The organism is Streptomyces sp. NPDC057302, assembly GCF_042667685.1.
In the GTDB taxonomy this organism is placed as follows: Bacteria; Actinomycetota; Actinomycetes; order Streptomycetales; family Streptomycetaceae; genus Streptomyces.
The window spans coordinates 54,784-95,511 of sequence record NZ_JBHUZJ010000032.1 but is presented as its reverse complement, the minus strand read 5'-3'; the positions used below and the strand labels follow the sequence as shown (position 1 = coordinate 95,511).

35 protein-coding genes are annotated in these 40,728 nt (G+C 70.5%); 9 read left to right on the top strand and 26 right to left on the bottom strand.

The genetic code is table 11. The features are described from left to right. Window positions 1-81 precede the first annotated feature (81 nt). Entirely contained in the window at window positions 82-711 is a 630-nt protein-coding gene (locus tag ACFUPX_RS22830; RefSeq protein WP_383325450.1) for an alpha-ketoglutarate-dependent dioxygenase AlkB, read from the top strand. 193 nt (window positions 712-904) lie between these two features. On the opposite strand, the gene ACFUPX_RS22825 is transcribed toward ACFUPX_RS22830, so the two are convergent. Both ACFUPX_RS22825 and ACFUPX_RS22820 read right to left on the bottom strand, forming a co-directional pair. After that, on the bottom strand, window positions 905-2,164 hold the full coding sequence (locus ACFUPX_RS22825; RefSeq protein ID WP_383325447.1) for an FAD-dependent monooxygenase: 1,260 nt from the start codon (window positions 2,162-2,164) through the stop codon (window positions 905-907). Then, window positions 2,161-3,558, bottom strand: a complete 1,398-nt coding sequence (locus ACFUPX_RS22820) for an MFS transporter (protein ID WP_383325444.1) — start codon at window positions 3,556-3,558, stop codon at window positions 2,161-2,163. The genes ACFUPX_RS22825 and ACFUPX_RS22820 overlap by 4 nt, the downstream gene beginning before the upstream one ends. A 76-nt stretch (window positions 3,559-3,634) precedes the next feature. On the opposite strand from ACFUPX_RS22820, the gene ACFUPX_RS22815 reads away from it, so the two are divergent. Further along, window positions 3,635-4,267, top strand: a complete 633-nt coding sequence (locus ACFUPX_RS22815) for a TetR/AcrR family transcriptional regulator (protein ID WP_383325441.1) — start codon at window positions 3,635-3,637, stop codon at window positions 4,265-4,267. A gap of 45 nt (window positions 4,268-4,312) precedes the next feature. Here the strand turns inward: ACFUPX_RS22815 and ACFUPX_RS22810 are convergent, their stop codons facing one another. The 6 genes from ACFUPX_RS22810 to ACFUPX_RS22785 form a co-directional block, all read right to left on the bottom strand. Then, a complete protein-coding gene (locus tag ACFUPX_RS22810; RefSeq protein WP_383325438.1) occupies window positions 4,313-5,629 on the bottom strand; it encodes a cytochrome P450 in 1,317 nt (438 codons plus the stop codon). A 152-nt stretch (window positions 5,630-5,781) separates the two neighbouring features. Then, window positions 5,782-6,666, bottom strand: a complete 885-nt coding sequence (locus ACFUPX_RS22805; RefSeq protein ID WP_383325435.1) for a geranyl diphosphate 2-C-methyltransferase — start codon at window positions 6,664-6,666, stop codon at window positions 5,782-5,784. 14 nt (window positions 6,667-6,680) lie between these two features. Continuing rightward, window positions 6,681-7,946, bottom strand: a complete 1,266-nt coding sequence (locus tag ACFUPX_RS22800; RefSeq protein ID WP_383325432.1) for a family 2 encapsulin nanocompartment cargo protein terpene cyclase — start codon at window positions 7,944-7,946, stop codon at window positions 6,681-6,683. Between the two features lie 125 nt (window positions 7,947-8,071). Continuing rightward, the gene (locus tag ACFUPX_RS22795) at window positions 8,072-9,484 is read right to left on the bottom strand and encodes a family 2B encapsulin nanocompartment shell protein (RefSeq protein WP_383325429.1); all 1,413 of its coding nucleotides are present in this window, start codon (window positions 9,482-9,484) and stop codon (window positions 8,072-8,074) included. Between the two features lie 333 nt (window positions 9,485-9,817). Beyond that, on the bottom strand, window positions 9,818-10,441 hold the full coding sequence (locus ACFUPX_RS22790; protein WP_383325426.1) for an HAD family hydrolase: 624 nt from the start codon (window positions 10,439-10,441) through the stop codon (window positions 9,818-9,820). Window positions 10,442-10,445: 4 nt separating this feature from the next. Beyond that, window positions 10,446-11,204 carry a DeoR/GlpR family DNA-binding transcription regulator gene (locus ACFUPX_RS22785; protein ID WP_383325423.1) on the bottom strand — a complete coding sequence of 253 codons (759 nt, stop codon included), beginning with the start codon at window positions 11,202-11,204 and terminating at the stop codon, window positions 10,446-10,448. Window positions 11,205-11,278: 74 nt separating this feature from the next. Here ACFUPX_RS22785 and ACFUPX_RS22780 point away from each other — a divergent pair, with 74 nt between their 5' ends. Beyond that, complete coding sequence (locus tag ACFUPX_RS22780; protein WP_383325420.1) at window positions 11,279-12,478, top strand: MFS transporter; 1,200 nt, start codon at window positions 11,279-11,281, stop codon at window positions 12,476-12,478. Window positions 12,479-12,502: 24 nt separating this feature from the next. Here the strand turns inward: ACFUPX_RS22780 and ACFUPX_RS22775 are convergent, their stop codons facing one another. Continuing rightward, entirely contained in the window at window positions 12,503-13,210 is a 708-nt protein-coding gene (locus tag ACFUPX_RS22775; protein ID WP_383325417.1) for a TetR/AcrR family transcriptional regulator, read from the bottom strand. A 170-nt stretch (window positions 13,211-13,380) separates the two neighbouring features. On the opposite strand from ACFUPX_RS22775, the gene ACFUPX_RS22770 reads away from it, so the two are divergent. Then, a complete protein-coding gene (locus tag ACFUPX_RS22770) occupies window positions 13,381-15,633 on the top strand; it encodes an MMPL family transporter (protein ID WP_383325414.1) in 2,253 nt (750 codons plus the stop codon). 65 nt (window positions 15,634-15,698) lie between these two features. On the opposite strand, the gene ACFUPX_RS22765 is transcribed toward ACFUPX_RS22770, so the two are convergent. The 6 genes from ACFUPX_RS22765 to ACFUPX_RS22740 all read right to left on the bottom strand — a co-directional run bounded on the left by ACFUPX_RS22765 (window position 15,699) and on the right by ACFUPX_RS22740 (window position 24,196). Then, window positions 15,699-17,900, bottom strand: coding sequence for a discoidin domain-containing protein (locus ACFUPX_RS22765; RefSeq protein ID WP_383325411.1), 2,202 nt, complete (start codon window positions 17,898-17,900; stop codon window positions 15,699-15,701). 65 nt (window positions 17,901-17,965) lie between these two features. Continuing rightward, window positions 17,966-19,573: a glycoside hydrolase family 13 protein gene (locus tag ACFUPX_RS22760; RefSeq protein WP_383325408.1), complete on the bottom strand. Its 1,608-nt coding sequence runs from the start codon at window positions 19,571-19,573 to the stop codon at window positions 17,966-17,968. 80 nt (window positions 19,574-19,653) lie between these two features. Continuing rightward, window positions 19,654-20,529, bottom strand: coding sequence for a carbohydrate ABC transporter permease (locus tag ACFUPX_RS22755; RefSeq protein WP_383325405.1), 876 nt, complete (start codon window positions 20,527-20,529; stop codon window positions 19,654-19,656). 18 nt (window positions 20,530-20,547) lie between these two features. Beyond that, on the bottom strand, window positions 20,548-21,504 hold the full coding sequence (locus ACFUPX_RS22750; RefSeq protein ID WP_383325402.1) for a carbohydrate ABC transporter permease: 957 nt from the start codon (window positions 21,502-21,504) through the stop codon (window positions 20,548-20,550). Then, window positions 21,504-22,979, bottom strand: a complete 1,476-nt coding sequence (locus tag ACFUPX_RS22745; protein ID WP_383325399.1) for an extracellular solute-binding protein — start codon at window positions 22,977-22,979, stop codon at window positions 21,504-21,506. The genes ACFUPX_RS22750 and ACFUPX_RS22745 overlap by 1 nt, the downstream gene beginning before the upstream one ends. Window positions 22,980-23,185: 206 nt before the next feature. After that, window positions 23,186-24,196, bottom strand: coding sequence for a LacI family DNA-binding transcriptional regulator (locus tag ACFUPX_RS22740; protein WP_383325396.1), 1,011 nt, complete (start codon window positions 24,194-24,196; stop codon window positions 23,186-23,188). 239 nt (window positions 24,197-24,435) lie between these two features. On the opposite strand from ACFUPX_RS22740, the gene ACFUPX_RS22735 reads away from it, so the two are divergent. Further along, window positions 24,436-24,786 carry a hypothetical protein gene (locus tag ACFUPX_RS22735; protein WP_383325393.1) on the top strand — a complete coding sequence of 117 codons (351 nt, stop codon included), beginning with the start codon at window positions 24,436-24,438 and terminating at the stop codon, window positions 24,784-24,786. A 64-nt stretch (window positions 24,787-24,850) separates the two neighbouring features. On the opposite strand, the gene ACFUPX_RS22730 is transcribed toward ACFUPX_RS22735, so the two are convergent. The 3 genes from ACFUPX_RS22730 to ACFUPX_RS22720 form a co-directional block, all read right to left on the bottom strand. After that, window positions 24,851-25,636 (bottom strand): SAM-dependent methyltransferase, encoded by a 786-nt coding sequence (locus ACFUPX_RS22730; protein WP_383325390.1) that lies wholly within the window; start codon window positions 25,634-25,636, stop codon window positions 24,851-24,853. 173 nt (window positions 25,637-25,809) lie between these two features. Beyond that, window positions 25,810-26,769: a serine hydrolase gene (locus ACFUPX_RS22725; protein ID WP_383325387.1), complete on the bottom strand. Its 960-nt coding sequence runs from the start codon at window positions 26,767-26,769 to the stop codon at window positions 25,810-25,812. Then, entirely contained in the window at window positions 26,766-27,668 is a 903-nt protein-coding gene (locus tag ACFUPX_RS22720) for a LysR family transcriptional regulator (RefSeq protein WP_383325383.1), read from the bottom strand. Before ACFUPX_RS22720 ends, ACFUPX_RS22725 begins: the two co-directional genes overlap by 4 nt. Before the next feature lie 169 nt (window positions 27,669-27,837). Between ACFUPX_RS22720 and bla the strand changes: the two genes are divergently transcribed. Together bla and ACFUPX_RS22710 are read left to right on the top strand one after the other, a co-directional pair. Beyond that, window positions 27,838-28,782, top strand: coding sequence for a class A beta-lactamase (gene bla, locus ACFUPX_RS22715; protein ID WP_383325380.1), 945 nt, complete (start codon window positions 27,838-27,840; stop codon window positions 28,780-28,782). Between the two features lie 160 nt (window positions 28,783-28,942). Next, window positions 28,943-30,571 (top strand): penicillin-binding transpeptidase domain-containing protein, encoded by a 1,629-nt coding sequence (locus tag ACFUPX_RS22710; RefSeq protein ID WP_383325377.1) that lies wholly within the window; start codon window positions 28,943-28,945, stop codon window positions 30,569-30,571. A 39-nt stretch (window positions 30,572-30,610) separates the two neighbouring features. On the opposite strand, the gene ACFUPX_RS22705 is transcribed toward ACFUPX_RS22710, so the two are convergent. Together ACFUPX_RS22705 and ACFUPX_RS22700 are read right to left on the bottom strand one after the other, a co-directional pair. Continuing rightward, entirely contained in the window at window positions 30,611-31,297 is a 687-nt protein-coding gene (locus tag ACFUPX_RS22705) for a ribonuclease H (protein ID WP_383325374.1), read from the bottom strand. Between the two features lie 87 nt (window positions 31,298-31,384). Continuing rightward, complete coding sequence (locus ACFUPX_RS22700) at window positions 31,385-31,972, bottom strand: TetR family transcriptional regulator (RefSeq protein ID WP_383325464.1); 588 nt, start codon at window positions 31,970-31,972, stop codon at window positions 31,385-31,387. 105 nt (window positions 31,973-32,077) lie between these two features. Between ACFUPX_RS22700 and ACFUPX_RS22695 the strand changes: the two genes are divergently transcribed. Further along, window positions 32,078-33,016 carry an oxidoreductase gene (locus ACFUPX_RS22695; RefSeq protein WP_383325371.1) on the top strand — a complete coding sequence of 313 codons (939 nt, stop codon included), beginning with the start codon at window positions 32,078-32,080 and terminating at the stop codon, window positions 33,014-33,016. Between the two features lie 46 nt (window positions 33,017-33,062). Here ACFUPX_RS22695 and ACFUPX_RS22690 read toward each other — a convergent pair whose 3' ends face one another. Beyond that, window positions 33,063-34,022: a GNAT family N-acetyltransferase gene (locus ACFUPX_RS22690; protein ID WP_383325369.1), complete on the bottom strand. Its 960-nt coding sequence runs from the start codon at window positions 34,020-34,022 to the stop codon at window positions 33,063-33,065. Window positions 34,023-34,114: 92 nt separating this feature from the next. Continuing rightward, window positions 34,115-34,624, bottom strand: a complete 510-nt coding sequence (locus ACFUPX_RS22685) for a GNAT family N-acetyltransferase (RefSeq protein WP_383325461.1) — start codon at window positions 34,622-34,624, stop codon at window positions 34,115-34,117. Between the two features lie 400 nt (window positions 34,625-35,024). Between ACFUPX_RS22685 and ACFUPX_RS22680 the strand changes: the two genes are divergently transcribed. Next, window positions 35,025-35,474: an STAS domain-containing protein gene (locus tag ACFUPX_RS22680; RefSeq protein ID WP_383325366.1), complete on the top strand. Its 450-nt coding sequence runs from the start codon at window positions 35,025-35,027 to the stop codon at window positions 35,472-35,474. Window positions 35,475-35,551: 77 nt separating this feature from the next. Here ACFUPX_RS22680 and ACFUPX_RS22675 read toward each other — a convergent pair whose 3' ends face one another. The 4 genes from ACFUPX_RS22675 to ACFUPX_RS22660 are packed head-to-tail and all read right to left on the bottom strand — an operon-like array spanning window position 35,552 to window position 40,629. Beyond that, window positions 35,552-36,559 carry a hypothetical protein gene (locus tag ACFUPX_RS22675; protein WP_383325363.1) on the bottom strand — a complete coding sequence of 336 codons (1,008 nt, stop codon included), beginning with the start codon at window positions 36,557-36,559 and terminating at the stop codon, window positions 35,552-35,554. 59 nt (window positions 36,560-36,618) lie between these two features. Then, the gene (locus tag ACFUPX_RS22670) at window positions 36,619-37,899 is read right to left on the bottom strand and encodes a TRAP transporter large permease subunit (protein WP_383325360.1); all 1,281 of its coding nucleotides are present in this window, start codon (window positions 37,897-37,899) and stop codon (window positions 36,619-36,621) included. A 4-nt stretch (window positions 37,900-37,903) separates the two neighbouring features. Further along, window positions 37,904-38,503 carry a hypothetical protein gene (locus ACFUPX_RS22665; protein WP_383325357.1) on the bottom strand — a complete coding sequence of 200 codons (600 nt, stop codon included), beginning with the start codon at window positions 38,501-38,503 and terminating at the stop codon, window positions 37,904-37,906. After that, window positions 38,500-40,629: a hydantoinase/oxoprolinase family protein gene (locus ACFUPX_RS22660; protein ID WP_383325354.1), complete on the bottom strand. Its 2,130-nt coding sequence runs from the start codon at window positions 40,627-40,629 to the stop codon at window positions 38,500-38,502. Before ACFUPX_RS22660 ends, ACFUPX_RS22665 begins: the two co-directional genes overlap by 4 nt. Window positions 40,630-40,728 lie beyond the last annotated feature (99 nt).

Sequence of the window (40,728 nt, the reverse complement as noted above, 5' to 3'; positions counted from 1 at the left end):
GTCCGGGCCTGAGTCAGGCCCGGACACCCACCCCGTCCGGCTATTAGCGCACACGTTCGAATCATTCGGTACACTGGCCGCATGGCGACGCACCAGCTCCAGGGATCACTCTTCGATCAGTGCGACGACGTACGCCTGGACCCCCTGAGCGACATCCGCAGGACGGTCCTCGGCGACGGGGCGTGGATCGACCTCCTGCCGGGCTGGCTCAGCGGCGCCGACGTCCTGTTCGAACGCCTTGCGGCGGACGTCCCGTGGAAGGCCGAGCGCCGGCAGATGTACGAGAGGGTCGTGGACGTGCCGCGCCTGCTCGCCTTCTACCGCGCCGGCGAACCACTCCCCCACACCGTCCTCGACGAGGCCCGGCAGGCACTCTCCGCGCACTACGCGACCGAGCTCGGCGAGGCCTTCACGACGGCCGGCCTGTGCCACTACCGCGACGGGCGCGACAGCGTGGCCTGGCACGGCGACCGCATCGGCCGGGGCGCCCGCGAGGACACGATGGTCGCCATCCTCTCCGTGGGCGCACCCCGCGACCTGCTGCTCCGCCCGCGCCACGGCGGCGAGACCGTCCGGCGCCCGCTCGGACACGGAGATCTGATCGTGATGGGCGGCTCCTGCCAGCGCACCTGGGAGCACGCCATCCCCAAGTCGGCCCGTGCGGCCGGAGGGCGCATCAGCATTCAGTTCCGGCCACACGGAGTGCAGTGAGCCGGCGCCGGGGCTCCGACGCGTGGGAGGGTGGGCGAACCCGCCCCTCCCATGCGCTATAGTTGATCTTGCGCCCACGGCAGGAACTCCTGGCAGCGGGCCGCGCGTTGGTCGTCCAAGGAAAGACGCCCCGCTTCCTGCGGGGAAATGCAGGTGCAAGGCCTGCCCAGCGCTCGCGACAAGCCCCGGTCTCTCACGAGACCGGGGCTTTTTTCTGCGCCAAGAGGCGAGCCACGGGCCAGAGCTCGGGCAGGGCGAGGGCCGAATGGGCCGGGCGTCCTTCCCCGGAGGGCATGGCGCCGAGATTGCGCAGCATGTCGTTGCGCTGTTCCAATGCCCGCGCGGTGGTGGGGAAGAGCGTGGCGTCGCCCTCGCCGACCTGGTCCTGGTTGACGGTCACGAACTCACGGGTGCCGTGCTCGTAGGCGGCGAACCCCGCGACGTGGTCCCGGTCGGCAAGGGACTCGGCGAGCATGTACGCGCCGACGAGCGCGAGGCTCGAGCCCTGCCCGGTGAGGAACGAGGGTGCGTACGCGGCATCCCCCACCAGAGCGACCCTGCCGCTGGACCAGCGGGGCATGCGGATCTGGCTGACCGCGTCGAAGAACAGGTCGTCCGCGTCGTGCAGGGCGGCGAGCATGCCCGGGACCTCCCATCCCGCGTCGGCGAACACGGAGACGACCAGCTCCCGTTGGGCCTCCGGGTTCCGGAACGCGCCGAACGGCGGTTGCGGGCGGGCGAAGTTCAGGAAGGCGTGCACGTCGTCGTTACCCCCGACGGCGTAGAGCGCCGCGGCCCTGCCCGGGGTGTTCCACATCATGAGCTCGTGGGAGAGCCCGAAGGTGTTGCGCATGGTGAACCCGGCGAAGCAGTAACCGAGGTAGCGGTGGAACTGCTCTTCGGGGCCGAACAGGAACTCTCGGGTACGCGAGTGCAGCCCGTCCGCACCGAACACCATGTCGAACGTACGCCTGCCGCCCCCGCGGAAGGTGACGTCGACCCCGTGGCCGGACTGGTCGAGGGTGGCGATGGAGTCGCCGAACAAGAACTCCACGTCGTCACGGACCGCCGCGTGGAGGGCGTCGGCCAGATCCCCGCGCCGCACCTCGACGTCCTGTCCCGCGACACCGCCGGTGAGCCGATGCGGGTCGACCGAGGCCACCTCGCTGCCGCCCCCGTCGAGGAACGTCAGCCGGCGCAGGTCGATGTGCGCGTCCCGCAACCGCGGCAGGATTCCCATCCTCCGGACGACCTCCAGTGCGGTGCCGCGTACGTCGATGGGGTAGCCGCCACCGCGGAGCCCGCTCGCCTTCTCGACCACGGTGACCTCGAATCCATGGCGGTTCAGCCAGAACGCGAGGGCGGGCCCCGCGATGCTCGCCCCGGATATGAGGACCTTGCGCCTCGGCGCGGTGCGGATGCCTCGCGACTTCAACTGCTCGGTCAGGGTCATTCCTTGACTCCTTTGCTCATGGTGCGGGCGACGAACAGGGACAGCGCGGTGACGGCGGCGGCTATGAGGAAGCCGACGACGAAGGCGGATTCGGCCGGGACATCGGACCCGGAAGGCGTGGCGGCGGTCAGGATCGCGCCGCTGACCTGCACGCCGACGGCGAAGCCGAGCACGCGCGTCACCAGGACCAGGCTGGTGGCGATGCCGGTGTCACCCTGGTCGACGGAGGTGGCGGTGCTCGTCACCATCGCCGTGACGCACAGGCCGTTGGCGAGCGCGATCAGCATCTTGCCGATGACCAGGTGCCAGATCTCGGTGTGCACGGCGGCCAGGGCCATGAGTGCGGTGACCATGATGACGATCCCGGCGGTGACCACGGCTCGCGAGCCCAGGCGCCGCGACCCGATCCCGCTGATCGGCCCGGCAAGCGACGCGGCCACCGCGCCCGGCAGCAGGAAGAAGCCGATCTCGGTGGCGCCGGCGCCGAATCCGTACGCGTCGGTCGGCACCGCGAGCAACTGCGGGACCAGGTAGACCGGCACCGAAGTGCCGACGCAGATCACGAACGTCAGCACACACGACTTCCACACCGCGGGCCGCGCCAGCATGCGCAGGTCGACCATCGGCGATGCCGCACGCCGCTCGACGGCCGTCCATCCGGTCACGAAGGCGGCCAGCACCACGACGAGGGCGCCGAGTACGAGTGGCTGCGAGGCGATGTCGGGCGCGAGGGCGAGCACGAGCATGAGGGTGACCAGCGTCCCGCTCATGAGGAGCAGGCCGGGCCAGTCGACCCCGGCGCCGTCCGACCGGCCCGGCGGATCGTCCGGCATCAGCCTGTTCACAAAGATCGTGGCCCCGATGACCGCGATCGTCGGCAGCGCGAACATCCAGTGCCGGGAGAGCCCTTCGGCCACGGGCCCGGCCGACAGCGTTCCCGCCATCCCGCCCCCGACGAACAAGCCGCTGACCACCCCGATGGCCACCGTCGACTCTCCCGCGGGGAGGTGTTTGCGCACCACGATGAACGACAGGGGCAGCGCGCCCACCATCGCCCCTTGCAGTACCTGACCGAGCAGCAGCACCGGCAGGTTCGGCGCGAGGGCGGACACCAGGCCACCGGCGCAGACCACCGCCATCAGCCGGATCAGGACCCGTTTTCCGCCGTAGCGGTCGCCGAACTTGCCCGCGACCGGAGTGACGATCGCGCCGGTGATGAGGAGCACGATGCTGAGTAACGCCCCTTCGGCGGGGCTCATGTCGAGTTCACGTTGCAGGAGTGGGAGCGTCGGCGTCACCACCGACTCCAGGGCACCGGTGGCGAGTGCCAGCATGCCCAGGGCCCAGACAGCGGCCTTCCCGATGCGGACCGGGGCAGCCAGAGTCGCGGTCATGAACGTCCTTCCGTCATTGCCGGGCGAGTTCGGAACTACACTACACCGTGCAGTGTAGGACGGTTAGGATGTGGCCATGCCGACCACGAAGACCCTGCGCGAGGGATCCACGCCGAAGCGGGCCGCCATCCTCTCGGCGGCCCGCGAACTGTTCCTCGCCGACGGCTTCGACCGGTCCAGCGTCGACGCGATCGCCGCTCGGGCGGAGGTTTCCAAGCGGACGGTCTACGACTACTTCGGCGACAAGCAGACGCTGTTGAAGGCAGTCGTCGACGCCGTCGGCCAGTCGATGATCACCACGATCCGGCGCACCCTCGACGACACCCTCACCGGCCTCACCGAGGGCGCCGAACTCGAGGACGACCTGGTCGCGTTCTCGATGCGCATCTCGACCGACATGCTCGGCTCGGCGGAGTACGCGACGCTGCAACGCCTGGTCCGGGCCGAATCCGGTCACCTGCCGCACCGGGGCTACAACTCCATGGCCGACACCCCCGACGAGGCGATCGCCGAGCGGTTCGCCGCCTTCGCCGATGCCGGGCTGCTCGACGTCCCCGATCCCCGGCTCGCGGCCGACCAGTTCATCGCGCTGACCTTCGGCGTCGCGCTGGACAGGCTCGGTTCCGCGAACGTCGCGGAGGACACCCGCGTACGGCCACTCGTCGTCGAGGGCGTACGGACCTTTCTGCGGGCCTACCGAACCGCGTAGGAAAGGCTCGGGTTCGGGGCCGGCCGGGCCTCGCGGTCTTTGAACCTAGCCGCCCAGCACCGCGGGTGTGGGGCCGTCGGGGCGGACCGTGATGCTGTAGGCCGCCTTGTCCGGGGTGGAGCGGAAGTGCGGGGTGTGGGCCGGCAGCAGCTGCTCCAGGAGGACGGTCGACTCCCTGAGGGCGAACTGCAGGCCCAGGCAGGCCCGGGGGCCGATGCCGAACGGGAAGTAGCTTCCCGTGTGGGTGGGGCGTCGCCCGGGGGTGGTGAAGCGCGTCGGGTCGAATCGCTCAGGGTCTGCCCAGAGTTGGGGGTCACGGTGCGTGAGATAGGGGCAGACCAGCACGTCGGTGCCCGCCTCGACCTCGTACCCGGCGAGGATGTCGTCCTGCGCCGCACAGCGCGGCAGCACCCAGGCCGACGGGTAGAACCGCAGCGTCTCGTGGACGAGTGCCTGGACGGCCTGCCGCCGCTCGGGCGAGCCGTCGGCGCCCGCGGCGAGAGCCTGTTCCCGCGCCCCAGGGTTCTGGTCCAGCAGGAGGTAGAGCCAGGTCAGGGTCGTCGCGGTGGTCTCGTGTCCGGCGACGAGGAGGGTGACGAGCTCGTCGCGGATCAGCCGGTCGGTGTACTCGGGGCGCGTCTGGGCGGCATCCAGCAGGACGTGCAGCAGGCCCGGCCCCTCGGGTCCGGCCTCGGTGTCGCGTGCGGCGGCGATGGCCAGGGCGGCCACCGCGTCGATCGCGGCCAGCTCGGCGGCGACCGCTCCTTGGGCGGCGACGCCGTCGGCGGGCAGGCTGGGCAGCGCGGCCACCACGGCGGGCACGGCGGCCAGTTCACGCTCCGACGCGGGGTCGAGGGGGTGGCCGGTCAGGGAGCGCCAGATGGTGTCCAGGGCGAAGCGGCGCATCTCCTCGCCGACGTCGAAGACCTCCCCCGTGCGGGCGTACCCGGCCCAGCGCGCCGCCGTGGTCCTGGCGGCCTCAGTGATCCGCTGCTCGTAGCGGCGCATGCCACGGCCGGTGAACTGGGACTGCAGCAGCCGCCGTTGCCGCTGCCATGCCTCGCCCGTCGCGGCCAGGACTCCGTCGCCGATCAGCAGCCGGGCGCGGTGCGAACGCTTCACGTAACGGTCGGGATGGAGCGCGAGTACGTGCTGCACGGCCTCGGGGTCGGTGATCAGGACGGTCGGGCGGGGCCCGAGCCGGAACGCGGCGACACCGCCGAGCCGTTCGCGCGCCAGGGCGAAGAGGTCGACGAGCTCCCCTCCCCCGTCCTGCCACTGTCCGACGACGACGGGATCGAGCTCGGGCACCCGGCGCTCGGGAGGCGAAGGGAGGGAACCAGGGCGGGCGTGGGTCGCCACGGGGCGGCTCCTGTTCGACGGTTGTACGTCGTCGCGGACGGACGCAGGCGACACGCACTGTAGGGGACGTGACGCGATACGCGACAGGCCGCGTCCACGCGTGGAGGGGCCGGGCCGCGCGGCGACGGCCCGGCCCCTCCGGTCGGTGTCGGTCAGACGCGGTCGGCGGCGATCAGGACGTACTGGAAGGAGCCGTCCTTGTACGAGTTGATGAACGCTTCCTCGATGCCGGTGACCAGGGACGACGTGGCCCGCAGTTCCCAGTAGGGCAGGGTCGCGGGCGTCAGGTCGACGATGGCCTGCGGCACCAGGCGGTTGTCGGCCATGGCGCGCAGGTACTCCCGGCGGGAGTGGATGTTGCACTCGAAGTGCGCGTTGATCTGGGAGACCCACTTGGAGGGCTGGCCGTAGCGCGGGTTCCAGCAGCCGGTGATGGTGACATAGCGGCCGCCGACCTCCAGGACCCGGGAGTGCTCGGAGAACAGGTCGTGCAGGTCGACGTACATGCTCGACTCGTTGTTCCACGAGCCCGCGGCCTGCCCGGTCTCGAAGGGCATGTCGAGCATGTTGCACACGCGGGCACGGACGCGGTCCTGGATGCGCAGTTCCTCGGCGCGCTGGTTGGCGAAGTCGGCCTGCTTGGCCGACAGGGTCACGCCCTCGACCTTGCATCCGAAGCGCTGGTTGGCCATGACCATCGATCCGCCGCGGCCGCACCCGGCGTCCACGAGGGTGTCGTCGGGCCCCTGCGGGCCCAGGTGGTCCAGGAGGACTTCGGCCTGCGCCGACTCAAGCCGGTGCAGCTCGCTGATCAGCTTCTTCTCGTGCTCGCTGTCGTCGGGGTCCCCCAGGGCGGCATGGTCGACGTCGCCGATGCCGTAATGGTGGTGGTAGAGCCCGTCGACGTCGCCGAGGCGCAGATTCACGGGCCGCGCCTCGTTGTTCCAGTAGCGCGCGATGTCGCCCTGGTAGGGCGTCGCCGGGGCGGGGACGAACGCGGAGGAGCTGCTGACGGTGGAGAACTCAGTGCTGGTCACAGGTGATTCCGTCCTTACCAGAAATCGGGCAGGCTGTATCGGTAGGTGTTGGTCTGGTGCCAGTAGTGGTTGCCGTCGACCCAGACGGCCACGCCCCGCAGGAAGCGCAGCACGCTCGGGACGTGGCAGGACGCGGCCAGGGCGGCGGCTTCGGCCTCGAAGTCGCGCATGAGGTCGTTGTGGACCTCGATCGCCTTCAGGTAGGCGTCCTGCTCGGAGACGTTTTCACGCTCGGCGATCACCACGGGCAGGTTCAAGTGCCGTCCGGGGGCTTCGAGTTCCTTGGTGTACGAGTACAGGTCGTTGACGATGGTGCTGGCGTTCCCGGCGAGCGCGAGGACGCGCTGCATGGCGGGCTGTGCGTGCAGGTCCGCCGGGAGTTCGTAGCCTCCGACGGTGTCGGTGATGGTGGGGCAGGGCCGGAAGTTGTTGAACTGCCGCATCGCCAGGTACTCCCACACCTCGGGCGTGTGGTCCGTCTGGGCCCAGGCGGCCTCGGCGAGATAGCCCAGGTGCAGCCGGGCCATGTCGTGCCGGTAGCGGTCGGCCTGGGATGCGGTGGACTGGCGAACGAAGTACTCCATCGCGGAGCGGTAGGCGCGCCGCGGGGCGTCCGCGTGCAGCGACTGCGCCCACTGCGGTTGGTACTCCTTGGTCACGTGCAGGTGGTCGAGGGCGGTGTGCGCCAGCAGCAGCCGTCCCCCGAGGCCGATGGGCGAGCCCCCGTGGTCCTCGCAGTAGCAGTCGTCGACCGCGTTCTCGGCGACCATGAGCCGGGTGGCGACCATCAGGTGGTCGATGGTCGGGGCGTCCGGATGGCAGGCGACCATGTAGCGCCCGACGGAGAAGCCGTCGAACTGGCCCTCCCACTCCTCGGGGTACAGCTCGACCTCGTCCACCGCCCAGTCCTTGATCCGGCGGCTGACCTCCGCCACCCGCGCCGGGTCGGGCTCCGCCACCGGGTGGTAGTAGAGGCCGGGGATCTGAAGGGCATCCGCAGGCGCCTCGTCCGCCGCGGGCTCCGGCGGCTCCGACTGCTCCTGCTGTTCCGTCGGTGTCGCTCGCCGTGCCAGGTACAAACTCGCCGTGCCCAGGCCGCTGGGACCGCGCAGGACCCGCTCCAGGGACGGACCCGCTTCCTGCACCGCGGCAGGGCCGGGGGCCGAGGACTGCTCGGGCAGGACGCCGGCGGCGTGGGTGATGGTGGGGACGTCGTCCCCGAAGCGGGCCGCAGCGGCAATGGGGCTGGGCTGCGGAGGGGAGAACCCGGGCTCGGGCATCCGTGGCTCCTCGATGGGGTGGGTGGCCTCTCCCGGATCCGGGCACACTCGCCCGGCCCGGCGGGCTCCGGGCTGTCGTGGCCGTACGACGGGTCCTCTTGGTCGCGCCAGTCGTGCCAGTCGCGTCAGTCGCGCCTGCGGGCGATCTGTACGTTCTCCAGCACGCCGAGCGCGTTGGGCACCAGGATGGCGGCGGAGTAGTAGGTGCTGACCAGGTACGAGATGATCGCCTGCTCGCCGATGCCCATGAAGCGCACCGACAGGCCCGGCTCGTACTCGTCCGGAAGTCCGGTCTGATGCAGACCGATGACGCCTTGGTTGTCCTCGCCGATACGCATGGCGAGGATCGAGCTGGTCTGCTCCTTGGTGACGGGAATCTTGTTGCAGGGCAGGATCGGCACCCCGCGCCAGGCCGGCACCTGCTGGCCGCCGAGGTCGACGTGGTCCGGGTAGATCCCGCGGGCGTTGAACTCGCGCCCGATCGCCGCGATCGTCCGCGGATGGGCGAGGAGGAGCCTCGTGCCACGGCGTCGGCAGAGCAGCTCGTCCAGGTCGTCCGGGGTGGGCGGGCCCGAGTGGGGCTGGATCCGCTGCTTGAAGTCGGCGTTGTGGAGCAGGCCGAACTCACGGTTGTTGATCAGCTCGTGCTCCTGGCGCTCGCGCAGCGCCTCGATGGTGAGCCTGAGCTGCTCCTCCGTCTGGTTCATCGGCCCGTTGTAGAGGTCGGTGACCCTCGTGTGGACCCGCAGAACGGTCTGTGCGACGGAGAGTTCGTACTCGCGCGGCTTGAGTTCGTAGTCGACGAAGGCACCCGGCAGTGAGGCTTCGCCGACGTGCCCCGCCGACATCGCGATCTCGGCCTCGCCGTGCTTGTTCTGGCGTTGCTGCGGGAGCCTGCTGAGCTCCTGGAGGTGGGCCTGGAGAGTCGGCGCCGTGGACAGTACGGCGGCGAAGTCGGCGCGGGACAGGGTGAGCAGGGTGCCGGCGGTCTCGGCCGTCGCGGTGCAGTCCCATCGGGCGTCGGCGTCCAGGAGGGAGTTCTCCCCGAACCGGTCGCCGTCGGCGAGGACCGCGACGCCGACCGCGTCTCCGTACTTCCCCAGGGCGTTCTGGTTGATCCGGCCGTGGGCGATCAGGTGGAGCTGCCCGGCGGGCGTGCCGCGCTCGACCAGTACCTCGCCGGCGCGGAAGTCGCGCTGGACGCAGCGGTCGGCGATCGCGGTGAGTACTTCCACGTCGTCGAAGCCGCGCAGCAGGGCCAGTTCGCCGAGTTCGCGGGGGATCACCCGGACGTCGACGCCGTCCTGGACGAACTCGATGCGTCCGTCGCCGACGGTGTAGCTCAGCCTGCGGTTCACCCGGTAGGCGCCGCCCTTGGTCTCCACCCAGGGGAGCATCCGCAGCAGCCAGCGGGAGGTGATCTCCTGCATCTGCGGGGCGGACTTGGTCGTGGTGGCGAGGTTGCGGGCAGCCTCGGTGCTCAGGCTGGTCCGCCGGGGCGGCTCCAGTTGTGCTTCCGGGCTGGTCTCAACGGTCATGGAGCGGGCTCTCCTTCACGAGAGAGGTCATCGGCACGGGCGCGCAACCGGCGAAAGCGGAAGTAGAGGGTCAAGGACACGGAATTCGTCCGGATCCGGGGACCATTTAACGGCCGCTGTGCCTGGCTCGCCCGATAAGCCCGTTGGCAGCACACGAAGCAGTGATCTTGTCCGCGCGGGGTTTATCCCGATGACCGACGACGTTCTGGCCACCGGCCCGAAGGGCCGCGGGGCAAGCGTGCGGGCCCACGGCCGCAGGAGAACGCCGAACTCGGCTCCGGCAGTCAAATCCAGCCAGAGCCGAGCCAGTTGAATCCGTTCGACGGACCACCGCTACGGGAGGAGGGCTTCCCTCAGCCGCTCGCGGGTGGTGAACAGGTGGCCGCGCATGCCGGTCGCCTCGGCGGCGCGGATGTTCTCCTCGCGGTCGTCCACGAAGAGGACCCGGTCCGGTTCGACGCGCAGGGCGTTCAGGCACCACCGGTAGGCCCCGGGGTCCGGCTTGGCGTGGCCGATGCGGCAGGAGAAGGCGCGCAGCGGGAAGCGCTTGAGCCAGTGGTGATGCTCCTCGTAGTAAGTGGCCAGCTCCTCGGGGATGTTGGACAACAGCGCGATGCGGCGATCGGCTGCCGCGAGCTCTTCGACCAGGGTGACCATCGTCTCGTCGACGGCGCTCCAGCTTGCGGTGTCGGCCTCGATGAGCTCCGCGATCCGGTGCTCGTCGAAGTGGGTGGCGAGGGAGTCCGCCACCTGGCGCCAGTAGGCGGTGCCGGTCAACTCGCCCTGGTCGTAAGGCTGTCGCCGCGCCCAGTAGGCGTCCCAGAACTCCGCGGCGGGCACCTCGGCGGTGCGGACGAGGCGGTCCTTGCCTTCGGCGCTCTGGTGGCGTGCGATGACGCCGAACAGATCGAAGAGCACGACGTCGGGCTGGAGGGGTGAGTCGGGTGCGTCGGGCATGGGTTCACACCTTTCGTACGGTGACGCCCGCAGCGGACAGCGCGTCGGTCTCGTCCTGGGCGGCGGCCTCGTCGGTGACGACGGCGTGCAGGGCCGCGGCGGGGGCGACGAACGCGAGGGCCGTGCGGGAGAGCTTGGGGGCGTCGGCCACGGCGATGACGCGGCGGGCCGAAGCGATCGCGGCGCGTTTGACCGCGGCGTCGTCCAGGTCGTACGCGGTCAGGCCGTGTGCCGCGTTGAGCCCGCAGCAGCCGATGACCGCGGTGTCGAAGCGCAGGGCGGCCAGGGACGCCTCGGTCAGCGGGCCGGTCAGCGCCAGTTCGCCGGGGCGGGGGCGCCCGCCGGGGACGAGGAGCGTCAGCTGTGGGGCTCTGGTGAGCGCGTTCACCGCGTGGAGGGACAGCGGCATCACGGTCAGGCGACGGCCTTCCAGGGCGTGGGCCACTTCGAGGCAGGTGGTGCCGCTGTCGACGACGACGGACTCGCCGTCCGCGATCAGTCCCGCGACCTCCGCGGCGATGCGCCGCTTGGCCTCCATGCCTTCCTGCGCCCGGAGTGCGAAGGGAGGCTCCTCGCCGCGCAGGAGCAGGCTTCTCGCGCCGCCCCGGTAGCGCTCGAGGACGCCTTGGTCCGCCAGCGTCTCCAGGTCCCGGCGGATGGTCATCTCCGAGGCGCCGGTCAGTTCCGCGAGCTCCGCGACGCCCATCCGGCCGGCCTCGCGTACGGCATCGCTGATCTGCCTCAGTCGGTCTGCACTCACCATAACGTCAATAGAACATTATTGATGTGCGATACGCAATCTTCCGAACAGCAGCAATGTTCGTTATGTTCGTTCTCATGGAAAGATCGCTGCGCTCGGGCCGACTGGCCACCTTCGCCTACTTCACCCTCAACGGCTTCCTCATGGGGATGTGGATCGTCCACATCCCGGCCGTCGAGCACCGCGCCGGCATCAGCCATGCCGTGCTCGGCTGGCTCCTGCTGCTGCTCGGAGCGGGGGCGTTCGCCGGAATGCAGCTCGTCGGTCCGCTCACCGACCGCTTCGGCGCCCGCACCGTCGTACCGCTCAGCGCGGCGCTGTGCAGTGCGGCGGTGGTCCTGCCGGGGCTCGCCACGAGCGCCTGGGCGCTGGGGGCCGCGCTGCTGGTGCTCGGCTTCGGCAACGGCTGCCTGGACGTCAGCATGAACGCCCACGCCATCCAGGTCGAGCGCGGCTACGAACGCCCCGTCATGTCCGCCTTCCACGCCACCTTCTCCATCGGCGGCGTCCTCGCCGCGCTGGTCGGCGCCCGCACCCTCAGCTGGGACCTGAGCCCGTCCCTGACGCTCGGCGCGGTGGCGCTCTTCGGTCTCGCCGTCGCCGCGCTGGCTGCTCCCGCGCTGCTGCGCGCCGAAGCCGACCCCACCGGGCAGGCCGTCGCCACCGAGGCGGCGCCCCGGCGCGGGACACCCCGGCGCATCTGGATGCTGGCCGCGCTCGCCCTGATGCTGATGCTCTGCGAAGGCGTCGCCAACGACTGGAGCGTGCTCCACCTGCGGGACACCCTGGACGCGCCCGCGGCCACCGCCGCCCTCGCCTACGGCGCCTTCGCCACGGCGATGACCGTCGGCCGGCTGCTGGCCGACCGGGTGGCCGCGCGGTACGGCCCGGTGGCCGTGCTCCGCCACGGTGCTTCGGTGGCCGCCGTGGGCATGACGGTGGCCGCGCTGTCGCCGTGGATCCCGCTGGCCCTGCTCGGCTGGACGGTGTTCGGGATCGGGCTCTCCGGCTGCATCCCCCAGCTGTTCAGCGCCGCCGGCCACGCCGATCAGGACGCCGCAGGAGCCAACGTCTCCCGTGTCGCGGGCCTCGGGTACCTCGGCATGCTCGCCGGGCCCGCCGTCATCGGACCGCTCACGCACGCCGTGCCGCTCAACCTCACGTTCTTCCTGCCCGTGGCGTTCTGCGTCCTCGCCGCCTGCACCGCCGGGATCCTGCGCACCCGGTCCACCTCCGCCGTCCCCGACGAGTCCCGTGACGGCGAGGTCCTCACGTAGGGACTCAGTCGGGCAATCGGATGCTCAGGAAGGGATCCGACGGCGGGTGTCCTCCAGCAGGTTCCGCATCGCCATGCGGTAGATCTCGGCCTGGTGGTCCCCCAGGAAGACGGTGTGCCCGAACACCTCCAGGACCACCAGGCCGTGCAGGTGCCCCCACGCGCTCAGGAAGAGCGCGGTGGCCGGGGGCGGCAGATGCCCCATGCCGAAATGCGGCAGCTGGTCCAGGTACGCCGCCAAGGAGGGCGAGAGCGCGGGGGCGTCGGCCGCGGCGAGTTGCTCCGCGGTGAACCCGTCGAACAGCTCGCGCTCGAAGATCACGCTCATCCTGCGCGTCGCCTGGGTGGTCGACCCCTCGGCGGGCGCCGCGTAGTCCCGCAGCGGCGTCCCGTAGAGGAGCTGGAAGTGCTCGGGGTGGGCGATGGCCCAACTGCGGTAGCCCTCGGCCGCGATCACCAGGCCCGGCAGGTCCGATCCGTCCGGCGCGTTGTCCACGGCGGCCTGCACGGCGTCGGTGAGGTCGTCGTACGCCTTGGTGACCAGCGCCGTGACCAGCGCGTCCCGGCTAGGGAAGTAGTGGTAGAGCGCCTGCACGGTCATCTGCAGGCTGCGGGCGACCGCTCGCAACGACAGGGCCACGGGGCCGTGTTCGGCGATGTGGCGCTCGGCGGCGTCCAGGATCTCCTGCGTGGCGGCGGCCCGGCGTCGCTGACGCAGGGAGGGCGGGGCCATGGCGTGTTCCTCTCCTCTGGACGGCATGTGAGGAAAATCTAACACTGCCAAATTTTCCGTCGCCTCACTAACGTCGTCCGTGGCGACGAAGAGTGCGACAGCGCACCTGTTCTGACGGAGCGAAAGACGCTCCGCGAAATTCGCCGTCTGAACACCAAAGGAGAGCGTGCGTGTTCGAACGCATAGCTGAACTGGCGATTCGCCGGTCCCGGCTGATACTCGTCGTCGCCGTCGTGGCCATGGCCCTCATGGGCGCCCTGGGCGCCGGCGCCTTCGGCAAGTTGCTGGGAGGCGGGTACGACGATCCGGCCTCGCAGTCCACCCGGGCCGGGGAAGTCATCGACGAGAAGTTCGGCGGCGAGACCAACCTGGTCCTGCTGGTCCGCGCCTCCGACGGCCGCATCGACGACCCCGCCGCCCGGCAGAGCGGCAAGTCCCTGGTGGCCGACCTCAAGAAGGAACGGCACCTCGACAACGCGGTCTCGTACTGGGACACGGCCAGCCCCGGCCTCCGCTCCAAGGACGGCCGCGAGGCCATGGTCCTCGCGCATGTACAGGGCGACGACCTGGAGCGCGACAAGAACGCCCAGAGCGTCATCGACAGCTACACCGGTCCGTACGAGGGCACACTCGACGTCGAGGCGGGCGGCGGCGCCGCCGTGACCAGCGAGATGGGCACGCAGTCGGGCGAAGACCTCGTCCTGGCCGAGGCCATCGCCGTGCCGCTCACCCTGCTTCTGCTCCTGCTCGTCTTCGGCAGCCTGGTCGCGGCGCTGCTGCCGCTGGTGATCGGCCTCATCGCCATCGCGGGCACGTTCGCGGAGCTCTTCGTCCTCGGCAGCGTCACCGACGTGTCCGTCTTCGCGATCAACCTGACCACCGCCCTGGGACTCGGCCTCGGCATCGACTACGCCCTGCTCATGGTCAGCCGCTTCCGGGAGCAACTCGCCACGGGCGCGAGCGTGGAGGACGCCGTCCGCCGGACGGTGAGCACGGCGGGGCGCACGGTCGCGTTCTCCGCCGCGACCGTGGCGGCCGCACTCGCGGCACTGCTGGCGTTCCCGCAGTACTTCCTGCGCTCGTTCGGCTATGCCGGGGTCGGTGTGGTCGCCATCGCCGCCCTCAGCACCCTGTTCGTCATGCCCGCCCTGTTCGTCGTCCTGGGACACCGGGTCAACAGCGGGCGCATGCCGTGGGCGAAGCGCGTGCGCCCCGCGTCCCGGGCACCCATGTGGGGACGCCTCGCGGGCACCGTCATGCGGCGCCCCGCGCTCACCGCGCTGCCCGTGCTCGCCGTCCTGCTGGTCGCGGCGAGCCCGCTCCTCGGCATCACCTTCGGCACACCGGACGAACGCGTGCTGCCCGAGGACGCCAAGAGCCGCCAGGTCTCGACGGTGCTGCAGGAGAAGTTCAACGGCAGCGACGACGCGGCCCTCCACGTCGCCATCGACGGATCCCTCGCCAAGGCCCCGCTGGCGACGTACGCGGCCGACCTGTCCGGGCTCAAGGGCGTCGTCCGCGTCGAGACCAGCCAGGGCACCTACGCCGACGGCCGGTCAGAGGCGGCGGACCGTGGTAACCCCGGCAACTCCGGGAACCCCGGCAACAAGGCCCTCGGCCGCCCCGACGCGCAGCGGATCACCGTGGTGAGCACCCTGACTCCGAAGTCGGACGAGGCCCAGAGCCTGGTCGAGGAGGTGCGGGCGGTCGCCCCGCCCGCCGGGACACACCCTCTGGTGGGCGGAGTCGACGCCGTCCTGGTCGACTCCAAGGACTCCATCGCCGACCGGCTCCCCCTCGCCGTGGCCCTGGTCGCCCTCACGACGTTCCTGCTGCTCTTCCTGTTCACCGGCAGCATCGTGCAGCCGCTGCGTGCGCTGCTCCTCAACATGATCAGCCTGGGCGCGACCCTCGGCGTCATGACCTGGATCTTCCAGGACGGCAACCTCTCCTCCCTCCTGGGCTTCACGGCGCAGCCCATGGAGGTGTCCATGACGGTGCTGATGTTCTGCATCGCCTTCGGCCTCTCGATGGACTACGAGGTGTTCGTCACCAGCCGCATCAAGGAGCTCCACGACCTGGGCGAGGACAACGAGTCCGCCGTGACCAACGGCCTCGGGCACACGGGACGCATCGTCACCGCGGCGGCCTGCCTGCTCGCGGTGAGCTTCTTCGCCTTCGGGACAGCCAAACTCAGCTTCATGCAGATGTTCGGCCTGGGCAGCGGGCTCGCCATCCTCATCGACGCCGTCGCCGTACGCGGGATCCTCGTGCCCGCCGCGATGCGGCTGCTCGGCCGCTCGGCCTGGTACGCGCCCGGTTTCCTGCGCAAGGTCCACGGGCGGTTCGGCCTCAGCGAAGGCGGTCCCGCGCCCGAGGCCTCGGCCAAGGATCCGCAGGTGAAGGACTCGGCGCACGTCTGAGCCCGCGCACCACGCGCGCCCCGCCCGCCCGGCGACAGCCGAGAGCGAGCGGGGCGCGCGGCGGTTCAGGACAGGTAGGCCTCCACCTCGCTGAACTGTGCGGCCGGCCAGCCCGTGTTGGCCGTGACGACCAGCCGCAGGTGGCGGACGTTCGGGGCGGAGGCGGGCAGCGTGACGGTCACTTTGTTGCCGCTCGCCGGGTCGAAGCGGTAGTCCTTCGATCCGGCCAGCGTGCTGTAGGCGGCGCCGTCCGCGCTGCCCTGGACCGACAGGGTCTGGATCCTGGCTCCCCAGGCGGAGGGCGGCGGCAGCTTCAGGACGAGCCTGCGCACCGCTTCGGCCTTGCCGAGGTCGACGGTGATCGACTGGGGGAAGGCGTTGTTCGTGGACTCCCAGTACGTCGCCGCGTCGCCGTCGACCGCCTTGGCCGGGGTGTAGACGTCGACGGAGCCGGTCGCGGTGGCCGGGCGGCCCTTGGCGAGGTTGCGGTCCGGGTCGGGGTCGGGGTTGCCGCCGCCGGGCTTCGGCCAGGTCGAGCAGTCGTCCCAGGTGCCCGACCAGCCGGAGTTGCCGCCGCCGTCGGTGAGGGCGAAGGTGCCGGATCCCGTCGGGTAGGGGCAGTTGTAGACGCCGGTCGCGCCGACGCCGGTGGCCTTCACGTTCGACATCTTGACCGCGCCGGGCGTCTCGGCCTGGACGACGACCGTGCCCACCTTGTCGATGGTCGAGCGGTCGACGCTGACGTTCTTCACCGCCTTGCCGGTGCCGCCGCCCGACACGAACTCGTACGCGCTCCACGGGCTGTCGGTGATCGTCGTGTCGGTGATGTTCACCGTGGCCTCGATGGCACTGTCGTACGCGTCCACGCGCAACGCGCCCATCGGATGCTGCCAGTTGGGGTTCATGGCGCCGGTGCGCACAAGGGTGTTCCCGGAGACCGTGATGGTGCCGGCCAGCGGGAAGAACGGGTCCATGAACTTCTGGTTGGAGATGGCGATGCCGCTGCCCAGGGCGTTGGTGTCGAGGATCAGGTTGTCCTTGACGGTGATGTCGCGCCCGCCGTAGATGGCGATGCCGTTGGCCAGGTTGGGCTGCGAGATGGTGTTGCCGGTGAAGGAGGAGTTGCTGTTGGTCGTGTTGAGGGCCCACATCGCCAGGGCGTCGTCGCCGGTGTTGCGCAGGAAGTTGTCGCGTACGTCGACGCCCTTGGCCGTGCCGTTGAGATTGAGGCCGTCGGCCGTCATGTCGAGGAAGCGGCTCTTCTCCACGACCAGGTTGTCGTTGTTGCCCGTCAGCCAGAGGCCGACCTTGAGGTGCTGGAGCCACATGCCGGAGACGGAGGAGTTCGGGCCGAGCGATCCGTTGACGAAGTTGTCCGGGCTGCTGTCGACCCGCTCGGTCACCTCGCCGATCACCGCGAAGTCATGCAGACCCACCTTGCCGGTGGATGCGTTCGACTGGTCGATGAAGCGTGAACTGCGCACGACCGAATGCCAGTTGCCCGCGCCGCGGATCGTCACGTCGTCGACGTTGCTGAGCGACTGGGTGAGCTTGTACTCGCCCGGCGGGATCCACACCGTGCCGCCCTTGGCCGCCGCGATGGTCTCGCGGAAGGCCTGGGTGGAGTCACCCTGCCCGGTGGGGTCGGCGCCCTTGTCGGTGACCGAGAGCGCCCCGGAGGGCTTGGCGGCGGCGCCCGCGACCTGTTCGAAGTCGGCGACGTCCACGGTCACCTGGGTGGAGGAGGCCTCCAGCTTCACCTTGTCGCCGGACCGCAGGTTCTGGCCCAGCTGGAGCCGTGCGTTGTCGAAGAGGTGGTGGGTCTTGGAGCCCGCGATCCAGGAGGTGTCGACGTAGCTGTACTTCGACGTGACGGGCAGCGTCTTGGATATCTTCTGCCCGTTGACGTACACGGCCATCGCGCCCGACTGGCCGTCGGGGACGTTGTAGGCGACGTTGAGCGCGTTCGCCGCCTTGGGGAGCGTGAACTCGACGCTCTGGCCGGCCGCGAGACGCACGGCCTGCCGGCCCGACGCCTCGGAGGCGACCGTGCCCTGCGTGTAGTCGGGACCGATCTTGGTGCCGTTCGTGGTCGCACTCTCCGCCTCGACGGAGGTGAAGGGGAGTGTGGCGCCCGCGGCCGCCTCGGCGGCCTGTACGCCGGGGGCCGTGACGCCGGTGACGAGGGTGCCGACGAGGCCTGCGGTGGCCACGGCGGCGTACCACTTGCGGATGGGTCTTGTAGTGCTCCTGTCAGGTCTGGCCATGGGTGGTGCACCTTCCTTGTGAGTGGGGAGGTCAGTGCTCGGTCTTGGGGGTGTGGGAGTGGGGTTCAGACGCGCAGCCAGACCGCCGTGTCCCGCGGCAGACGGCCCGCCTCGTCCAGGGGGCCACTGGCCAGCAGGACCCGTGTGTGGGCCGGGAGTTCACAGGGGTCGGGGGCGAGGTTGACGACACAGGCGAGGCCCGACTCGCGTACGAAGCCCAGGGCGCCCTCGGCGGTCGGCAGCCAGGTCAACGGGCCGTCGCCGAAGCCCGGTTCGAGGCGGCGGTGGCGCAGGGCGGCGCGGTAGAGCGTGAGCATGGACCCGGGGTCCGTGGCCTGGAGGTCGGCGGCGTAGGCGGGCCAGCCCTCCGGCTGCGGCAGCCAGGGCCCGGTCATCGACCCGAAGCCCGCGTACGGTTCGGCGGCGGTCCAGGGCAGGGGCACCCGGCAGCCGTCGCGGCCCGGGTCGACGCCGCCGGAGCGGAAGTGCATGGGGTCCTGGATGCGGTCCAGGGGGATGTCGGCCTCGGGCAGGCCCAGTTCGTCGCCCTGGTAGATGTAGACCGCGCCGGGCAGGGCGAGGGTGAGCAGAGCCGCGGCGCGGGCGCGGCGGGTGCCGAGCTCCAGATCGGTGGGGGTGCCGAAGGCCTTCTTGGTGAAGTCGAAGCCGGTGTCGTCGCGGCCGTAGCGGGTGACCGTGCGCGTCACGTCGTGGTTGCAGAGCACCCAGGTGGCGGGGGCGCCGACCGGGGCGTGTTCGGCGAGGGTCGCCTCGATGGACGCGCGCAGCTTCCCTGGATCCCAAGGGCAGGACAGGAAGGAGAAGTTGAAGGCGGTGTGCATCTCGTCGGGGCGCAGATAGCGGGCGAAGCGCTCGGCGTCCGGGAGCCAGACCTCGCCGACGAAGACACCCGCGTACTCGTCGGCGACGGCTCGCCAGGAGCGGTAGATGTCGTGCAGTTCGTCGCGGTCGATGAAGGGGTGCGGGTCGACTCCCTCGGTGAAGTCGGGCAGGGCCGGGTCCTTGGCGGGCAGGGCGGCGGAGTCGATCCGTACGCCGGACACGCCCCTCTCGAACCAGAACCGCAGGACGTCCTCGTGCTCCTGGCGGACCGCCGGGTGGGCCCAGTTGAGGTCGGGCTGCTCGGGTGCGAAGAGGTGGAGGTACCACTCGCCGTCGTCGACGCGGGTCCAGGTCGATGCGGTCGCCGAGAACTGCGATGGCCAGTCGTTGGGCGGGAGTTCGCCGTGCGCGCCGCGGCCGGGGCGGAAGTGGAAGAGCTCGCGTTCGGGGGCTCCGGGGCCCGCCGCCAGGGCGGCCTTGAACCAGGCGTGCTGGTCGGAGACGTGGTTGGGCACGATGTCGACGATGGTGCGGATGCCGAGCGCGCGGGCCTCGGCGATCAGTTTCTCGGCCTCCGCGACGGTGCCGAACGCGGGATCGATGACGCGGTAGTCGGTGACGTCGTAACCGCCGTCGACCATGGGCGAGAGGTACCAAGGGCTGAACCACAGGGCGTCGACGCCGAGTTCGGCCAGGTAGGGCAGCTTGGCCCGGACGCCCGCGAGGTCGCCGGTACCGTCGCCGTCACCGTCCGCGAAGCTGCGTACGTACACCTGATAGATGGCGGCCGAGCGCCACCAGGATGCGTCGGTCGGGGAAGTGACTGCCACGTGAGGTTCCTTTCGGGCAGAGGGGACCCCGTCGCCGCGGCGCTTGGGCGGTGGCGGGGTGCGCGGGGTGGGCCCGGGGGTCAGCCCTTGAGGCTGCCGGCGGTCAGGCCGCTCATGATGTTGCGCTGGAAGATCAGGAAGATGATCAGCGTCGGCAGCGAGGCGATGGCGAGTGCGGCCAGGAGCCAGTTCTCGGAGACGCTCGCGGCCAGTGAGTAGATGCCGACGTTGACGGTCTGCTTGCCGGGGTCGGGCAGGGTGAGCATCGGCCAGAGGAAGTCCTTCCAGACCGCGACCACCGCGAAGATCGACACCACGCCCAGGATCGGCCGGGACAGGGGCAGGACCACGGAGCGCAGGGTGCGCAGGGAGGAGGCGCCGTCGATGGAGGCGGCGTCCAGGAGCTCGCGCGGTATCGAGTCGAAGAACCGCTTGAGCAGGAAGATGTTGAACGCGTTGGTGACCGAGGGAAGCCAGATCGCCCACGGCGAGTTGATGAGGTTGCGCTCCACGACCGGCACGTCAAGGACGGTCAGGTACTGCGGTACGACCAGGACGGTCGCCGGGATCATCAGGGTGAGCAGCATCGCGCCGAGGATCGCCTTGCCGAAGACGGGCCGCAGCTTGGAGAGCGAGTAGGCGGCTGCCACGTCGAAGATCAGCTGGAAGGCGAGGGCGCCGAGCGCGTAGTACAGGGTGTTGAACAGGAGCCGGGCCAGGTCCATCACGCCCCAGGCGTCCGCGTAGTTCTGCGGATGGACGGCGTCGGGGACCAGGGTGGGCGGTGTCAGGGCGAATTCCTGCGGTGATTTGAGGCCGCTGACGACCATCCAGTACAGCGGGCCGATGAAGACCAGGGTGAAGACGACCGTCACCACGGTGAAGGCGGTCCAGTACAGGAACTTGCCACGGGGTCGGGCCAGTTGGGCCGGGGAGATCAGGGTGCGTGTGCTCATGTCCGTGCTCTCCCCCGGCTAGTCTTCGCTGCCCGCGCGGCTCAGTCGTGCGTACGCCGCCGAGAATCCGGCGAGCAGTACGAGCAGGACAAGGCCGAGCGCCGCCGCGCTGCCGTAGTTGTTGAAGGTGAACGCGTATTGGTAGATGAGGTGGACGACCGTCAGGGTCGCGCCCTCGGGGCCCGCGCCGCCGGTGAGCAGGAACGGCTCCACGAACACCTGCATCGTGGCGATGATCTGCATGAGCAGCATCAGCGAGAGGATGAGGCGGGTCTGCGGGATGGTGACGTGCCAGATCCTGCGCAGGACGCCGGCCCCGTCCAGCTCGGCAGCCTCGTACAGCTCGCCGGGTATGGACTGCAGCGCGGCCAGGTAGATCAGCGTCGCGCCGCCCATGTTCATCCAGGTGGCGGCGATGACCACGGAGACCATCGCGGTGTCGGTGTCCTGGAGCCACGCCTGTTCGGGCAGGCCCACGGATCCCAGGATGCGGTTGAAGAGGCCGTACCCGGGGTCGTAGAAGTACTTGAAGAGCAGCACCGACGCCACCGGCGGCAGCATCACCGGGAGGTAGACGAGCAGCCTCAAGTAGCCCCGGCCGTGCCGGAATTCATTGAGTACGAGGGCGATGGCGAAGGGCACGGCGAAGCCGAGCAGCAGGGCGAGGCCGGTGAACAGGAGGGTGTTGCGCCACGCCTGCCAGAAGGCCGGGTCGTTGAAGATGTAGGTGAGGTTGGACCAGCCGGCCCAGACCGTCTCGCCGTTCTCGGTCTTCTGGAAGGCCAGGATGAACTCCCTGACCATCGGATACCAGGAGAAGAGCGCGAAACACAGGAGAGCGCCGATGAGGAAGCCGTGGGCGGTGAGGTTGCGCTTCAACGCCTGGCGGAACGCGGCGCGTTCGGGGCGGGCGGCCCGGCCGTCCGTCTGGGGGGACGGCCGGGCCTTGTTCTTGGAGAGGGTGGGTGCGGACATCACTGGTTGGCCAGAACCTGGTTGACCTGTTGTTCGGCGGTCTTCAGGAGTTTGTCCGCGTCGGCGTCCTTGTTCGTGAGGACGGCCGACATCAGCGTGTCCAGGACCTTGTAGACCTCCTGCGCCTTGGGCGGCTCGGCCTTGCCGGTGACCGGCTTGTCGGTGAAGGCCTGGAAGTTCTCGACGGGCATGGTCGAGCTGGCCGCGCGGGCCTTGTCGTCCGTGGTCTTGCTGTCACCGGTCCAGAAGTTCGGCTGCGGCAGGCCCACCGGCAGTCCGTCCGCCTTGGTGCGGGCCCAGTCGAACTGGCCCTTGCCGACGCTGAGGAACTTGAAGTTGATCCAGGCGATCGCGGCCTTGATCTGGTCGGGCGAGCTGCCCTTCTTGATCATGTAGTCGTTGCCGCCGAAGAGGGTGGCCTTCTGGCCGGGTATCGGGCCCATCCCGAAGTCGTCGTACTTCGCGCCGAGGTTCTGCACCATGTACGTGATGTCGTCGGGCGCGGCGAGGAACATGCCCAGCTTGTCGGCGGCCATCTGCTTCTGCAGGTCGCCCCACTTCAGGAGCTGGGTCTTGCCCATGCTGTTGTCGTCCCAGCGCATGGCCTTGAGGTTGTCCACGATCTGCTTGCCGGTGTCGTTGTTGAAGGCGGCCTTCTTGCCGTCCTTGCTCACGATGTCGCCGCCGAGGCCGTACGTGGTGGCGGTGAAGTGCCAGCCGCCGTTGTTGCCTGCGCTGTACTCGCCGAAGCCCGAGACGCCGTCACCGAGCGCGGCGATCTTCTTCGCGGCGGTGCGGACCTCCGCCCAGGTGGTCGGGGGCGAGTTGGGGTCGAGACCGGCCTTCTCGAAGAGCTTGCGGTTGATCAGCAGGCCCATCGTGTAGTTGCTGTAGGGCAGTCCGTAGAGCTTGTCGTCCTTCTTCAGGACGTTCAGGACGTTGGGGTCCATGTCCTTGATCGCCGGTACGGACTTGTCGTTCACGTAGGCGCTGATGTCCTGGGCGCCGTCGTTGTCCAGGACCTGCTGGAGGTCGGTGAAGTAGGTGTAGAAGACGTCCGGTTGGGACTTGGCCTTCAGCATCGCCGTGAAGCGGGGAGGCTCCAGGCAGGGGTCGGTCTGCTTCCCCTTGATCGTGACGTTCGGGTACTTCTTGTTGAACGCCGCGACGTCTTCCTTCCACTGCTTGAGCTCGCCCTTCTCGGTGGCGGGCGGCATGCAGTCGATGGTGAGCGTCACCTTGGTCTTCGGGTCCAGCGGGGCGGCGGCGTTGGCCGCGTTGCCGCTGTCGTCCCCGCCGGAGTCGCCGCTGTCGCTGCTGCTGGTGCCGCATGCCGCGAGGGCGGTGAGGGCGAGCGCGGAGGCGACGGCGACGGTGGCCGTACGGCGGTGGGTGCGGATCGTGGTGCGGCCGGCCGCACGGCTGGTGGTGCGGCGGCGGATGCGTCGGAGGTACGGCATTCCGGAGCTGCTCATCGGTGGACCCCTTTGGACAGCGCCGCCTGCCCGTGGAGGCAGGGACGGCATGGCAGGAGCAGGAAGCCCACAGCTGCGCGGACTGTGTGGCGGCGCTTACTCAAGCACCGTCAGCAGAACCGCGCAATATCTCGCGCGATGATTGAAAGAAATTGACAGCGAGAGGGCAATGTCCGCCCAGAGCCCTACAACACCCTCCCGTCGCCCTACTCCTGCGGCGGCTGACCCGTCGAGCCGCGCACCACCAGCTCCGGCTCGAAGAGCAGTTCCTCCGTGGGCACGGCGCTCCCCGCGATCTGCAGCGCGAGGAGCTCGACCACGGCGCGCCCCATGGCCTCGATCGGCTGACGCACCGTGGTCAGCGGCGGTTCGGTGCAGGTCATGAACGCCGAGTCGTCGTACCCGACCACCGAGACGTCCTGCGGGACGCCGAGTCCCCGGCGGCGCGCGGCGCGCACCGCGCCGAGCGCCAGGGGGTCGCTCGCGCAGACGATGCCGGTGACCCCGGCATCCAGGAGCCGCGCGGCGGCGGCCTGTCCGCCCTCGATCGAGAACATCCCCCGCCCGACGTGCTCTTCGGGCAGCGGGGGGCCGGTCTGCTCGGCGATCGCGCGGGCGGCGGCGAGCTTGCGCTGCGAGGGCATGTGGTCGGCGGGTCCCAGCACCAGGCCGATGCGGCGGTGGCCGAGCGAGGAGAGATGCCGCCAGGCCTGCTCGACCGCGACCGCGTCGTCACAGGAGACCGCCGGAAAACCGAGCCTCTCGATCGCCGCGTTGACGAGGACCACCGGGATCTTGCGCGCCGCGAGCCGCTTGTAGTGATCATGCGGGGCGTCCGCCTGCGCGTACAGCCCACCGGCGAACACAACGCCGGACACTTGCTGTTGCAGCAGCAATTCCACGTAATCCGCCTCGGAGACCCCACCCTTGGTCTGCGTGCACAACACGGGGGTCAGCCCCTGCTGGGCGAGCGCCCCACCGATCACTTCCGCGAACGCCGGGAAGATCGGGTTCTGCAACTCGGGCAGCACGAGCCCCACGAGCCGGGCCCGTTCACCCCGCAGCTGGGTAGGCCGTTCGTACCCCAGAACATCGAGGGCCGAGAGCACGGACTGCCGGGTCGCGTCGGAGACCCCCGGCTTGTTGTTGAGCACCCGGCTGACCGTGGCCTCGCTGACCCCGACCTTCCGCGCCACCTGAGCAAGTCGTCGCGTCATGGCCGCAAGAATACTGCAATTCTTGCGTTCTGTTTGCGTGCTTGCTGAATCCGGTCGGAGCGTCCGGTCGGGGTCGTCTCACGTGACCGACAGCCGCACGCGCCGAGCCCTGCACGGGACCGAACGGGTGAGGGCGGATCGTTTCGGCGGCGCGGCTGCGTAAGTTCAGGTATCCCTGCTGGTCAGGACGGGAATGCGGGATGCGTTCACGTGCCGTTCCCAGCAAAGGAAAACGATCCATGCGTCTTCGTCATTCTCTGGCCGCCGCGGCCGGTGCCGCCGTGCTGGTGCTGACCGTGCCCGGCGGCTCCGCTTACGCGGCCGAGGGGGGCTTCAGCTACACGTACATCGACAGCAGCGGAGAGGAGGAGCAGGTCACCCTGCACGACCCGCCCAGCGGTGAGTGCGTCACGCTCGCCGAGGCGGCCCAGGAGTACAGCCAGCCGCCCGCCCACTCCCCCAAGAACCGCACCGACTCGTTCGCGATCGTCTTCACCAACGCCGACTGCTCCGGCGACGAGTTCACGCTGCGTCCCCACACCGGCGGCGGGAGCGAGCGGTTGAAGCTTCGGTCGGTCCTTTTCGCCTGATCGTCGGTAGATATCGGCCCGAGGGCCCTCCCCTCGCCCTGGGGCAGGGCCCTAGTCTCACATCTCAGGGAATGCGGGCCACCGCGACATAGAAACCGCTCAACTCGGCCTTCGGAGCCGGTGATTCCTTGTACCAGTGCGTCGCCGTCACCAGGCCCGGCTCGACCAGTTCCAGTCCCTCGAAGAACCGCGCGACCTCCGCGCGGCGCCGCATCCTCAAGGGCACCTGGCCCTTCTTGTACGTGTCGGTGACGGAGTCCGCGAGGTCGGGGTGCTCGTCGGTCGTGCCGTGGGACAGCACCAGGTAACTGCCGGAGGGCAGCGCCTCCACCAGGGTGCGCGTCAGGCCGTAGGGATCCTCGTCGTCGGTGATGAAGTGCATCAGGGCGATGAGGGAGAGCGCGATGGGCCGGGTGAAGTCCAGGAGCTCGCGCGCGTGGTCGAGGATCGTCTCCGGGCTGCGCACATCCGCCTGGACGTAGTCCGTGGCGCCTTCCGCGCTGCTGACCAGCAAAGCCTCGGCGTGCCGCAGCACGATGGGGTCGTTGTCGGCGTACACGACACGGGAGCTGGGAGCAATCGCCTGCACGATCTGGTGGAGGTTCGGCTCGGTGGGGATACCGGTGCCGATGTCGAGGAACTGCCTGACACCGTTGTCAGCGAGCCAGGCCGCGGCGCGGTTCATGAACGCCCGGTTCCGCGCCGCGTTCGCGCGGGCCTCGGGCGGCAGCTTCTCGCCGAGTTCCTGGTCGACGAGGTAGTTGTCCTTGCCGCCCAGAAGCCAGTCGTAGACACGCGCGGGGTGCGGCTTGCTGGTGTCGATGTGGACGTTGGTGTCGTCTGCAGTCATCCGTGGCTCCACTACGTGTCCGACCGTGCTCAGTGTGCGGCGGGCAGCGTTCCTCCCGCCCCCAGCCGACAAGGATCTTCCGACCCTACAGGGCCCCAGGTCAACTGTTCGGGCTGGTGAGGCAGTTCGTCACGGTCGCGGCGCACAGGGGTACGCGATGTCACAGCGGGGCCCTAAAGCTGCCGAAGGTGGTCGCGCAGACTGCGGGCGGCCTGTGCCATGAGCGCGTCGGCGCCGGGCTGCGCACTGGCCGGCACGAGGGACTCGGTCAGGACGGCGATCGCGAAGGACTGACCGTCGGAGTGCTCGACGACACCGATCTCGTGGCGCAGGTTGAGCAGCGTGCCGGTCTTGGACGACCAGACGCTCGCGTCGGAGCTGAAGTCCGGGGTGAGCCGGTGCCGCAGCACGTTGTGGGCCATGAGGTCGCGCAGTCGCTCGGCCACGTCCGGGTGGATCTTCGACGGCGTCCACAGCGCCTGCAGCAGGTCGACGTAGGTGCGCGCGCTGCCGGTGTTGGCGCGGGTGGTGTCCAGCTGGGGCACCCGGTGTCCACGGCCGCTGGTGCCCGCGTCGATGGCCAGGGCGTGGGCGAGATGGACCTGATCGGCGTCGAAGCGTTCCACGGGGGTGTCGAACAGCTCGCCCACGCAGTGCCGTACGGCGATACCGCGGATGCCGAGCTCGTGGAGGATGCCGGCGACCTGGGCGGGCGGGGTCAGTTCGAACAGCGCGTCGGCGGCCGTGCCATCGCTCAGACAGGTGCTCAGATAGAGCAGGTCGTCGATCGCGATCCGGGCGGGGTGGCGGAATCGGCTCAGCCCGGTGGGGCCCGGTGTGCTGACCCGTCCGGGCGGCACCTCCAGCACCGTCGCCCCGTCGAGCTCGCCCCGCCGGATCCGCTCGACCGTCGCGAGCGCGAGCGGGACCTTGACCAGGGACGCGGACGGCAGGTGGGTGTCCGCCTCGATCCCCAGCTCGTCCCCCGTGTGCAGGTCCCGCACGAGCAGGCAGCCGTGCAGGCCGCCGTCGAGCAGTTGCAGGCGTATGTCGCGCAGCAGCGCCTCGGTGTGCGCGCCACCGCCGATGCCACCGGTGCCGCTCCCCGGTCCGCCGATCGTCCCGCCGGTCATTGAGCCGTCCCTCCCCTGGTGTCCGCCCGGACGTCCGCGCCCAGGCAGCGGGCGATGGCCTCGCCCAGGCGCGCTTCGATGTGCTGCGGATTGCCGTCCGCCGCGGCGGCCAGGGCGAACCCCCGGCCGAAGGTGATCTCGCCGATGGGCCGCCAGGCCAGGGCGAGCTCATCGGCCTGCGCGCGGGAGCACAGCAGCAGGTCGCCCGAGCAGAGGACTTCGGCCGCGGCGCTCGTCAGATCGGCCGCTGCGACCAGCTGCGCGGGCCGCAGGCCCACCGCGTCGCGCAGGCGCGTCAGCGGATCGCGGATGTGCGGCACGTCGTCCTCCGGCTGGATCCAGACCCGGCGGGCCGGTCCGGGAGAGGCACGTCCGACCCGCAGCGTCTCCAGGTAGACGCGCCGCACGCCGGGATCCTGGGCGGCGGCGAGCCCGAGCGGCACGGACCACGCCGCCTCGTCCGCGGGCACCGCCAGCAGCGCGGCGCGCACCTGCTGCGCGTGCAGGAGCTCCCTGCGCCGCGTCGGCGCCGCGACCCGCAGGTCGAGCGTGACGCCGTGGCCGCGCGCCTCGGCGACGAGGCGGGCGAGACCGGCCGTGGAGCAGATGCCGGGCACCGCGAGCCGCCAGGGCTTGCGCTTGACGGCTTCCGCCTCGTCGAGGAGCACGTCGGCCGCCTGCACGAGCTGCCGGGCCGACGGCAGCATCTCCCGGCCGAAGGGGGTCAGGACGGCGCGCCGCGACGTGCGCTCGAACAGCGGCTCACCGAACCGTTCCTCCAGCGCGGCGACCCGACGGCTCGCCACCGACTGGGACATCCGCGCCGCTGCCGCCCCATCGGTGAAACTGCCGTACTCGCTGACGCTGACGAACGCGCGACACGCTCCCACCAGATCCACGCCCGAAACCCTATGCCAGATCAGCATGGAACCGCGCATGAGCGTATTGGACCGCATACGCACCCGACGGCAAGGGTGGCTCTGGCACTCACGACCACGTACCGGGACGGAGCCGTGCCGCCCCGTCCCCTATGCGCCCTGCCGCTGGGGCGCCCCGGAGGTTTTGCCCATGCAGCACACCCGCCCCCGCCGCACCGTTCTCGGCGCGCTCGCCACGCTCTGCCTCGTCCCGCTCGTGGCCTGCGCGGACGGCGACTCCTCGGCCTCGTCGTCCCCCTCCACGGTGAAGACGAAGGCCGCGGCGAGCTCGAAGACCGCGGGAACGACGGAGTCGTCGGCCCGCGCGTTCAAGGCGCTGGAGCGCAAGTTCGACGCGCGTCTTGGTGTGTACGCCGTCGACACCGGCACCGGACGCGAGGTGGCCCACAACGCCGGTGAGCGCTTCGCCTACAACTCCACGTTCAAGGCGCTGGCCGCCGGTGCCGTGCTGCGCAAGTACTCCCTGAGCGGCCTCGACCGGAAGGTCACGTACTCCAAGGACGATCTGGTCGCCAACTCCCCCGTGACCGAGAAGCACGTCGAGACCGGGATGACCCTGGGCGAACTGTGCGACGCCGCCGTCCGCTACAGCGACAACACGGCTGCCAACCTGCTCTTCGACAAGCTCGGCGGGCCCAAGGGCCTGGACGCCGTGCTGGAGGACCTCGGCGACGACGTGACACGGATGGACCGCCGTGAGCCCGACCTGAGCAGTTGGGTCCCGGGCGAGAAGCGCGACACCTCCACGCCTCGGGCGCTGGCCAAGGACCTGCGCGCGTTCGTGCTCGGGGACGTCCTGCGCAAGGGCGAGCGCGCGCAGCTCACCAAGTGGCTGCGGACCAACACCACCGGCGACCACACCATCAAGGCGGGTGTGCCCAAGAGCTGGGTGGTCGGCGACAAGACGGGCACCGGCACCTACTACGGCGCCCGCAACGACATCGCCGTGGTGTGGCGGCCCGACGGCGCGCCCATCGTCATCTCGATCCTGTCGAACCGCGCCGACAAGGACGCCGAGCCCGACGACAAGCTGATCGCGCAAGCCGCCTCCGTGGTCGTCGACTCGCTGTCCTAGCAGGAGATGCGCCGCCGGGCACGTCCCGGCGGCGCCCCCACGTCCCGGCGGCGCCCCGTGGACCAAGCAGCGCACCGCGTACCGCGCACCGCCCCCCCCCGCCCCGCCCTTCCCGAACGCTCCGCTGCCCGCAGCGGGAAGCCAGCCCGAGGAGCCCTCGATGACGGATGCCGCACCGCTCACCAGACCCGGCCGCAGACCTGCCAGGAAGGCCCCCCGGGTGGTGGTCGCCGTGGGCCTGACGCTCGCGCTCGCGGCAGGCGTCGGGTACGCCGCGGAGCTGGGTCCCTTCGATCCCGGGCCGCCGATACCGGACGCGGACGCGGCGAAGCAGGCGCGTGCCTTCCTGGCCGAATGGGAGGCGGGGCGCATGGCGCGGGCGGCGGCGCTGACCTCGAGCCCCGAGCAGGCGGAGCGCGTCCTGCAGAGCTTCACCGCCGGGCTCGACATCAGCGGGCCGACCCTGACTCCGGGCGCGGCCACGGCCGGTGAGGACGGCGCCGTGACCGTGCCCTTCACCGCCAAGATGCCCGTCACCGATCTCGGCACCTGGACCTACGCATCGGCACTGCCCCTGCGCGAGCAGGACGACGGCTCCTGGAAGGTGGACTGGGCGCTGTCCCTCGTCCACCCGAAGCTGAGCAGCACGGAGAAGTTCCGTCTGGAGCGCGAGGACGCGGCAGGGCCCGAGATCAACGACCGTGACGGGAACGCCCTGTCGAGCGAGAAGTACCCCTCCCTCGGCCCGCTGCTCCCCCGGATCGCCGGCGGCAGCGGTGCCGGTCCGCGCGGCGCGGTCCGGCGCGTCGACCGGGCCACCGGTGACATCAAGGGCACGGAAGCCACCTTCGGCAAGAAGTCCGACCGCCCCGCGGACCGGCCCGTGGCCACCACCCTCGACGCCACCTGGCAGTCGGCCGCGGAGAAGGCCCTCGCCACCGAGGCCGAGGGCAAGGACGCCGCGCTCGTCGCCCTGCGGATCGACGACGGGGAGATCCTGGCCGTGGCCAACTCCCCTGCCTCCGGGTTCAATCGGGCCGTCTCGGGCACCTACGCGCCCGGCTCCACCTGGAAGATCGTCACCACCAGCGCGCTGCTGCTCAAGGACGCGGTCGCGCCCGGCGACGTCGTGGACTGCCCCCAGTACCTGACCGTCGGCAAGCGGTTCCAGAACGTCGAGACCTCGAAGTACCCGGGCGCCACCTTCCGCAAGGACTTCACCGCCTCCTGCAACACCGCCTTCATCAGCCTGCGCGACAAGGTCGGCGATCAGGAGCTGGGCGATGTCGCGGGCAAGTACTTCGGGGTCGGGCAGAAGTGGAGGGTCGGCATTCCCTCGTACGACGGTTCCGTCCCCGTCCCCCGCGATCAGACCGAGAAGGCCGCATCGATGATCGGGCAGGGCAGGGTGCAGGCCAACCCGCTGATCATGGCGTCCGTCACCGCGACGGCGGTGTCCGGCGCCTTCCACCAGCCCACCCTCACCAGCGGCAAGGACACGACGAAGACCACCCCGCTGCCGCGCGAAGTCGTCACGCAGCTGCGCGAGTTGATGCGGGCAACGGTCACCGACGGCACGGCCTCGGTCCTGGCCGATCTGCCCGGCGACGTGGGGGCGAAGACCGGCACCGCCGAGGTGTCCGACGGCGTACCCAACAACGGCTGGTTCGTCGCGCATCGCGGCAACGTCGCCGTGGCCTGCGTCGTCGAGAAGGGCGTCACCGGCGGCGCCTCCGCCGGACCCGTCGTCCGCGGCCTCCTGGACGCCGTGCCCGGCGATCCCTCCTGACGGGCGCGGTGCCTGCCGGGCTACGCCGCCCCTCTCGCCTCAGGACTCGCGGCACTCCACGTGGCCCCAGCCGTGCGCGTTCTTCGCGATCTTCTCTCCGGCGGCGTAGGGCTTCTGGCAGTGGCAGCGGCCGGGGAACTTGGCCTTGATGACCGCGCCCGAAGATGCCTTGCCCGTCCGCGCGGTGGAGCTCTTGCTCGTGCGGGCGGCGGGCGCGGCCGTCATGCGCTCGGGCCGCGGCTCCGGGATGGTGAGGGCGCCGTGGGCGGTGCCTGCGGGCTCCTGCGAGGTGGCGGCGTCGCTGGCCGCGACGTCGGCGATCGCGTTGAGGTGATCGCCGTCCACCTGGTGGGCGGCGACGTGCCGGAAGGTCACCGGGCGGCCCTGCAGAAGCGCGTCGATGCGTACGACGAGGTCCTTGTTGGCGACCGGCTTCTTCGCCGAGGTCAGCCAGCCGTTCCGCTTCCAGGACGCGATCCACTTGCTGACCGCGTTCATCGCGTACTGGCTGTCCATCCGGACCTCCAGCGGAACCGCCGGGTCCGTGGACTCCAACAGCTCGGCCAGCGCGGTCAGTTCGGCCACGTTGTTGGTGGCGTGACCGAGCGGACCGGCCTCCCACCGCTGCGGGCGCTCATCGGCATCGGCGACCACCCAGGCCCAGGCCGCAGGCCCGGGATTCTTCTTCGCGGCTCCGTCACAGGCGGCGATGATCAAGTCAGACATCCCTCGATGATGCCAGCCCGCGGGGCCCGCGAAGGCCACCGCCCCTCCGCTTTTGCCGTCCCTCCCAGCCCGCCGCCCCTCCGAGCCCTACGCCTCCCCGGCGTCCAGCGCCGGAGCGATGACGGCGAAGGCCCGGTCGGTCAGCTCCGCGGGATCCTCGGCGCCGCCGCTGTCGCTCCACCGCTGGAGCACGGCGTCGAAGGCGGTCAGCGCCATCCCGGCGGCCAGCCTCGGATACAGGTCCACGTCCGCGTCGCGCCCCGCACGCCGCGCCACCTCCCCCGTCAGGTCGTCGCTCCACTGCGCCTGACGCTCCAGGAAGCGGGCGCGCAGGGCCGGCGTACGCAGAATCAGCCGCACCACGGGCAGCACCCGCTCGGAGTGGTCGCCGCAGGCGGCGAGGGGAACCCACACGGCGTGCCGCAGCGCCACGGAGGGCCGCTCCTCCACGGGGCGAGCCGCCAACTCCGCGTGGATGCCCACACCCATGTCGGCCAGGAACTGGACGACCACGTCCTCCTTGGATGCGAAGTACCGGAAGAACGTCCGCCGGGAGACCCCGGCGCTGGTGACGATCTCGTCGATGGTGACCGCGTCGAACCCCTTTCGGGCAAGGAGTTGCAGCGCCGCTTCGGTCAACTCGTTCGATACGAGCTGCCGTTTGCGCTCGGCCATGCTCACTTCGGGGCGGGAACTCACCGGGCCATGGTACACGCCATGCCCTTGGTGACACTCAGGATCCTCTTGACACTCTGTGCCAACGACGACAGCATGTGCCGCATGACGCAGCAGCAGCGCTGGACAATCGAGCAGATACCGGACCAGACCGACCGGGTGTTCGTCGTCACCGGAGCCAACAGCGGCCTCGGTCTGGCGACCACGCGGGCGCTCGCCGGGCGGGGCGGGCACGTGATCCTCGCCGTACGCGACAAGGAGAAGGGCGACAGGGCGGTCGCGGAGATCACCGCCGACCACCCCGACGCGAGCCTGGAGGTGCGCCTCCTGGACCTGGCCGACCTCGGCTCGGTACGCGGCTTCGCCGATCAGCTGCACGCCGACCATTCCCGCCTCGACGTGCTCATCAACAACGCGGGCGTGATGGCGCCGCCCCGCACGCTCAGCGCACAGGGCCACGAGCTGCAGTTCGCCTGCAATCACCTCGGCCACTTCGCGCTCACCGGCCTGCTGCTCGACCTGCTGGCCGCCGGACGCGACCCCCGTGTGGTGACGGTGAGTTCGGTCAATCACCGGCAGGCGAAGATCCGCTTCGACGACCTGAACGGCGAGCGCGGCTACCGGCCCATGGGCTACTACAACCAGTCGAAGCTCGCCAACGCCGTCTTCGGCCGCGAACTCCACCGCCGCCTGACCGAGTCCACGAGCCCGGTGCGCAGTGTGCTCGCCCACCCCGGTTACACGGCCACCAACCTCCAGACGAGCGCGCCGGTCGGCCTGTGGCGGGTCGTGTTCGGCCGCATCGGCAACCCGCTGTTCGCGCAGCGCCCGGCGGACGGCGCGCTGCCCCAGCTGTACGCGGCGACGGATCCGGACGTGCAGAGCGGCCAGTTCATCGGACCGGGCGGCATGGCGGAGCTGCGGGGCGCCCCGACCCGCGTAGAACTGGCGCCCACGGCTTCGGACCCTGCGACGGGCCGCCGCCTGTGGGAGCTCTCGGAGCAACTGACCGACGTACGGTTCGCGTTCCCGGCCTCGGTCTAGCCGCCCCCTCGTCCGGACCGCACTCCCGGTCCGGCCGCCCGCCCCGTCAGCGGACGACCGGGCGGGTCAACTCCCAGGTCTGGACGGCGAAGTCGAGTGTCATGCCGTGGCGTTCGTACAGGGCGAGCGCGCCGCTGCTGTTGTCGGTGTCCACGCCGAGGCCGATCCGGTCGCGGCCCCGCGCCGCGTAGTGGCCGAAGGCATGACGCAGGAGATAGCTGCCCAGGCCCCGGCCCCGGGCCTGGCGCAGCACGCCGATGTGACCGATCCAGGCCATCGAGGTGAGGTCGTCGTGGGTGTGCAGGATCGCCGCGTCGCCGAGCCCTTCGACCCGCGCGATCCACATGAGCGACCAGTCGACACGCTCGTGGTCCATGTCGTCCAGCCACTGCTCGTACGTACGCGGGTGGAAGTCGAAGTGGTCGGCGAAGGTGTCCTGAAGCAGCGCGTGGGCACGGCGGCGGTCGGGCTCGGCACAACAGGGACGCAGCGTCACGCCGGTCGGCGGCTGCGGCAACCCGTCCGTGCCGTCGGACAGGGCCCGGGCCATCGAGTGGTAGCGCCGGACCGCCTTCCAGCCTCGCTCGCGCAGGGCTCGCAGGTCCACGGTGGGCGCGATGTTGAGGTGCAGGTGGACCACGGCCCGGTCCGCTCCGTTGGCGGCGGCCCGCTCCTCGGTACGCGTCTCCATCAGGCCCAGCAGGTACTGGAAAGCCTGGGGGCGATCAGGCAGCGTGCAGTACTCGATGTCGATCCGCTCGCCGCCGGACTCGTCCCACAGCAGGCCGTACGAAATCAGCCGGCCGCCCTCGAACAGCAGCCAGGAGTCGTGCTCCAGGTCCACTTCGGGATGCTTCAAGTCGGCCTGGATCTGGGAGAGTTCGGTGTCGGCACGGCCGATCTCAAGGAGGTCGATCTCGCCGAGCAGCGCGCACACCGCCGCCGCGTCGTCGAACGTAGCCGGACGCACGGTCAGGCCGGGCGGGAGGGTGGTGGGCGCGGTCATGGGCTCTACTCTCCGATGCCGGGAGCCCGGCCGCAACGGACTTTCCGGGGCCGTGCCGGGGTCATGGCGACCCCGGCACGGCGGGCTCCGGCTTAGATGCCGAACGGCTCGGCGTAGCGCACCATGCCACTGGGCAGCGGGTGGCCGGGGTCGAGGGCGAGAGCCATCATGGCCTCGTCGGGGACCTCGATACTGATGCCGATGCCGTGCGTGGAGGCACGGGTGAAGCCGAATCGCGGGTAGTACTCCGGGTGCCCGAGGACGGTGACGAAGCGCTCGCCCCTGTCCTTGGCGGCGTCGAGCGCGGCGCGGATGGCCGCGGAGCCCGCGCCGGTCTTCTGATACCCGGGGAGTACGGCGACGGGGGCCAGGCACAGGGCCGGGGTCTCCCCGATGTGGCAGCGGGTCAGCAGCGCGTGGCCGACGACCTTGCCGTCCTGGTCGGTGGTGACGATGGACAGTCCGTCGATCCAGGCGGTGTCGGCGCGCAGCGCGTCGACGAGGTCGGCCTCCGCCGGGGTGTCGAACGCGGCGGCGTTGACCGCGTGGACGGCGGGGATGTCAGCGCTGGTCTCGGCGCGCGTGATCCAGGTGTTGCCCATGGTGTTGTTCAGGGTGTCGCTCATGATGGATGGAAATCCGTTTCATGGTGGGTTCGTGTGGAGGGTGCCCCGCGAGCTCACGCTCCCGACGAGGGCGGATCCAGGAGATTCAGGCCACGGCCCGGGACGTGAGGGCGGTCCGGGCGGTGCGCATGGCAGTGGCCTTGAGCGCGGTCATCAGCCCCAACTCCCAACTTCCTCGATCCGGATCACACACGAACGCCAAGAATCGTAACATCCCCGACCTCTTGCAAGTTCTGTGCCGCGCCCACCGACCCCGGCAGTACCGGCCACCGGGAGCGGCGAGGCGTAGAGAGGGGTGGACAGGGGACCCGGGAGCCGGACAGATTGCGCGTCAGGATGCGCACGGGCTTCCGTACGTCGACCACAGGGAGGCGCGATGGCGACGCAGACCCATCGCCTCATCATCAGCGAGCTCGCGCGGTGCGACGAGTGTGCCGTGCTGCGCGTGAGCGGTGAACTCGACCGGAACGCCGAGAAATTCTTCCTGCGCACGCTCGGCGCCTCGGTCATGGCGGGTCATCGACATCTCGTCCTGGATGTGACGGCACTGGTGTTCTGCGATTCCCGTGGGCTCAACTGCCTGCTCGGCGTGCGGTGGCTGCTGCGGCGCCGCGAGGGCCAGCTCCTCCTCGCGGGCGCCGGCCGCCATCTCGCCGAACTCCTGACACTGACCGGCAGCACGGAGATCTTCCCCCGCTACCTCACCGTGGGCCAGGCCCTGCGCGCCCTGCCACCGTCCCATCGCCCCACATGGCCGCCCCCGCCGTTCCCCAAACAGGACGACACCCCGAGCGACACGCCGTCACGAGGCCCCGGACTGCCGTGACGCGATCGGATCACTCCTCAGCCTCGCGACGTGGACGTGGACGTGGACGTGGCAGGGCAACTCCACCGGCAAAGGGGCTACTTCGCCCGCGCCAGGGCGATCGCGCCCTGTAGCCGCTCCCCCGCCTCGTACATCATGTAGGGCACGCCGTTCTCCGTTCCGAAGCTCGGTGACGCGCTGCGTCCGTTGTCCGGTGCCCCGTTCATCGAGTCGTGGAAGATCCCGCGGTGATCACGGCGGGAGAAGTCCTTGCCTACCTCGGTGATCAGTATGTTGCCGCCGCTTGCCTTGTCCGTGTTGTAGACGACGTAGGCGCTGTTCCCGCGCGTCAGCAGGTGCGGTCCGCCCACGTTCTGCGCGCCCACATCGGCGTGCCGGATCAGTGGGGTCTGGTCGAAGGTCCAGTTGCGTCCGTCGGCCGACCAACCCCAGGCGATGTCACGGTGGTTGGAGGTGTTGTTCAGCATGAAGAGCATCACGTAGCGGGCGCCACGGGAGGGCAGGTCGTGACGGAACACGCGGGCGTAGGACGTCTCGGTCGTGCCGCTCGGGAGCATCGAAGTGGAGAGGACCACTTTGTCGTACGTGAAGTGGATGCCGTCCTTGGAGCGGGCGAGGCGGGTCGTGGTGTTCTCGCCGTGGAAGTACAGCCACATCTCCTTGGCGTCCTCGTTCCACAGGACGTGGGGCGAGGAGACGTGGCTGACCTTGTAGTGCGGCTGCCAGTCGTTGGTGACCAGCGGGTTGGCCTTGTACTCGGTGAAGGGCCCGTCGATCGAGTCGCCGTAGGCCAGGCAGATGCCGCCGGGGGCGTCGTGCGGGGCGTAGTAGAGGTAGTAGCGGCCCAGGGCGTTGGAGACGCGGCCCACCGTGCCGCGCAGGCACGGGAAGATGATCTCGCCCGTGGGGTTGTAGGCGAGGTCCGAGGGCTTCAGGACCGTTCGTACGTAGGTGTAGTCGGGGAAGCCGCCCGGCGCGGCCGAGGCCGTGCCCGCCGTTCCGGCGCCGATCGCCAGGGCCGTGCCGGTGGCTGCGGCTCCGCGCAGGAGGACGCGGCGCGGGAAGTTGTGCTGGGGCTCGTTCATTTCTGTACTCCGTCCCGGGAGTTGAATGTCGGAGAAGTGCTCGAAGATCCGAGAAGTGCTCAGAGGTAGGTGGCGGCGGTGACGCAGAATCCGCCGAGTGCGACGGCCCACACGTACGGCAGGGTGCGGACCATGACCTGCTGGGGGCCGACGCCCGCGTACTGGGCGCTCCACACCGTCTGGGTGCTGGTGGGGTCGGCGACGCCGAAGACCTGGTTGTAGGAGGCGGCGAGGCCGAGCACGGCGACGGCGGGGTAGATGCCGGCCGCGATGAGGACGCCCGCGATGCCCGCGCCGAGGCCGTAGACGTTGAGCGGGCCCCGGTAGAGGCACAGCGGCACCAGCAGCGTGAAGACCAGGACGAACAGCACCGGGTTCTGCGGGCTGACGGCCTTGACCAGGGGTTCGAGCGCTTCGATGGCCCCCGGCAGTTTCACCGCGGCGAGCAGGATGCCGATGGCGATGAACAGCGCGATCGGAGGCGCTGCGACCTCGAAGCCGCCGTACAGGGTGCGCAGCAGCCGCTTGTTCATCTCGCGGGGCCGGGTCGTGGTGACCAGGGCGTAGAGGACACCGGCCAGCAGCGAGGGAATGATGGCCAGTTCGAAGCCGAGGGCCAGGACGAGCGGCACGACGGGGGTGAGCAGCGCGTACCAGGGTGCGTCGCCGAGGCGTTCGCGGCGCGACCCGCGCTTGTCGGGAGCGGTCTTCAGCGACCAGGTGTGTTCGACGCCCCGGCGGCGGGACTCGACCAGCACGAAGGCGACGGCCGCGACCAGGGCCAGCGGGAACAGCTTCACCATGAAGCCGCGCACCGTGGGGACCGGCAGGTCCAGGGCGGTCGAGAAGAACTGCCAGATGGGCAGTTCGAACGGCACCCCTACGGCGATCCCCATCAGGATGGTGCCCGCCGCGGTGACCTTGGGGATGCCCACGGCGACCATCGCCGGGATGCCGATGATGCCGGCCAGCATGGCGGCCGGCGCCGAGCCGGTGACCGTACCGATCAGCGCGGACACGGCGAGGACGCCGAGTGCCACGACCGTGGGCCGGTCGCCGCCGAACTCCACGATCTTGCGGACGATGGTCCCGGCGATCCCGGTCTCGTCCAGGAGCTTGCCGAGCCACGATCCGAGCAGCACCGCGATCATCGTCGAGGCGAGCATCGGGGCGCCCTCCTGGAGGACGGTGTCGAAGACGCTCTCCTTGCCGGTCAGCGGTGCGCCGGCGACGAGTGCGATGACGACACCCAGGAGGACCAGGGCGAAGGCGGTGGGGAGTTTGCGGGTGAGCATCGCGGCGACACCCACCGCCATGACGATCAGGATGACAACGCCCATGGCGCTACTTCTCTCTGTGGGTCACGGCGTCGGCGAGCGCGGCCGTGAGAAGAAGGGGGCTGCGGCCGAGACCGCAGACGGTCCGGGCGTGGGCGTGGGCGGCGATCTCCTCCGCGCCCGCCACGTGTCCGTACAGCCGCAGCCGTCCCGCGCGCAGGACGACATGGCCCAGGGCCTGTTTCAGCGCGGCCTTCGCCGGACCGTGGTGGAGGTGTTCGTGCACGGACTCGTGGGCGAGGGCCGCAGCGCGCACCGACCCCAGCGGATACCAGTGCCGCCAGCCCCGCTCGTCGATCAGCGCTTCGGCCGCGGCGAGGGTGTCGGTGTAGAGCTCCACCGTGGGCGTCGGCCGTGAGGTGTAGCGGGCGAGCAGGCCGCGTTCCAGGCCGTCGGCGCGCTCGACGATCCTGGCCCGGCACGGCACGGGGGCAAGAGCGGCGCCGAACTCCTCGGCCGTGCGCGCCCAGTGACGAAGGAGCCGGGGGTCGCGGCCCTCGTGGGTGGGGGTCGCGGCGAGGAGGTGGACGGCGTGGTCCAGGTCGTCGAGGGTCTCGGGCGGGGGCGACGTGGGGGCGCTCGTGCGAAGGACTCCGGTACGGCTCATGTGCGTACCTCCAGGACGGCGACGACCGGCTCGTCGGCGCTACGGGAATCGAGTTCGCTGCGGGCCAGCGCGAGCAGCGGCCCGGGGTCGAGGACTCCTGACAGGTCCGCGATCCGGGAGCCGAGCAGCAGCCGCACGGCCGGGGCCCGGACTCCGCCGTCTCCGTACGAGGTGGTCTCGCGCACCAGCTTCGCCAGTGCTTCGGGGGCATCGGCGACCCGGGTGGTCTCCACGCGGGCGTCGGGGACGTGCAGGCGTATGACGCCGTCCGCGTCGACGATCCGTACCGGATGCCGGGTGGCGCGCAGGGTGCGGCGCACCTCGGTCCCGTACACGGTGTGGGATGCGGTCGTGGCCAGGACGGTGACCTGGGCCGGATCGGTCTTGAGGCTGGCCGCCGCCGTGCGCAGCCGCTCCGCCCCGTCGGTCCGGTGCGCCCTGTCCTGGGTGCGCAGTTCGGTGGCGCCGGTGGCGACGGCGCGGACGGTGCTGGTCTGCGGGTCGACGGTGACCTCGACCTCGACGCCGTCGGCGGCGGCGCCCTGCGCGATGACGGCCGCCTCGGCTTCCGCCCGTACGGCGAGGATCTGTTCCTGGCCCGCGCCGGGTACGGTCCGCTCGATCTGCTCGCGGACCAGGGCGAGCGCGACGCCGATCGGGCTGATCACCTCGCTGTGCCGTGCGATGCGCCCCCGCAGGCCGCTGGCCTCGGCCAGGTGCGGGGTGACGGACGCGGCTCCACCGCCGCCGCCGACGAGCACGGCGGTGTCCTCGTCGAGGCGGTAGTCACGGATCATCGTGTCGACGACCTTCTTGACGTGGGCCGTTCCCACGTCGAGCAGCCGGGCCGCCGCGGTGGCCGTGTCCACGCCGAGGGCCTCGGCGAGCGGGGCGATCGCCGCCTCGGCGACCGCCTGGTCGCTGCGGGCGAAGTCGCCCTCGGGCACGCGTCCCGCCGCGTTGGCCGCGCACGTCATGGTGAGGGCGAAGCGGCCGCCCGCCGCGTCGAGGACGGCGTAGTCCTGCGGGTCGTCGGCCATCGGGCGGATGGTCGTGAGCGTGGCGTCGCGCAGGTCCTCCAGGGTCGCGAAGCACGCGTAGGGCAGCCCGGCGATGTGGGCGCTGCGCGGTCCGACCCCGGTCACCTTGCCGCCGCCGATCCGCACCATGGAACCGCCGCCGACTCCGACGGTGCGGACGTCCAGGGCGTTGAGGTAGGACTTCTTGCCCAGGATCGTGGCGTGCTGGACGGCCACCTTGCCGCGCCGCACGACGCTGATGTCGGTGGAGGTGCCGCCGGTCTCCAGGAAGACGCCCTCGCTGATGCGTTCCTGCATCAGCGCGCCCGCCACACCTGCCGCGGGTCCCGACAGGACCGTCAGGAGGGGTCTGCGCCGCATCTCGTCGAGGGACATCACTCCGCCGTCGCAGCGCATCACCATGAGCGGGGAGTCGACCCCGGCCTTGGTGATGGAGCTGTCGACGAGGTCGGCGGTGGCCAGCATGCGCGGCAGGATGGCCGCGTTCACCACCGCCGTGCGGGTGCGTTTGCGCAGCCCGTACAGCGAGGTGATCTCGTGTGCGGCGGTCAGCGGAAGACCGGCGGAACGTGCCGCGGCCACGACGGCCTGTTCGCCCTCGGGCCGGTCCACGCTGAACGGCTCGGTGGCCACGAGGACTTGGGCGCCCTCCTGCGCCAGCGTGTCCGCGGCCCGCCGGACCGCCGCAGCGTCGTCGGGGTCCGACACGTGGGCGTAGGCGAGCGGAAGGCTTTTGCCCGGGGTCAGTTGGAGCTTGCCGAGCGCGGCGAGCCTGCGGGTGAGCGCGGCGGCGGGGCCGGCGCCGATGCCGATCAGGCCCACGGTGGCGACATCGCCCTCAAGGAGGGCGTTGGTAGCCTGTGTCGTGCCGTGCGCCAGAAAAGCGATGTCCTCCGGTGCGCGGCCGGTTTCTGCCAGCAGACGGCTCAGGGCTTCCACGATGCCGTGGGCCACGCCGTCCTCATGATGGTGGCTGGTGGGGACCTTCACCTGTCCCAGGAGTTCCAGGGTCGTGGCGTCGACCGCCACGGCGTCGGTGAAGGTTCCGCCCACGTCGATGCCGACGCGGATGCGGTGGGTGGTCATGGTTGGGCACCTCCTTGTGCGGGTTGGCGGTGCGCGGGCGGGGCGGGTGGGGCACGGTGGGCAGTGCCACCCCGCCCATACGCCGGGGCGGTAACCCGG

What these genes read in the sequence shown, in the direction of transcription:
- ACFUPX_RS22830 (WP_383325450.1), top strand. Translation starts at nt 82, where the DNA reads ATGGCGACGCACCAGCTCCAGGGATCACTCTTCGATCAGTGCGACGAC.
- ACFUPX_RS22825 (WP_383325447.1), bottom strand. Translation starts at nt 2,164, where the DNA reads ATGACCCTGACCGAGCAGTTGAAGTCGCGAGGCATCCGCACCGCGCCG.
- ACFUPX_RS22820 (WP_383325444.1), bottom strand. Translation starts at nt 3,558, where the DNA reads ATGACCGCGACTCTGGCTGCCCCGGTCCGCATCGGGAAGGCCGCTGTC.
- ACFUPX_RS22815 (WP_383325441.1), top strand. Translation starts at nt 3,635, where the DNA reads ATGCCGACCACGAAGACCCTGCGCGAGGGATCCACGCCGAAGCGGGCC.
- ACFUPX_RS22800 (WP_383325432.1), bottom strand. Translation starts at nt 7,946, where the DNA reads ATGCCCGAGCCCGGGTTCTCCCCTCCGCAGCCCAGCCCCATTGCCGCT.
- ACFUPX_RS22795 (WP_383325429.1), bottom strand. Translation starts at nt 9,484, where the DNA reads ATGACCGTTGAGACCAGCCCGGAAGCACAACTGGAGCCGCCCCGGCGG.
- ACFUPX_RS22790 (WP_383325426.1), bottom strand. Translation starts at nt 10,441, where the DNA reads ATGCCCGACGCACCCGACTCACCCCTCCAGCCCGACGTCGTGCTCTTC.
- ACFUPX_RS22785 (WP_383325423.1), bottom strand. Translation starts at nt 11,204, where the DNA reads ATGGTGAGTGCAGACCGACTGAGGCAGATCAGCGATGCCGTACGCGAG.
- ACFUPX_RS22780 (WP_383325420.1), top strand. Translation starts at nt 11,279, where the DNA reads ATGGAAAGATCGCTGCGCTCGGGCCGACTGGCCACCTTCGCCTACTTC.
- ACFUPX_RS22775 (WP_383325417.1), bottom strand. Translation starts at nt 13,210, where the DNA reads ATGGCCCCGCCCTCCCTGCGTCAGCGACGCCGGGCCGCCGCCACGCAG.
- ACFUPX_RS22765 (WP_383325411.1), bottom strand. Translation starts at nt 17,900, where the DNA reads ATGGCCAGACCTGACAGGAGCACTACAAGACCCATCCGCAAGTGGTAC.
- ACFUPX_RS22755 (WP_383325405.1), bottom strand. Translation starts at nt 20,529, where the DNA reads ATGAGCACACGCACCCTGATCTCCCCGGCCCAACTGGCCCGACCCCGT.
- ACFUPX_RS22750 (WP_383325402.1), bottom strand. Translation starts at nt 21,504, where the DNA reads ATGTCCGCACCCACCCTCTCCAAGAACAAGGCCCGGCCGTCCCCCCAG.
- ACFUPX_RS22745 (WP_383325399.1), bottom strand. Translation starts at nt 22,979, where the DNA reads ATGAGCAGCTCCGGAATGCCGTACCTCCGACGCATCCGCCGCCGCACC.
- ACFUPX_RS22740 (WP_383325396.1), bottom strand. Translation starts at nt 24,196, where the DNA reads ATGACGCGACGACTTGCTCAGGTGGCGCGGAAGGTCGGGGTCAGCGAG.
- ACFUPX_RS22735 (WP_383325393.1), top strand. Translation starts at nt 24,436, where the DNA reads ATGCGTCTTCGTCATTCTCTGGCCGCCGCGGCCGGTGCCGCCGTGCTG.
- ACFUPX_RS22730 (WP_383325390.1), bottom strand. Translation starts at nt 25,636, where the DNA reads ATGACTGCAGACGACACCAACGTCCACATCGACACCAGCAAGCCGCAC.
- ACFUPX_RS22725 (WP_383325387.1), bottom strand. Translation starts at nt 26,769, where the DNA reads ATGACCGGCGGGACGATCGGCGGACCGGGGAGCGGCACCGGTGGCATC.
- bla (WP_383325380.1), top strand. Translation starts at nt 27,838, where the DNA reads ATGCAGCACACCCGCCCCCGCCGCACCGTTCTCGGCGCGCTCGCCACG.
- ACFUPX_RS22710 (WP_383325377.1), top strand. Translation starts at nt 28,943, where the DNA reads ATGACGGATGCCGCACCGCTCACCAGACCCGGCCGCAGACCTGCCAGG.
- ACFUPX_RS22705 (WP_383325374.1), bottom strand. Translation starts at nt 31,297, where the DNA reads ATGTCTGACTTGATCATCGCCGCCTGTGACGGAGCCGCGAAGAAGAAT.
- ACFUPX_RS22700 (WP_383325464.1), bottom strand. Translation starts at nt 31,972, where the DNA reads ATGGCCGAGCGCAAACGGCAGCTCGTATCGAACGAGTTGACCGAAGCG.
- ACFUPX_RS22695 (WP_383325371.1), top strand. Translation starts at nt 32,078, where the DNA reads ATGACGCAGCAGCAGCGCTGGACAATCGAGCAGATACCGGACCAGACC.
- ACFUPX_RS22690 (WP_383325369.1), bottom strand. Translation starts at nt 34,022, where the DNA reads ATGACCGCGCCCACCACCCTCCCGCCCGGCCTGACCGTGCGTCCGGCT.
- ACFUPX_RS22685 (WP_383325461.1), bottom strand. Translation starts at nt 34,624, where the DNA reads ATGGGCAACACCTGGATCACGCGCGCCGAGACCAGCGCTGACATCCCC.
- ACFUPX_RS22680 (WP_383325366.1), top strand. Translation starts at nt 35,025, where the DNA reads ATGGCGACGCAGACCCATCGCCTCATCATCAGCGAGCTCGCGCGGTGC.
- ACFUPX_RS22675 (WP_383325363.1), bottom strand. Translation starts at nt 36,559, where the DNA reads ATGAACGAGCCCCAGCACAACTTCCCGCGCCGCGTCCTCCTGCGCGGA.
- ACFUPX_RS22670 (WP_383325360.1), bottom strand. Translation starts at nt 37,899, where the DNA reads ATGGGCGTTGTCATCCTGATCGTCATGGCGGTGGGTGTCGCCGCGATG.
- ACFUPX_RS22665 (WP_383325357.1), bottom strand. Translation starts at nt 38,503, where the DNA reads ATGAGCCGTACCGGAGTCCTTCGCACGAGCGCCCCCACGTCGCCCCCG.
- ACFUPX_RS22660 (WP_383325354.1), bottom strand. Translation starts at nt 40,629, where the DNA reads ATGACCACCCACCGCATCCGCGTCGGCATCGACGTGGGCGGAACCTTC.